We start from the raw sequence: 55,645 nt of genomic DNA on the forward strand, positions 1-55,645 counted from the left end.
GGCCGTCAGGGCCAGCGCGTCGCGCGAGGTCAGGCCGGCCTCGGCCAGCGGGCGGTCGTCGCTCAACTCGGCCGGCGGCAGGCCGTACCAGCCGTGCAGCCGTTCGGTGACCAGTGCGCGGACCGCCGTGCGCGACGCGCTCATCGTGGCCCGAACCCGTCGTCGAGGAAGCGCTTCCGGGTGGCCGCGCGGGACACCTTGCCGCTGCTCGTGCGCGGGACGGAGCCCGGGGGGACGAGCAGCAGTGAGCCCAGGCGCAGCCCGTGCCGGGCCGAGACGGCGGCGCGTACCGCGCGTTCGGCGACACGGAGGTCGTCCGCCGTCGGGTCGGCGTCCCGCCGGTGCTCCGCGACCACGACGAGTTCCTCGCCCACGGCGTCGGGCCGGGTCACTCCGAAGGCCGCGAGATGGTCCCGGCGGACCAGGGGGACGACCGACTGCACGGTCTCCTCGATGTCCTGGGGGTAGTGGTTGCGCCCGTCCACGACGAGTACGTCCTTGAGGCGGCCGGTGACGAGCAACCGCCCCTCGTGCAGGGCGCCGAGGTCGCCCGTCCGCAGCCAGTCCTCCCCCGCGCCGAAGCCGAAGGTCTCGGCCGTCTGTCCGGCGTGCTTCCAGTAGCCGAGGCCGATATTGGGCCCGCGCACCTGGATCTCCCCGACATGTCCGGCCTGCAGTACGCCGCCGTCGGCTCCGACGATCCGCAGTTCCTGTCCGACCGGGGTGCCGCACGAGACGAGCACGGCCGACTCCGTGTGCCCGTCGTCCGCCGTCGACACCTCGATCCGCCCCGCCGCGAGGGCGTCGGCCCGGCAGGCGACGGCCGAGAGCGGTTCGCCCAAGGGGCTCGCGGTCACGAAGACGGTGGCCTCCGCCAGACCGTACGCCGGGCAGTGTGCCGTGGGGGCGAGCCCCGCGGGCGCGAAGGCCTTGCGGAAGCGCTCCACCGTGCCGGCCCGTACCGGCTCGCTGCCGTTGATGAGCACCCGTACGCGGTCCAGGCGGAGTTCCTCGACGTCCTCGGGGGCCGTGCGGGCCACGCAGTAGTCGTACGCGAAGTTCGGGGCCGCGCTGATCGTGCCCTCGTACGAGCCGAGGAGGCGCAGCCAGCGCGCGGGGTCGCGGAGGAAGTCGCCGGGGTCCATGAGGACGGACGGGAAACCGCCCACCACGGGTGCGGCGATGCTGAGGACGAGTCCCATGTCGTGGAAGAGCGGCAGCCAGCCGACCGTCGTGCTCGTGCGCGGGTCGGCGACGAACGCTTCGAGCGCCTGGTGGGCGTTGGCGACGACGTTGGCGTGGCTGATCATCACGCCGGCCGGACTGCGGGTGGAGCCGGAGGTGTACTGGAGGTACGCGATGTCGTCCGGCCCGGGTCCCGGCCGTGGCCCGGACTCCGGGCTCGACCCCGGCCTCGCTCCCGGCCTCGTCACCGACCGGCCACCGTCGCCGTCCGGGCCGAACCCGTCGCGCGCGGCGGGGAGTCGGTCGACGGGAAGCACCGGGACGTCCGGGAGCCGGCGTTCCCGTACGAGGTCGCGGATCGCGGGGGCAGCCGTGGAGTCGGTGAGCAGACAGGCCGGTTCGCAGTCGGCGAGCACGGCCGCCAGTCTGTCTCCGTGGCCCGGGAGTTCGGGTCCGAAGAGGGGTACGGCGATGACGCCGGCGTACAGGCAGCCGAGGAACCCGGCCACGTAGTCCAGGCCCTGGGGCAGGACGAGGGCGGCCCGTTCGCCGGGGGACGCGACGGTGGCGAGGCGGGCCGCCACCGCTCGGGCGCGGGCGTCGAGGGCCCGCCAGCCGAGCGTGCGGTGCAGACCGCCGAAGGAGCGGTCGGGGAAGGCGACATGGCTGAAGGCCCGTTGCTGCGGACGGTGTTCGGCCCAGTGCCTCAGATGGTCCGTGAGGGAGGCTTCGGCGGCGGGCCCGGCGGAGTTCATGGCGGCTCCGGAGGTCATGGCGGCTCCAACTGGGTCGGCGGCGGAGCTGATCGGGACGGCGGGCGGTGCCCGGTGGGGCGGGCACCGGCCTTGAGCGGACACCGGTCCGGCGTAGGCACCGGCGTGGAACGGTGACCCAGGTTCCGCCTGTGGGCCGCCGGTGGGTTAGAGGACGTGCTGACAGTTCGACTCGCGCGTTCTGTCAGTTCCCTGACAAAAGCGCGGGCCCGGTTCCACGCCGTGGCCCAGAGCCCGGACGCCCCCGCCCCCTCGACAATCCGTGCGGACGATCCGTGCGAAGACGGAAGGAGCGGCCTGTGGGACGTGCACGGCTGTTCGCGCTGTTCTCCCTGCTCACCCTGACCGGCTTCATCACGACGCTCGACAACACGGTCATCAACGTCGCCCTGCCGACCGTGCAGCGCGAACTGGGCCTGACCGTCCCGGACCTGGAGTGGGTGGCCGCCGGCTACGTGCTCAGTTTCGGCGCACTGCTGCTCCCCGGCGGCCGGCTGACCGATCTGTGGGGACGCAGGCCGGTGCTGGCCACCGGGATCGTCGTCTTCACGGTGTCCTCGGCGGCGTGCGCCCTCGCGGACAGCGGAGGTGCGCTGATAGCGGCCCGTACCGTGCAGGGGGTCGGGGCCGCGCTGGTCATTCCGGCCTCGCTCGCCGTCATCACGGTGGACCTGCCCGCGCGACTGCGTTCGACGGCCGTGGGCCTGTGGACGGCGGCCCTGGCCGTGGCGCTGGCGCTGGGGCCCGTGGTGGGCGGCTTCGTCACCGAACGGTGGGGCTGGGGCTGGGTGTTCGCTCTGAACGTCCCCTTCGGTGTGCTCTCCCTGCTGCTGATGCCGGCCGTGCCCGCCCGGTCCGCGCCCCGCCGCCGGGGTCTGGACGTGCCCGGCGTACTGCTGTCCGTACTCGCGCTCTATCTGCTCACGTACGGACTCGTGCGCGGCCAGGAACACGGCTTCACCGCCGCGCCCGTGCCGCAGTGCCTGGGTGTCTCGGCCGTCGCCGCCTGCGCGTTCGTCGTCGTGGAGGCCAGGACCGCGCGGCCGCTCGTCGAACCGCGGCTGCTGCGCGACCGGTTCCTCACCGGCGGGATCCTCGCGCAGGTGCTGTGGGGCATCGGCGTCAACGGGGTGTTCTTCTTCACCGCCCTCTATCTCCAGCGGGTGCTCGGCTTCTCCCCCACCGAAGCGGGGCTGACCTTTCTGCCGCTGGCGGGCGCCCTGCTGCTCGGGACGCCGGTGGCCGAGCGGGCGGCCCGCGCACTGGGCGCCCATGTCTCGATCGCGGGAGGACTCGGCCTGGTGGCGGTCGGTCTGCTGTACGTCTCGGGCGCGGGCGCGGGGGCCGGCTTCTGGGATCTGCAGCCGGGGCTGCTGATGATCGGCTGGGGTTCCGCCCTCACCACTCCCCTGACGGTGCGTTCCCTGCTCCGGGTCCCGGAGGACGGGATGGGCATGGCGACGGGCCTGGTGAGCGCGGCGCGCGAGGTCTCCGGGGTGTTCGGGGTGGTCCTGGTGGGTGTGGTCCTCACCCGGCGCGAGCGGGCCGAACTGCGGTCCGGGGCCGACCCGCGCGACGCCTTCCTGGAGGGGTACGACCTGGGACTGCGGATCGCGGCGTGCTGCGTCCTGGCGGGCGCGCTGGTCACGTTGCTGACGCTGCGCCGCCGTGGCCGCCATCGCCGTCCACGGCGGGTCGTGGCGCGCTCCAGGACTCCCCTGGTCATGAAGTGACGAGCGGGAGGTCGTGCGCCGCTGCCGTGTGGTGGCGAACCTGAAGTTGTCGTGAAGTGACAAGTGTCGGATGCGTCTCTGTCAGCCGACGATGAGGCTGGGCAGAATCCGTGCGGGTAACGTCGGTGTGCCCCACTTTCCGTGTGCGGAAGGAGCCTCCGCGTGAACGGATTCCGCATACCGGCGAGCGAGGCCGGGATGACGGCCGTGACCGCCGCCGGCGTCGCCGAAGCGGTCGACGGCCCGTTCAAGTCGTTCCCCTCGGGTCTGCACGACCAGCTCAGACCGTTCTTCACCGACATCACCGAAGAGGTCGTACGGGCGATCAGGACCGAGATCCCGGAGTACGCGCGGCCGACGGACGACACGTACATGCAGGTCGTGCACCAGGGCGTGGAGCACGCCCTGCAGGGGTTCCTGCAGCGGATGGCCGAGCCCGACAACGACGGGCAGCCGGTGCGGGCGACCTACCTGCGCATCGGCCGGGGCGAGGCGGACGAGGGGCGCAGTCTCGACGCGTTCCAGTCGGCCCTGCGTCTCGGCGCGCGGGTGGCCTGGCGACGGATCAACGCGCTGGTAGACGCCGATCTGCTGCCTCGTCATGTGCTGGCCGCGTTCGGGGAGGCGCTGTTCCTGCACCTCGACGAGATGGCGGCCGCGACGACGACCGGGTACACCGAGGCGCGGCTGCACGCGGCCGGGGAACTGGGGCAGCGGCGTACGCGGCTGATCGATCTGCTGATCGTGGATCCGCCCGCGTCGGTCGCGGCCATCACGGAGCTGGCGCACACCGCGCAGTGGCCGGTGCCCCGTTCGCTGGCCGTGGTCGTCATCGACCGGGGTTCGCGGGCCGCGGGGCCGCCGCCCATCGTGCCGCCGGAGTTCCTGGCCCGGTTCGACGTGCAGCCCGCCGTGCTGGTGGTGCCCGACCCCGAGGGCCCCGGTCGGGCCCGGGCCGTCGGGGGGGCGCTGCAGGGGTTACGGGCCGCGATGGGCCCCAACGTCGCGCTCCAGGAAGGGGCCAGGTCGCTGCGGTGGGCCACCGAGGCGCTGGATCTCGCCCGGCGGGGTGTGCTGCCCGACACGCAGATGGTGCGCTGCCGGGACCATCTGGCCACGTTGCTGCTTTTCCGCGACGAGGCCCTGGTGGACGCGATGGCCGACCGGCATCTGCGTCCTCTGGACAGCGTGCGGCTGCCGCAGCGGGAGCGCCTCGCGGAGACGCTTCTGAGCTGGCTCCAGTGCGGCCACAACGCGAGCGAGGTCGCCGCGCGGCTCGCCGTCCACCCGCAGACGGTCCGCTACCGCATGCGCCAGCTGGACGAACTGTTCGGGGACCGGCTCCACGACCCGACGGCCCAGTTCGAGATGCAACTGGCGCTGCGCGCGCTGAACCTGCGACGGGCCGCCCGGTCGCGGTGACGCGCGCCGAGGATTTCCTGGACAGATGTCCATGTATATTGGACAGCTGTCCAGGAAATCGAAGCGCCACCGAAGGAGCCCACCCCCATGCAGACACTCGCGAACGTACTGGTCGGCCTGGTCGCCGCCCTGCACGGGTACATCCTGGTTCTGGAGATGTTCCTGTGGGAGCGCAAGCCGGGGCGCGGGCTGCACGGGTTCGATGCGGAGATGGCGCGGGCCACCGCCCCGCTCGCCGCCAACCAGGGGCTCTACAACGGATTTCTCGCGGCCGGGCTCGTCTGGGGTCTGGTCGCCGACGACCCGACGGGATTCCACGCCCAGGTCTTCTTCCTGGTGTGCGTGGTCGTCGCGGGCGTGTACGGCACGGTGACCGCCAACAAGCGCATCCTGTTCGCGCAGGCCCTGCCCGGCGCACTCGCCCTCGCCGCCGTCCTCGTCGCCCGGTGACCTCCGACCCCCGGGCCGAACGCACACGGGCCAAGCTGCGCCGGGCCCTCCTCGACGAGTGCGCCCGGCGGCCGCTCACGGAGGTGAACGTCGCCTCGCTGGTGCGCGCGGCCGGGGTCGGCCGGGCCACGTTCTATCTGCACTACGCCGACCTGGAGGCGCTGGCCGTCGACGCCTGCGCCGATGTCGTACGCGACGCCGTGGACGCCCTGCACGCGTGGCGGGGCAGGCCCGACCCCAGGTCGGCACCGGAGGCCCTGCTCGGGTTCTTCGCGGACCTCCCCCCGCACGCCCCGCTGTACCGCGCCCTGTTGACCCCGGGCGGCGGCGGTCCGCTGGGCCGCGTCCTCCACCAGGACCTGCGCGCCCGCAGCCTCGCCGAACGCGAACTCGCCGGTGCCCCCGAGGCCGCCCTCGTCGCCTCCGCCGTCGCCGCGACCTTCGCGGGCGTCCTCGGCGACTGGCTGCACGGGCTCGTGGAGGGCGCCCCGGCGGAGATCGCGCACAAGGTGTGGCGCCTGCTGGTGGCGTTGCACGCGGTTCCGTGGGACGGGGCTCGCGGCGGGTGAGATCCGTCTGCGGGCCCCCCGGACCCCCGTCGCGCGGTTCCCCGCGCCCCTTCAGGCGGGGCTGCGCCCCATCAGGGGCGCGGGGAACTGCGCAACGGGGGTCCGGGGGCGAAGCCCCCGAGTCTGCGACGGGAAGCCAGGCCGGTCAGCGCGGGCGTCAAGGCCGGCGGCCCGCCTGGAACGTCCGGCGGTACGCCTGCGGCGACACCCCGATCGCCGCATGCAGATGCTGCCGCAGCGACGCACCCGTGGCGAACCCGACCTCACCGGCGATCTGATCCACCGCCAGATCGCTGGATTCGAGCAACTGCCGCGCCCGTACGACACGTTGCTGGATCAGCCAGCGCCCAGGACTCATCCCGACCTCGTCGTTGAAACGGCGGGCGAACGTGCGCAGACTCATCCGTGCGTGGTCGGCCAGCTCGGTCAGGGTCAGCGGCTCGCCCAGCCGTTCCAGCGCCCAGTGCCGCGTGGCCGCGGTGCTCGTCGCCGTGGCCTCGGGCACGGGCTGCTCAATGTACTGCGCCTGGCCGCCGTCACGCCAGGGCGGCACCACGCAGGAACGCGCGACCCGGTTGGCCAGTTCGCTGCCGTGGTCCTTGCGCACCAGGTGCAGGCAGACGTCCACTCCGGACGCGGCCCCCGCCGAGGTGAGGAGGGAGCCCTCGTCGACGAACAGCACATCGGCGTCGAGGTCCACGTCCGGGAACATCTGCCGGAACAGCCCGGCCAGCTGCCAGTGCGTGGTCGCCCGGCGGCCGACCAGCATGCCGGCCGCCGCCAGCACGAAGGCGCCGGTACAGATGGAGACGATCCGGGTGTCGGGGCCGATGGCCTTGAGCGCGTCGGCCACCGCCTCGGGAAGGTCGGTGCCGAGGTCCGTCAGCGCGAAGGGCGGGATCACCACGGTGTCGGCCGTACGCAGCACTTCGGGCCCGTGCTCGACACTGATCGCGAAGTCCGAGTTGCTGCGGACCGGCCGCCCGTCCACGGTGCAGGTCAGCACCTCGTAGCGGCCCTCGGCGGAGCCGAACACCCGGCTCGGGATACCTAGTTCGAAGGGGTAGACCCCGTCGAGGGCGAGTACGACAACTCGCTCCACCCGCCCCTCGTACCCCTGGCGGCCGGGGCGGCCGGGGTCCCCCGGCCGCTCCGAGAGGGCGGGGCGCGCCCCGCAGTACGCCTGCGCCTGTATCCGCGTCACCGTCCGCTGCATGGCACGATCCTATCGAACAATGGCAATCATGCCATTTCCTCGGTCTCCGAAGCCGGGCAGGCTGGGACGCATGAGCACTGCGAACACGATGCGCGCGATCAGTCAGGACGTCCTCGGCGGTCCCGAGGTCCTCAAGGAGGTGGAACTGGAGATCCCCCGGCCGGGCCCGAGCGAAGTGCTGGTCAGGGTGCACGCGGCGGGCCTGAACCCGACCGACTGGAAGCACCGGGCGAACGGCAACTTCCTCGGTGAGCCACCGTTCGTCCTCGGCTGGGACGTCTCCGGGGTCGTCGAGGCCGTCGGCCTCGGCGTCACCCTCCACAAGCGGGGCGACGAGGTATTCGGCATGCTGCCCTACCCGTACGGCGTAGGGGCGCACGCCGAATACGTCACCGCGCCCGCGCGGGCGTTCGCCCGCAAGCCGGCCGAGGTCGACCACACACAGGCGGGAGCCGTGCCGCTCGCCGCGCTGACCGCCTGGCAGGCGCTGGTCGACACGGCGGACGTCCGGCCGGGGCAGCGGGTGCTGATCCACGCCGCGGCCGGCGGGGTGGGGCATCTCGCCGTCCAGATCGCCAAGGAACGGGGAGCGTATGTGATCGGTACGGCCAGCTCGGGGAAGCACGAGTTCCTGCGCGGGCTGGGCGCCGACGAGCTCGTCGACTACCGGGAGACCGATTTCGCCGAGGCCGTGCGTGACGTCGACGTCGTCCTGGACACGGTCGGGGGCGACTACCGCTCGCGTTCGCTGCGGACGCTGCGACCGGGCGGACTGCTGGTGTCGATCCTGCCGTCCGGGTCCCCGGAGCTCGCCGAGGAGGCGGCGGGGCTCGGAGTACGGGCGGTGGAGATGCTCGTGGAGGCCGACCAGGCCGGGATGAGCGCCATCGCCGGGCTCGTCGCCGCGGGGACGCTGCGCGCCACGGTCGCGGAGGTGTTCCCCTTGGCCGAGGCTGCGAAGGCCCACGCGCTGGGCGATACCGGGCGGACGGTGGGGAAACTCGTCCTGCAGGTGCGGTAGTTCCGGCGGTATTTCTTGTGGAGGGCTCCGCGACATCACCGGTGATGTCGCGGGGCCCTCCTGGTGCCGCGGCGCTTCGGCGGTGGTGCGACCTGCGGGCCGGTGGGGGCCTGCCCCCGCAGTTCTCCGCACCCCAGGGCGCTGTCCGCGCACCCGGGGGCGCAGCGCGGGGCGCATGAGAGGCGCGGCACGTCTCCTAAATGACAGACATATGTCAATCGAACATGCTGAAATTCCTTCTAACGAGGGTAACTTGCAGGGTGAGGGACGGTGGAGCGGTCTCAAGCTGCGCCACGTCGGCTCTATGCTCACGGAACGACGTCGCCCTGGTCCCCGGTGACCCTGTTGGAGGTGATGTCGTCGTGCGCAACAACCCGGGGCCGCACTCCCCGCACCTGCGCGTACACCAAGAGCGTGGACACACCGTGCTGGAATTCCACGGCGAGATCGACATCCTCGCCGCGCTGGACATCATTCCGGTGCTGGACGCGGCGACAGGCCGCCCGGACGCCCAGGTCGTCCTCGACCTGCGGCACATCGAGTTCTTCGACTGCTCTGGCCTGCGCCTGCTGTACCGGGCCCGCCGCCGGGTCCTCGCCCGGGGCGGACAGGTGCACCTGGTCTGCACGCATCCGCTGACCCTGCGCATCCTGCGCGTGACCGAGCTGGCGGAGGTCATGCCGCCCCTGTCGAGCATGGACGAGGCCCTCGGGCGCCCCGAGGCCGCCTCGGAGTACTCATAGGGCCCCGGTCGTCCCAGGATCTCGGTCACCTGGCCGTCCTTACTCGGTACCCCAGCAGCGTCGGCGCCGGCGACAAGCGGCCCCACACGGCGGACGAAGGCGCGGGCGCACGCCAACGTGGCTGTCTGGCACGGGATTTGGGGGGCACAAGGAAGGAGGAAGGAGGACGGTCCACATGACGACGTCTCTTAAGCGCATGCCCGGATGGGCGAAGGTCGTGAGTGCCGTCGTGCTGGTTCTGGTGGTGCTCTTCGCCGGTCTGCGGTGGAGCCTGCTGCCCGGACTGGGCGACGTGTTCAGCGAGGAATCACACGACCGGACAGGGCCCACGCTGCTCAAGTCCATCCAGGACATCAGCCGTTACGACGCCGCCTCGGGCAACTTCCAGGTGGTGGTGGATCTGGAGAAGGACACCAAGTATCTGCCGGACGCGGTCCGGGGCACCCGCACCCTCTACGTGGGCGCGGGCACCGTCGACTCCTATGTCGACCTCGGAAAGATCCGCGACAAGGATGTGAAGGTCAACAAGGCCCGCACATCGGCCACGCTCAGGCTCCCCCATGCCGCCCTGGGCAAGCCGGCACTGGACCCCGACCACTCGTACGCCGTCTCCAAGCAGCGCGGTCTCCTCGACCGGCTCGGCGATGTCTTCTCGGACAACCCGAACGACGAGCGGGCCGTGCAGCGGCTCGCCGCCCGGCACATCGGTGACGCCGCGAAGGACAGCGAGCTGACCGCCCGTGCCGAGGAGAACACCACCGGCATGCTCAAGGGTCTGCTGGGCTCACTCGGGTTCAAGGAGGTGCGTGTGACCTACGGGACCTGAGCCCTCGACCAGGTGCCGCCCGGCCGGTCGGCACTCGGCGCAGGACCGCGCCCGCGAGCAGCCAAGCGCAGCTCGCGGGCGCGTTCGCGTCCGGGCCGGCATGCTCCCAACCGGCCTGTCGGAGCGGCATCTTCGACCGATCAAAGGGTATGCGGGTTCCACCACACCGCAGTCTCAAACTGGAGGGTTGCATGGCCCGCGAAGCGCTACGCCCCCGCACTGCCTTTCGTTTCCGCTCCGCGTCACGCTCGGGCCCCGAGAAGACGGACTCCCGCGCCGCGAAGCCGCGTTTCCGCCTCGGCGCGAAGGCCGGGCGGCCGTCCTCGAAAACGCCCCGCAAACCGTCGTCCAAGCCACCGCGCTCGCCGTCCTCGAAGGCGGTCCGCGAACGGCGCCGCCCTCCCCTGGTCGTACGCTTCCTCGTCGTCCTCATCGCCTTCGCCGCGATGGTGGCCTTCGCAGCCGTGCTGGCCAAGCTCACGCTCCAGCCGTCGCCGGCCTCCGAGGCGCTGACGCACAACAACATCCACCCGGGGCGCTCGCTGCGCGCCTATCTCGACCAGCCCGAGTTGCGGGACGCGGTCAAGCAGATCGGCGGCAACATCGTCCTCGGCATCCCCTTCGGCGTGCTGCTGCCGCTGCTGGTGCCCAAGGCCCGCGGCATCCTGCGGGTGCTCCTGCTGACCGCCCTGGCCATGCTGTTGGTCGAGGTGGTGCAGGGGACGTTCATCACCGGACGCGCCTTCGACATCGACGACGTCATCCTCAACACCTCCGGCGCCCTGATCGGGTATCTGCTCCTCGGCCGGCGGATGAGCCACGCCGTGCATCCACGGCGACGCGACCGCAAGACCGCCGCGGCCTGAGGCTGCCGAGGGGGCGGGGCCGTCCAGGACCGCTGGGGCGGGGAGTCCGCGGGGTGTGAACAGCTGGTCTGTACCAGAGTCTTGACGCACCCCTTACTTCACTTCTTAAATCAAGAGCCGAAGCGCTTAACCCCCCACCTCAGTCGGCTCCTCCCCCACGGGGATCGCCGTACGGAAGGGAGAAGTCGTGGACTCGCCACGCCTGCTCCGCAGATACCTCCTCGCCGCCCTGTCCGCCACGCTCCTCGCGGCCGTCGCGGTCGGACCCGCGCAAGCGGATCCGGCGCGGGCGGCGCACACCCGGGCGGACCCCGCTCCGAGCGCCGCCGCGGCGGTGACGTTCCAGGACACCTTCGACGGCGCCGCCGGTTCGGCCGTCAACTCCTCGAAGTGGCAGATCGAGACCGGCGACAACGTCAGCAACCACGAGCGGCAGTACTACACGGCCGGCAACAGCAACGCGAAGCTCGACGGCCAGGGCCACCTGGTCATCGAGGCCCGCCGCGAGAACCCGAACAACTACCAGTGCTGGTACGGGCGTTGCGAGTACACCTCGGCCCGTCTCAACACCTCGGGCAAGTTCACCACCACCTACGGACGGGTCGAGGCCCGGCTGAAGGTGCCGCGCGGACAGGGCATGTGGCCCGCGTTCTGGATGCTGGGCAACGACATCGGACAGGTCGGCTGGCCCAACTCGGGCGAGATCGACATCATGGAGAACGTCGGCTTCGAGCCCGGCACCGTGCACGGCACGCTGCACGGCCCCGGCTACTCCGGCTCCGGCGGCATAGGCGCCGGCTACTCGCTGCCCGGCGGACAGGCCTTCGCCGACGCCTTCCACACCTTCGCGGTCGACTGGTCGCCCGAGGCCGTCACCTGGTCCGTGGACGGCACGGTCTACCAGCGGCGTACGCCCGCCGACCTGGGCGGCAAGCAGTGGGTGTTCAACAAGCCGTTCTTCCTGATCCTCAACCTCGCGGTGGGCGGCTACTGGCCGGGCGACCCGGACGGTTCGACCACGTTCCCGCAGCAGCTCGTCGTGGACGAGGTGAAGGTGACGACGGGCGAGAGCGCGGGTGGCGGCTCGGCCGTCAGGGGCCTCGCGGGCAAGTGCGTCGACGTGGCCGGGGCGAATCCCGCCAACGGCACACCCGTTCAGCTCTACGACTGCAACGGCACCGCGGCCCAGCAGTGGAGCGTGGGCTCGGACGGCACCATCCGGGCGCTGGGCAAGTGCCTGGACGCCGCCGGCGGCGGCACGGCCGACGGCACACCCGTCCAGCTCTGGGACTGCGCGGGCGTGCCCGCCCAGAAGTGGGTCGTCAGCGGGGCGAACGACATCGTGAACCCCCAGGCGAACAAGTGCCTGGACGTGACGGGCAACAACTCGGCCAACAGCACCCGGCTGCAGCTGTGGACCTGCACGGGAGCGGCCAACCAGAAGTGGACGGTCGGCTGAGACGCGAAAGTCCGACTGCGGCAGAGCCAGGCCCGGGGATCGCCCGGCCTGGCTCTGCTCGTACGTACGAAGCCCGCGCGTGTCCCGTGTGTCGCGCGGCACGTCCGCCCCTGCCGGGCGTGCCACTCCCCTCCTCGGGTCACGCGCACTGCACGGTCAAAGTGCCCTGGTCGGTACGGCCCCATGCACGGCCGTGCCCGCTTCCCCGGTCCGCCGAAGCGCGGGGTCACACCGCCCGCGACGGCTCACCACGGCGCGAAAGGCACAGCACGACGCGCCCCCATCGGACCCCCCGGGATTCACCCGGAGGCGCCGTCGGCCGCCGCAGGGCTATCGCGGATGCCAGGTGAGCTTGTCCCCGCCGACCCAGCGGACCACCGCGGGGTCGTCGGCGTCGTGCACCGGGATGCCGTACGCCGCGGCGTACACCAGGACATCCGTGAAGCTCCTGGCCTCACCGATGACGGCGCCGTCGATCTCCACGACGCGGAAGGGCGGATCGCCGGGCTGAACGCCCAGGACCGTGATCCGCGGGTACGAGAGGTGAGGGCTGGCGATTTCAGTCATGATCCACCGGTTCCACACGCGTGCCGCCGATAAGCCTGCCCGGGCGGCGGTGTCGGTCGTCATGGCGCTCGGCTGCCGTGCGGACCCGGCCCGGCTGGGCCACGCTGGAGCCATGGACCCGGCCGAGGCACTGGACCGTATCGCCTTCCTGCTGGAGCGGTCCCAGGCCCCCACCTATCGCGTACGGGCGTTCCGCACGGCGGCGGACGTCGTCACGGAGCTGTCCGCCGACGAGGTGGCCCGCAGGACGGCCGAGGGGTCGCTGGAGTCGCTGAAGGGCATCGGGCCGAAGACCGCGCAGGTGGTGCGCGAGGTGCTGGCCGGACAGCTGCCCGGCTATCTGGAGAAACTGGAGCAGGAGGCCGCGGAACCCCTCGTCCTGGGCGGCGAGAAACTGACGGCCCTGCTGCGCGGCGACTGCCATCTGCACTCGGACTGGTCGGACGGCGGCAGCCCCATCGAAGAGATGGGCCGCGCCGCGGCGCGGCTCGGGCACGAGTGGGCGGTCCTCACGGATCACTCGCCGCGCCTGACGGTGGCCCGAGGCCTGTCCCCCGAACGGCTGCGGGAGCAGTTGGACGTGGTGGCGGAACTGAACGAGGGCTGGGCCCCCTTCCGGCTGCTCACCGGAATCGAGTGCGACATCTTCGACGACGGATCGCTGGACCAGGAGCCGGAGCTGCTCGAACGGCTCGACGTCGTCGTGGTGTCGGTGCACTCCAAACTGCGGATGAACGCGACGGCCATGACCCGCCGGATGATCGCCGCCGTACGGAATCCGCACTCGGACGTGCTGGGGCACTGCACGGGGCGGCTGGTCACCGGGCGGGGGCGGCCGGAGTCGGAGTTCGACGCGGACGCCGTATTCGCCGCCTGCGCCGAGACGGGCACGGCCGTCGAGATCAACAGCCGCCCCGAACGGCTCGATCCACCGCGGCGGCTGCTGCGCCGGGCGGTCGCGGCCGGCGTGCTGTTCTCCGTGGACACCGACGCGCACGCTCCCGGGCAGCTCGGGTGGCAGGGGTACGGATGCGCGCGGGCCGAGGAGTGCGGGGTGCCCCCGGAGCGCGTGGTCACCACCTGGTCGGCGGAGGAACTGCTGGCCTGGACGCGGGATCGCGTGACTCCCGAGGGCGTACGGGCCCTTTGACGCGGTACTGGGATACCTGGACAACGCGACACCGCGGCGAAGGGACGATGTATGGAACGGGCGGCCGTATTCGATGTGGACGGCACTCTTGTCGACACCAACCATCTGCATGTGACGGCCTGGTGGGAGGCGTTCCGGCAGGCCGGGCACGATGTGTCGATGCACGACGTCCACCGGGCGGTGGGCCTCGGTTCCGACGACCTGATCGCGCATCTGCTGGGCGACGGGCGCGACACCGGGCAGGACGACGCCATCAGCGCCGCCCACAAGGCCGTCTACGGCACGTACTTCGAGCGGCTGCGCCCGTTCCCCGGCGCCGGTGACCTGCTGCGGCGGCTCGACAGCGAGGGCTGGGCGGTCGTGCTCGCCACCTCCGCCGGCGGGGCGGAGCTGGCGGCGCTCCGGCGGGCCATCGACGCCGACGACGTCATCAGGGCGACGGCCAGCTCCGACGACGTGGACTCCGGGAAGCCCGCGCCCGACCCGGTGGAGCACGCCCTGGAACTCGTCGGAGCCTCGGCGGAGCACTCGTTCTTCGTCGGTGACACGGTCTGGGACATGCGGGCGGGCACCAGAGCGGGTGTCCTGTGCGTGGGAGTGCTGTGCGGCGGCATCCCACGCGCCGACCTGGAGAAGGCCGGGGCGAGCTCCGTCTACCGGGACCCGGCCCATCTCCTGGCGTCGCTGTCCAGGAGCCCGCTGACGGCGGGAGGCTGACCGGGCCGTGACGCAGATCACGACCGCGACCGCTCCGACCTGGGAACACCCGTCGGTAGTTTCCCGTTAAATCAGCTGTGGGTGCGGATGGGACAGTGTCCCCGGGCCTCACCTTCCGCCCACAGGGAAGATCGTTCGGCTGAAGCCCTGTGGAGCACACCGCCGAGAGGCGACCGCCATCCGTGGCCACCCACAGACGGCCCCGACCGCGATTCCCCCGTCCGGTCGGGGCCTTTCCCGTTTTCCGCGCCTTTTCCGTTCCCCAGGGGCGTCGCTTGACTTCGAGAGCGCTCCAATCCGTAGCGTCGCCCATATGACCACTGCACAGCACAAGATCGGGTCGGGCTTCGACCGGCACAGCACCGCGGACGACGTCCTCGCCGGCATCGACCTCACGGGCAGGCTGGCGATCGTCACCGGCGGCTACTCGGGGCTCGGCCTGGAGACGACGCGCGCGCTCACCGGGGCGGGCGCCCGGGTCGTCGTTCCCGCGCGGCGGCGGGCGGTCGCCGAGGAGGCGGTCGCAGGTCTCGACGGCGTGGAGGTGGACGAGCTGGACCTCGGCGACCTGGAGAGCGTGCGCGCGTTCGCCGACCGGTTCCTCGCCTCAGGCCGCACCGTCGACCTCGTCATCGACAACGCCGGGATCATGGCCTGCCCCGAGACCCGGGTCGGCCCCGGCTGGGAAGCGCAGTTCGCGACGAACCACCTGGGCCACTTCGCCCTGGTCAACCGGCTCTGGCCGGCGATCGCCCCGGGCGGTGCGCGGATCGTCTCCGTCTCCTCGACGGGCCACCACACCTCGGACATCCGCTGGGACGACCCGCACTGGCACCGCGGCGACTACGACAAGTGGGAGGCGTACGGGCAGGCGAAGACGGCCAACGTCCTGTTCGCCGTACAGCTCGACGCACTGGGCAAGGATTCCGGTGTAAGGGCCTTCGCGCTGCACCCGGGCGGCATCCTCACGCCCCTCCAGCGCCACCTGCCCCGGCAGGAGATGGTCGAGCGCGGCTGGATCGACGAGAACGGTGTCCCGCTGAACCCGGAGGGCTTCAAGACCCCCGAGCAGGGCGCGGCCACCCAGGTGTGGGCGGCGACCTCTCCGCAGCTGTCCGGCATGGGCGGCGTCTACTGCGAGGACTGCGACATCGCCGAGCCGGCCCCGGCCGACGGTACGCGGGTCGGCGTACGCGACTACGCGATCGACCCGGCGTCCGCGGCCCGCCTGTGGGCCCTCTCCGCGGAACTCACCGGCGTCGACGCCTTCGCCTGAGACGCGCGGTCACAAGCCGCCGCGGCGCCTCAAGCACTCAGGCACAGGCACAGGCACAGGGCCCTCACGTACTCGGCGCTCAGGTGCTCAGGTGCTCACGCGCTCACGCAGGAGACTCCTCCGGCTCCGGGTCCTCGGGGTGGACCGTGCTCGTGCCCGGGTCGCCCTGCCGGCCGGTGCCCGCCTCGTCGGTGTCGGGGACGGCGGTGTCCGGCTTCGCCCGTACGCCGCCGTCCTCCTCGGAGTCCTCGCTCGGCCCTGACTCGGGCGGCGTGACGACGTCCCAGGGGTCCTCGCCCTCCTGCACCTGCTGGTCCGGCAGATCCCGGGGCACGGGTCCCTCGTTCTCCTCGGGCGTCCTGGTCCCGTATTCGCTCACGGCGCGCTCCCCTCCTCGTCGGGCCTCGTGGGGCGGAAATCCCTTGTCGGCCAGGGTGCGGGTACCTGCCGGGACGACCGCGCAAACCCGGGAGCCCCCGGGCGTCAGTGCGGAGCGCGCTCCTCCAGGGCCGCGCGCCAGGCCGGCGGCGGGGTGTCCCCCGATCCCGGTCCCGTGCCCGCGCGCCGTCCGCCGCGCGCGAAGAAGTCGGCCAGCGGAAGGATCGCCGCGCCGACCGTGACCGCGTCGGGCCCGAGGGCGCCGAGTTCGATCGTGACCCGTTCGGCCGGGTGGCGCAGCGCGTACGAGACGGCGTGGGCGCGGACGGCGGGCAGGAAGCGGGAGCCCAGCTGGAGTCCGGCCCAGCCGCCGATGAGGATGCGTTCGGGCTGGAAGAGGTTGATCAGGTCGGAGAGGCCCGCGCCCAGGTACTCGGCCGTCTCCTCCAACACGGCGAGCGCCACAGGGTCGGCCACCACACCGGCAACACCGGGATCACCGGTCACCTCATTCCCGGTTGCCGCGCTGCCGGTCGCCGCATTCCCGGTCGCCGCGCTGCCTGCCGCCGCACCGCGGACCGCCGCATCGGTAGCTGCCAGGCCGACCGCGGACGTGCTCCCGGCAGCCCCGCCGTCGACCGTCGAGGCGCCCATGGACGCGGGCGCGCCCGGGCTCGCGGGCGCCCCCGCGCGCGCCCCGCCGCCCCCCGAACCGCCCTCGACCGGGTAGGCCGCCGCCAGCATGGCCGTGAGGGCGGTCTCCTCGTCGACCCCCTTGGGCGGCCGTCCCCCGGCCTCCTCCCAGCGTTCCAGCAGGGCCTCGGCCCCGGCGTAGGCCTCCAGACAGCCGAGCGCACCGCAGCGGCAGCGGCGCCCCCTGACCCGTACCGTCAGATGTCCCCATTCCACCGCCCGGCCCAGTTCCACGTCGTCCGAGACCAGGCTGGCGCCGACACCGGAACCGAAGAGGACCACGACCGCGTTGCGCGCGCCGCGTCCGGCGCCGAACCACATCTCGGCCTGGCCGAGGGTCTTGGCGCCGTTGTCGGTGAAGTACGGGACGGAGTCCGGGAGCCCGCAGGCGGCACGGAGCAGGGACTCCAGCGGGACGGCGGGCCAGCCGATGGTCTGGCCGTGCACGACGGCACCCTCGGCCGCGGTGCGTTCCACGATGCCGGGTACGCCGATGCCGACGCCCAGCAGTCGCTCGGGGGCGATGCCGGCGGTGGCCAGGACCTCGGCGACGCCGTCGCTGATGTGGCCGACGATGACGTCGACGTCGTAACCCTGGTGCTCCAACGGCCGTTCGGTGCGGGCGAGTTCGGTCAGTGACAGGTCGAAGAGTTCGACGCGGACGCGGGTCTCGCCGACGTCCACGCCGATCATGTGGCCGCTGGCGGGGGCGACCCGGAGCAGGGTGCGGGGCCGGCCGCCGTCCGAGTCGACACTGCCCGCCTCCTCCACCAGGCCGTCGGCGACGAGCTCGGCGACGACGTTGCTGATGGAGCCGGAACTGAGCCCGGTGGCGGGCCCGAGTTCGAACCGGCTCATCGGTCCGTCGAAGTAGAGCCTCCTCAGTACGGCCGTGCGATTGCCTCGTCGCAGGTCACGTACCGTTCGCCCGTTCCGCCCCGCCATGTGGTCCCTTCCCGCCGTACCCCCGACCTGCAAGATACCGCTGCGCGATCCCTTGACGCGACTTTCTTCCGGGTCTTAACTCACGTCCTAAATTAAGCCGTGAGGATCGTTCGGGAAGTGAACGCAGGACGATCCTCCGTTTTCCCTCCGGAAGGGACGCCTGACGCCATGCGCAGAACCCGAGCCGCGGCCGCGAGCGCGGTCACTGTCTCCTTGCTGGCCGCCGTGACCGCGTGCGGCGGTGGCTCGTCGACGGACGGCGGGTCCAACGACTCGCCGAAGACGCTCACCTACTGGGCCTCCAACCAGGGCCCGAGCATCGAGGTCGACAAAAAGACCCTCGCTCCCGAACTGAAGAAGTTCGAGAAGCAGACCGGCATCAAGGTGAAACTGGAGGTCATCCCCTGGTCGGATCTCCTCAACCGCATCCTCGCCGCGACCACTTCGGGCCAGGGCCCGGACGTCCTCAACATCGGCAACACCTGGTCCGCCTCCCTCCAGGCGACCGGGGCCCTGCTGCCCTGGGACGCCAAGAACTTCGGGAAGATCGGCGGCAAGGACCGGTTCGTCGAGTCGGCGCTCGGCTCGGCGGGTGAGACCGGCTCCGACCCGGCGGCGGTCCCGCTGTACTCGATGGCGTACGCCCTCTACTACAACAAGAAGATGTTCGAGGACGCGGGGATATCCGGACCGCCCGCCACCTGGGACGACCTGGTCGCCGACGGGAAGAAGATCTCCAAGGACGACAAGTGGGCGCTGGGCGCCGAGGGCGCGAACCTGTCGGAGAACATCCACCACGTCTTCGTCCTCGCCAAGCAGCACGGTGCCGACTTCTTCGACGCCGACGGCAAGCCCGACTTCACCTCCGACGGGGCCGTGGCGGCGGTCAAGCAGTACGTCGACCTGATGGGCAAGGACAAGGTCGTCGCGCCCGGCAACGCCGAGTACGCGCAGAACCAGTCCCTCCAGGACTTCGCCAAGGACAAGACGGCGATGGTGCTGTGGCAGACGGCGGCGGCCACGCTCAAGGCCCACGGCATGAGCGACGACGAGTGGGGCGTCGCGCCGGTGCCGGTCCAGTCCGGCACCCCGGGTGCCGACACGGCCGTCAACTCGATGGTGGCGGGCATCAACATGGCCGTCTTCAAGAACACCGACAACATCGACGGCTCCCTGAAGTTCGTGAACTTCATGACGAGCGTGGACGAGCAGACCATCCTCAACAAGACCTACGGGTCCATCCCGCCGGTCAAGGCGGCCCAGCAGGACCCCGCGTTCAACACGCCCGCCCTGAAGGTCATCCGGGACACGCTCGCCAAGAGCGCGGCCCCGCTGCCGCAGGTGGCCAACGAGTCGCAGTTCGAGACCGCGGTCGGCACGGCCGTCAAGGAGCTCTTCGCGGACGCGGCGGCCGGCCGGCCGGTGACCACGGCCTCGGTCAAGGAGAAGCTCGACGAGGCCCAGCAGCAGATGCCGAAGAAGTGAGCGTTCGATGACCGTGACCGCCGAACCCGCGGTCGGGAAGGAAGCACCGCCCGGTGCGACGGCGCCTGCCCCGCGCCGCCGCACCGGGCGGGTACGCCGGATAGCCCTGCCGTATCTGCTCCTGCTGCCCGCCCTGCTGCTCGAACTCCTCGTCCATCTGGTGCCGATGGTGATCGGCATCGTCATGAGCTTCAAGGAGCTCACGCAGTTCTACATCCGCGACTGGGGCGCCGCCCCCTGGGCGGGCTTCGACAACTACAGCCTGTCGGTGGACTTCGACGCGCCCATCGGCAAGGCGCTGCTCCACTCGTTCTTCGTGACCTGCGCGTTCACCGTCCTCTCCGTCGGCCTGTGCTGGCTGCTCGGTACGACGGCGGCGGTGTACATGCAGGAGAACTTCCGCGGCCGGGGTTTCCTGCGGGCCGTGTTCCTCGTCCCGTACGCGCTTCCGGTGTACGCGGCCGTCATCACCTGGGCCTTCATGTTCCAGCGGGACAACGGCCTGGTGAACCACGTACTGCACGACCAGCTGGGCCTCACCGACAGCCCGTCCTTCTGGCTGATCGGCGACAACAGCTTCGTCGCGCTGCTCGTCGTGTCGGTGTGGAAGGGCTGGCCGTTCGCCTTCCTGATCGTGATGGCGGGCCTGCAGAACATTCCCAAGGAGCTGTACGAGGCGGCGGCGATCGACGGGGCCGGGATGCTTCAGCAACTGCGCCGCATCACGCTGCCGTCGCTGCGGCCGGTCAACCAGGTGCTGGTCCTCGTGCTCTTCCTGTGGACGTTCAACGACTTCAACACGCCGTACGTGCTGTTCGGCAAGGCGGCGCCGGAAGCGGCGGACCTGATCTCGATCCACATCTACCAGTCGTCGTTCGTGACGTGGAACTTCGGGACGGGATCCGCGATGTCCGTGCTGCTTCTGCTGTTCCTGCTGGTCGTGACGGGTGTCTACCTCGTCCTGACCTCACGCGGACGGAGGGCGGCCGATGTCTAGGACCACCACGGCGGCGCGGCCGGGGAAGCCGGTGGGTGCGCGGCGGTCGCCGATGGCTGCGCCCCGGTCCTTCGTGTGGTCGCGGCGCATCTTTCTCACCCTGCTCACCGGTTTCGTGCTGCTGCCGGTGTACGTGATGCTGTCCAGCTCGCTGAAGCCGCTGGAGGACGTGTCGGGCGAGTTCCGCTGGCTGCCCAGCGGGCTGACGATCCGCCCGTACATCGACATCTGGTCGACGGTCCCGCTGGCGAAGTACTTCGTCAACTCGCTGATCGTGGCGGGCGCGGCGACGGTCCTCTCGGTGGTGATCGCGATCTTCGCCGCGTACGGGGTGAGCCGTTACCGCTTCCGCGGGAAGCGCCTGTTCACCGTGACCGTGCTGTCCACCCAGATGTTCCCCGGGATCCTGTTCCTGCTTCCGCTGTTCCTGATCTACGTGAACATCGGCAACGCCACCGGTATCGCGCTCTTCGGTTCGCGGATCGGTCTGATCCTGACCTATCTGACGTTCTCGCTGCCGTTCTCGATCTGGATGCTGATCGGCTACTTCGAGTCGGTGCCGCGCGACCTGGACGAGGCGGCGATGGTGGACGGCAACGGGCCGCTCGGCGCGCTCTTCAGGGTCGTCGTGCCCGCCGCGGTGCCGGGGATCGTCGCCGTCGCGGTGTACGCGTTCATGACGGCGTGGGGCGAGGTGCTGTTCGCGTCGGTGATGACCAACGACACCACCCGCACGCTCGCCGTGGGCCTCCAGGGCTACGCCACGCAGAACGACGTGTACTGGAACCAGGTCATGGCCGCCTCACTCGTGGTGAGCGTGCCCGTGGTCGCCGGGTTCCTGCTGCTCCAGCGCTATCTGGTCGCCGGACTCACCGCCGGGGCCGTCAAGTGACCACCACCCGCCCGCCCCGCAACTCCCCCGTTTCCGAGAGGACTTCTGTGACCATCGATCTCGCCGCACTCCCCCAGGACTTCGTGTGGGGCACGGCCACCTCGGCGTACCAGATCGAAGGTGCCGTGGCCGAGGACGGCCGTTCGCCCTCCATCTGGGACACCTTCTCGCACACACCGGGGAAGGTGGACGGCGACGACCACGGGGATGTCGCCTGCGACCACTACCACCGGTGGCGCGAGGACATCGCCCTGATGAAGGAACTGGGCACCAACGCGTACCGGCTGTCGATCGCCTGGCCACGGGTGGTGCCGGGCGGCGACGGGCCGGCGAACGCCAAGGGCCTGGACTTCTACGACTCCTTGATCGACGGTCTGCTGGAGGCCGGCATCACGCCGTCGGTCACCCTGTACCACTGGGATCTTCCGCAGGTGCTCCAGGACCGGGGCGGCTGGACCGAGCGCGACACCGCACACCACCTGGCGGCGTACGCGACGGTCGTGGCCGAGCGCCTCGGCGACCGTGTCCAGCACTGGACGACCCTCAACGAGCCGCTGTGCTCCGCCTGGATCGGTCACCTGGAGGGCCGGATGGCCCCGGGCCTGACCGACCTCACCGCGGCGGTCCGCGCGTCCTACCACCTGCTCCTCGGCCACGGTCTCGCCACCCAGGCGATCCGTGCCGCGGCCCCGGGCGCCCAGGTCGGCATCGTCAACAACCTGTCCTACATCGAGGCCGCCACCGAGCGCCCCGAGGACATCGCGGCGGCCCGGCGCATGGACGGGCACACCAACCGCTGGTGGCTCGACCCGGTCCACGGCCGCGGCTTCCCGGCGGACATGCGCGAGGTGTACGGGGTCGAACTCCCGGAACAGGCGGGCGACTTGGCGGTCATGGCCCAGCCGCTGGACTGGCTGGGGCTCAACTACTACTTCCCGTCGGCCATCGCGGACGACCCGACGGGCCCGGCCCCGTACGCCGCCGCCGTCCGCCGTCACGGTGTGCCGCGCACGGCCATGGACTGGGAGATCGACGCGGCCGGCATCGAGAACCTGCTGCTGCGCCTCACGGACGAGTACGGCGCGCGGAAGCTGTACGTCACCGAGAACGGCTCCGCCTATCCGGACGTCGTACGCCCGGACGGCACGGTCGACGATCCCGAGCGCACCCGGTACCTCGAACAGCATCTGGCGGCCTGCGCCTCCGCGGCCCGCAAGGGGGCTCCGCTGGCGGGCTATTTCGCGTGGTCGCTGCTGGACAACTTCGAGTGGGCGTACGGCTACGACAAGCGCTTCGGTCTCGTCCACGTCGACTACCGGACGCAGCGGCGCACGGTGAAGGGCAGCGGGCGCCGGTACGCCGAGATCGTCCGGGAGCACGGCGGGAGGCAGCGCGAGGCCGCCTGACGCCTGACGCCTGACGCCTACCGGGTCGACTCGTCAGGTGTCGTGCTCGTCCCCCATGCCCCGGGGGACCGTCTCGGTGAGCATGATCAGGTAGAGATAGGAGCGATGGAGGGCGAGCCCGCGGCCGCGCCCCGGGGTGCCATGGCTGCGCGGCCGTCCTTCGCGCGCCTCAAAGATTGCGCCGTTCCCCGCGCCCCTAAAGGGCGCGGGGCTCTGTCCGTATGCGGCTCCGCCGCGGGGCGCGGCCGGCCGCAACGGACCCGCACCAAGCCCGTAACGCCCGCCCCCACCCCCGTACAACCGCACCGCATAAGCTCCCCGCATGGAACAGAGCGAGATCATCCTCCGAGCGATCGGCGTCCTGACCGAGACCCAGGAAATGGTGCGCAGGCTCAACGACGACACCGAGGTCGACATCGACGCCGGCGAGGCCCAGCTCGGCAGGCTCGTGACGGAGGTCTTCCCCTCGGTGGAGGTCCCCGGCGACGCGACCCCCGCCGAGGCCGGCCAAGCGGTCGTCGACGCCCTGATGCCCGCGGCCATCTCCCTGGTCGGCGCCTTCGCCTTCCTGTTCTCGGAACTCGCCGACATCCACGACACGGAACGCACCGAGATCAAGAGCACCGATCTCCTGCGCACCCTCGCACTCCGCCTGTCCGACACGGACTCGACCGCCGGCCCCGACCCGGACCCCGGCGGCGACGCGTAGCGCTCCCCTGACCACCCCACAAAAACACATTGGCTCTCTGCGGATCGGCTACGTAGCCTAGGCCATAACCTAGTGACCCTAGGTTTAGCTCTAGCGCCGCCCACGACCCGCCAGGAGAACCCCGCCATGAAGCCGCTCACCGAGCAGGACATCCGCAGTTCGTTCGTCAACTGCTCCAAGGGCGAGGCCAAGCGCCTGTTCGTGCCGCACGATCTGACGGACCGGCCGTGGGACGATCTGGACTTCCTGGGCTGGCGCGACCCCGGGGCGCCCGACCGCAGTTACCTGGTGACCGAGCGGTCGGGCGACCCCGTCGGCGTGACCCTGCGCTTCCCCTCGCAGCAGCGCGGCTTCACGCACCGCAGCATGTGCTCCCTGTGCCTGACCACCCACCCGGGGAACGGCGTCTCCCTCATGACGGCCCGCAAGGTCGGCCCGGCCGGCCGCGAGGGCAACTCGGTCGGCGTCTACATCTGCGCCGACCTCGCCTGCTCCCTCTACGTACGCGGCAAGAAGCTGCCCGGACCCGGGGCGCGCTTCGAGGAGAGCCTCACCGTGGAGGAGCAGGTCGCCCGTATGAACGGCCACGTGTCGGCCTTCCTGGACCGCCTCCACTCCTGACCGACCGGACGGTAGGCGGCATCGGCGGAGCCGACCCCTCCGTTCGCGTTCGACGGGGCCGTCGAACGGGAAGTGGCCAAGGATGCGAGATGTACGTGAAGTGTGGGCCGCCGGTGCCGCCCAGGTGACCGAGTGGCGCCAGCAGCCCGTGATCGTCCAGACGGTCCGGGCGGCGGCGGCCGCGACCGTGGCCTACGTGGTCGCTCTGCGCTTCAGCCCCGAGGCCGCGCCGCTCACCGCCCCCCTGACCGCGCTCCTCGTCGTCCAGGTCACCCTCTACGCCACCCTCACCACCGGCATCCGGCGGGTGAACGCCGTGGTGGCCGGCGTCCTCGTCGCCATCGGTTTCAGCGCCCTGGTGGGACTGACCTGGTGGAGCCTGGGACTGCTCATCCTGGCCGCGCTGGCCGTAGGGCACCTGGTGCGGGTCAGCGAGTTCGTGCCCGAGGTGGCGATCAGCGCCATGCTGGTCCTGGGGGTCACCCGGATCGGCGACACGGCCTGGGCCCGGATCCTGGAGACGGTGATCGGTGCGGTGGTCGGCCTCGGCTGCAATCTGCTGTTCGCTCCCCCGGTGTGGGTCGGCGCCGCCGGTGAGTCCATCGAGGACCTGGCACGCCGGATGCGGCGGTTGATGCTGCGCGTCGGCGACGAGGCGGCCGGCCGCACACAGGTGGCCGTCGCGGCCGAGAGCCTGCACGAGGCACGGCGGCTCGACCACGACATCGTCGACGTGGACGCGGCCCTCAAACAGGCCGAGGACAGCCTGCGGCTCAATCCGCGCGTACGGGAGGGGCTGCTGCACCGGGTCGTCCTGCGCACAGGGCTCGACACACTGGAGATCTGCACGGTGGTCCTGCGGGTACTCACCCGCACCCTCACCGACCTCGCCAAGGAACGCGCCCCAGAGCCGCTGTTCGAGTCGCGGATCGGGGAGGTGTTCGAACAGCTCCTGTCCGAGGTCGGTGACGCCGTGGTCAGTTTCGCCGTGCTGGTCACCACCGACGTCAGCCGCAGCGCCGAGTCGGCGGAGGCCCGGCTCGCCCACGAACTCACCGCCGCGACGGCCACCCGCGACAAGCTGGCCCAGCTCCTTCTGGAGGAGGTGCAGCGGGACGCTCACCAGTGGCAGCTGTACGGCGCCGTGGTCACCGAGGTCACCCGGATCCTCGACGAACTCGACATGGAACACCGCTCCCGCCGCCTGCTGGAGGAACTGGACCGCTGTACGCGCGAACAGCGCGAGCGCATGCCCCGGCTGGACCGCCTCCGCCGACGCCTGCGCCGCGCACGGCGGAACCGCAAGGCCCCCTCGACTCGTACTACGTGATGTACCGACACCGCCGCGACTGGGCGACCCGCCCACGGGGCGGCACATGACGACAGAGGGAGTGCGGATGGCCGACGGCACCGTCCGGATCGACGGGAACTCACTGCTTGTGGCGGGCGGCGTGCGGGTCCGGTTCATCCGTACCCTGCGCCTGCCCGAGACGGGCACGCACGCGCTGCCTCCGGGGCTCGGCGAGTTCCCGCTGCGCCGCGTGGAGGACTACCCGGAGACGGTGCCCGCCGAGTGGCTGGCCCGCGGCGGAGTGATGCTGCCGGTGTATCTGCGCGAGGCGATGTGGCTGAGCTTCGGCGGCACGATCGAACCGGCGGCCCTGCAGGTGGGCGCGGGCAAGGTGTGCGCGGTGTCCGGCAAGCCGTGGAGCCCCCGGCCGGCCCGGGATCCGCAGAACTACGTGGTGCTGCCCCGCCAACCGTGGCTCGACGGCATCAACTCCGGCAAGGGCACGGTCCGTCAGTTCGTGGCGGTGCCGCTCGGGCTGGGCGCGACGGTCGAGGGCCAGGTGACCGGCGAGGAGGTGTGGGGCGGCGTACAACTGCAGTCGTTCCCGCTGACCGACGCCGCGCTGCACGCGTGGCACGAGGAGCAGCGCCGGCTGGCGGAGGAAACGGCACGCAGACAGGCCCTGATGGCGTCGGGCGGCTACGGCGCCCCGGCTCCGATGGCCGCGCCCGGTGCCATGGCCGCACCCGGTGGCATGCCGCAACCGGGCGGTGCCATGCCCGCGGCCCCGGCGGCGGCTCCGCCCCGCGCCTCGGGGGCGATGGGTCTGGGCGTCGGCGGTTCGATGCGTCAGGAGGTCTACCAGGACGACCGCCCGCTGTCGGACTGGTCGACCACCGCGTCCGGGCGGGTCTTCGTCCACCTCGTGACGCCGCCGGAGTGGCGGCGCATCACGGGCGAGGCTCCCCCGCCGTCCCCCGTCGACCGCGCGGCCTACACCCGCGCCAGGCTGCCCTGGTTCGACTACTACGACCAGGACGGCACGGATCTCGATCCCACGGACGAACTCGGCGCGGTCAAGCCGGTCGGTGACTGGCTCGGCGACGACCACACTCCGTGGCAGCCGCCGTCGCCGGGCCAGGTGAAGCCACTGGGTGACGCGCCGGGGAAGCCGGTGGGCGACGGGGACTGGTGAGCCGGACCCCGGTCCGCCGGGGGCGCGTTCTCCTCACCCGTCGCCCTCAGCTCGCTCCTCGGTTCGCTCCTCGGTTCGCTCCTCGGTTCATCCCTCGCTTTCCGTGCGCTGTCGCTGCAGCGTGCGCGGGCAGCTCGCGCCGCTCGCCTGTGTGAGCAGGATGTGCATGCGCTCGGTGAGCTGTCCGACGTCGTCCGCGGGCCGGTGGAAGGGCAGTCGTACGTCGCCGTGGCCGCGGACGCGCTCGATGCGCAGCGTCAGCCCGTGCCGGTCCACGGCGAGCGGCTGCACCCGGACGGCGCCGTGCAGGCAGTCCGGTTCGACGAGCCGGGTCAGTCGCTCGACGGCGTCCGGGTGCGAATCGGCGAGGTGGGTGAGCAGTTGCGCCTCCGCGAGGGCCAACGGGTCGGGCTCGGCGGCGGCGTACTCGTCGAGGTCGACGACGACCGACCCGCCGGCCTCGCGCAGCACGGCGCGGGTGGGGTGGAACGTCAGGTGATCGTCCTCGGGCGCGAACCAGCCCGCCATCCACAGGCGCGAGCGGATACGGTTGCGTACCGGGACGGGCGCCACGTCGGCGAACTCCAGTACGGCGGACGGCTCTCCGCGTGGCGCGCAGATCGCGGCCGTGGTGAGCACGCTGTCGTCGGGCAGGTGCAGCAGCACCCGGCCGTCCTCCGCGACGGTGTGGACGCCGATGAACTCCTCCCGACCGCCTTCCGCGGTCACCGCGCAGGACCACGCCGCGGCGAGCACCGAGCGGGCACGTTGCGCCGTGGCCGGTGCGGCCGTCCAGCTGTGACGGTCACCCATCCCAAAACCTCCATTTAGGTAAGCCTTGCCTAACCTACAGAAGATCGGGGTGTAAGCCAACCACAAGGCACCGCTCAGGGCACCTTTGTGACAGCGAGTTCACGGACGGACGGCTCCGAGCAGGGCTCGCGCGCACACGTCGCGCACCTGTTCCCGGGAGAGGTCCGGCTCCTTGAGCCACTCCAGACAGGCGGCCGCCATGAAGGCCAGCCACCCCCGCACGGCGATCCGCAGGACCGGCAGGTCCTCCTCGGTCCAGGCCGTCTCCGGGTCGGCCGCCAGCGCCTCCAGGATCTGCCGCTGCTGTGCGGCGAGCGTCTCCCGGTACACCTTCCGGACTGCCTGGTCCCCCGCCGCCTCCGCGCGGTGGAAGGCGCGGAAGCCGTGCGCGTGCTTCTGGACGTACTCCAGGAAGGTGTCGAGCCCGGCGTCGATCTGCGTACGCACGGGCACTCCGGGCACGGCGGCGGTGACCCGCAGCATGCGCCTGCTCTCGCGCTCGACCACGGCCGCGAAGAAGTCCCGCTTGGTCGGGAAGTAGTGGTAGAGCAACCCCCGTGACACACCGGCGAGTTCGGCGACCTGCTCGATCCAGACGTCGTCGTACGGACTCTCCGAGAACAGGCGTGCCCCGACCGTGAGCAGTTCCTCCCGGCGCTCCTCGGAACTGAGCCGACGACGCGTGCGCTCCCCCTCCTTGGCGGCCATGCCCGCACTTTACTCGGCCCACCGACCCGGCCGACGTCTTGCACGACGCCTTGCACGACGTCTTGCAGGCGCTGCGCACCACGTCTTACTTGACGTCGGTTCAACAGCGGGACCAGACTGGCGGCCACTGTTGAATCCGCGTACAACAAGCTCGACCGGCGGCCGGTGCAGGGGAGATGACGTGATGGCGGGCACCAGAGAGACCCAGTCGTCGAAGGGCGCGTCGAAAGGCGCGTCGAAAGGCGCGCTGCCGAAGGGGTTCCGCAGCGCGGAGCTGGGCTGGCCCGAGCTGCACCGCATCCCGCACCCGCCCTACCGCGTGCCGCTGATCGGCGACGCCGTCGGGACCAACCTCCGTACGCCGTTGCAGGATTCGCTGCGCGTCGGACGAGCGCTCGGGCCGATCTTCCGGCGCAAGGGGTTCGGCAAGGAGATCGTCTTCGTCTGGGGCGCGGGGCTCACGGGCGAGCTGGCGGACGAGTCACGGTTCGCCAAGCACGTGGGGCTGGGGGTCGCCAACCTCCGTCCCGTCGCCGGGGACGGCCTCTTCACGGCGTACAACCACGAGCCGAACTGGCAGCTGGCGCACGACGTGCTGGCGCCCGGCTTCAGCCGTGAGGCCATGGAGGGCTATCACGCGATGATGCTGGGGGTGGCCTCCCGGCTCACCGACCGCTGGGACGGCGCGCAGGCCGCGGGACGGGCCGTCGACGTGCCCGGCGACATGACGAAGCTGACCCTGGAGACGATCGCCCGCACCGGCTTCGGCCATGACTTCGACTCCTTCGAGCGGGCCCGGCCGCACCCCTTCGTCACGGCCATGGTGGGCGCCCTGTCGTACGCGCAGCGCCTCAATGTCGTCCCCGCACCGGTGGCGCCCGTGCTGATGCGCGCGGCCACCCGCCGCAACCGGGCCGACGTGGCGTACCTGAACCGCACGGTCGACGCCGTCGTCGAGGCGCGGCTGCACGGGCCGGCCGGGGACGGCGACCTCCTCGACCGGATGCTGGGGACCGCCCATCCGGAGACCGGGGAGCGTCTCACCCCCGAGAACGTCCGCCGCCAGGTCATCACCTTCCTGATCGCCGGCCACGAGACGACGTCGGGCGCGCTCTCCTTCGCCCTGCACTATCTGGCGCGGCACCCCGAGATCGCCGCCCGCGCCCGTGCCGAGGTGGACCGCGTCTGGGGAGACGCGCCGGAACCGGCCTACGAGCAGGTCGCCAGGCTCCGGTACGTGCGGCGCGTACTCGACGAGTCGCTGCGGTTGTGGCCGACGGCGCCCGCGTTCGCGCGCGAGGCCCGTGAGGACACGGTCCTGGGCGGTGCCCATCCGATGCGCCGGGGCGCGTGGGCGCTGGTCCTGATGCCGCTCCTGCACCGCGATCCCGACGCGTGGGGCCCGGACGCGGAGCGGTTCGACCCGGACCGCTTCGAACCGGCGGCCGTACGGGCCCGGCCCGCCCACACCTTCAAGCCGTTCGGCACCGGTGCGCGGGCCTGCATCGGGCGGCAGTTCGCACTGCACGAGGCGACGCTCGTGCTGGGGCTGCTCCTGCGCCGGTACGAGCTGCTGCCGGACCCCGCCTACCGGCTGCGGGTGGCGGAGCGGCTCACGCTGATGCCGGAGGGGCTGACCCTGCGGCTCGGCCGCCGCTCCCCCGCACCGGCCGTCGGGCCGGAGGTGTCCGGGGTCCGGGAGTCGGCGTCGGCGTCGGCGTCGACGTCACGGTGTCCAGTGACCGGGGCGGGTGAATGACGCCGGAAGCCTGGTGCCGGCGCTGCCCTTGGCGGCGTTGAGCTGCGGCTGGGTGAGGAAGAGGGCGCCGGTCAGGTCGGCGTCCGTGAGGTCGGCGTCACGCAGGTCGGCGCCGATCAGATCCGCGGAGCGCAGATCGGCGCCCGTCAGGTCCGCGGCGATGAGGTAGGCGCCGCGGAGGTTGGCGCCCCGCAGATCGGCGCCCTTGAGCCGGGCACCCATCAGGTCGGCGCCCCGGCGTTCCTTCTTCTTGTCCTTCTTGTTGTTCCTGTCCCGGCCGAGACCGGCGCGGGCCAGCTCGCTGGCGCGCAGCAGCAGGACGTTGACGTCCTGGCGGACCGCCGTCACGTCCAGTCCGGCCAGTTCCTCCCGCTCCCGGCGGGTGAGCGCCTCGGTGCGGTCGAGCGCGCGGCGCAGTTCGGGGTGGACCGGGCGGGCCGCGGGCAGCTCCAGCGCCTGGGTGAGATACCAGAGCAGTTCCTGCAGTTGCCGTACGGCATGGAACACGTCGAACATCAGCCGGGAGTGCTCCCGGTCCCCCGAGCGCCAGTCCTCGCCGCCGAAGGTGAGCTGCGAGACCTTCTGGCCCGCGCCGAAGCAGTCGTAGACCGTGCAGCCGTTGAAGCCCCGCTGCCGCAGTTCCGTGTGGATGCCGCAGCCGAAGTCCGTCCGCAGGTTGCGGCAGGGGCTCCCGGCGGCCTTGTCGATCGCGAAGTCCGCCGAGGCGGCGAAGGGCAGCGCGACACAGCACAGCCCGAAGCACTGGGCACAGTCGGCTGTCAGTTCGGTGCGGGCCGGGGCCAGGCTGCCGGGTTCGTCTTGCATGCCTCCCAGCGTACGCAGGGCGCGTCCGTGACGATCACCGCCCGATCGGTGGCCGGGCCTCGGACCCTGCCTGTGAGCTCCCGGGCCGTCTCGGACTTCGCCGTGCCGGGCGGGCCGAGGAGCAGCGAGTGATGTCCGGCCGGCGGCGTCACCACGAGCGTGCGCACGGCGTCGGCCCGCTCGTGGAAACGGTCCGACAGCTCGTCCCTGATCGCCCGCAGCCGCTCGGCGGTGTCCTACGTGTCCCGCGTCTCCTGCGCGCCCATGGTTCAGCTCCTCCTCCGTGCTGCCTGTCGGGTCGCTCGGCCTCAGGACATGTCGCGGATCATCGCCAGGTTGCCCACCAGCAGGCCGCCGTCGACCGGCAGCGTCACTCCGGTGATCCAGGCCGCGTCCGCCGAGGCCAGGAAGGCGACGGCGGACGCGATGTCGGCGGGCTCGCCGACCCGTCCCAACGGGTAGTGGGCGGCGGCGCGTTCGAGGGCCTCTCCGCGGCCGTCCCAGGCGTTGGTACGGATGGTGCCGGGCTCGACGAGGTTCACCCGGACACCCCGCGGGGCCGATTCGACGGCGACGGTACGGGTGAGCGAGGCCAGTGCCGCCTTCGCCGCGCTGTACGCGTGGGAGCCGAAGTGCTGCTCGGCGTTGACCGAACCGATGTTGACGATCGCCCCTCGCCCGCCCGCGGCCACCAGATGCGGCAGGGCGGCGCGGATGCAGCGGTAGGCGCCGTGCAGCGTGATCTCGAAGTCCTCGTACCAGGGGCCGTCCTCGTGCTTCTCGAAGGAGGCGGGGTCGGGGTGGCACGCGTAGGCGTTGTTGACCAGCACGTCCAGGCGGCCGAAGGAGTCCAGCGCCGTGGTGACCGCCCCTTCGACGGCGGCGGGGTCGGCCACGTCGCACGCGTACGACGCGGCCGTGCCGCCGCTGTCCCGGATCGCGGCGGCGACCCGTTCGGCGCGTGCCTTGTCCTGGTCCGTGACCAGTACGGACGCGCCCTCCTCGGCGAAGCGGTGTGCTGTCGCCTCGCCGATGCCCTGGCCTGCGGCTGTGATCAGGACTGCGTGATCGTCGAATCGCGTCATGGGATCAGACTAGGGAGCGGATTTCGGCTGCGGGTCCGTTGTGGCTGGGCGCGCAGTCCCCGCGCCCCCGAAGGGCGCCCTTGGCGGGCGCCCTCTCGCGGTGCCTTCAGGCCTCGTCCCTCGCCAGGGCCAGCAGGCGGTCCAGGACGCGGGGGCCGCCCGCTCTCACTCCGTCGTGCTCGAACTCGTCCGTGACGTACGTGCGCAGGCCGCGGATCGTGCGGGCCGTGCGCAGGGCGTGGTCCGTGTCGACGTACATGTCGTCGTGGTAGACGGCCGCGGCGACGGGGACCTCGTTGGCGGCGAGGCGGGCGGGGTCGTACAGGACGGGCCAGTCGGTGCGCTCGGCCAGCAGGTCCGCGGTCTCGCGCAGCGGGCGCAGGGCGGGGTCGCAGTCGAAGGTCCAGGGGTGGACGGACTCACCGGTGAAGAGGACGGGGCCGTCGCCCGCGAGGCTCTTGGCGGCGTCGAACTGGGGGAAGTCGGCGCGGACCCGCTCGGCGGACCAGGCGGTGGGGCGCTCGCCCTGGGCGTAGCAGGCCTCGTGGACCAGGGCGTACAGGGGATGTCCGGCGTAGGAGAGGAGGGACTGGGCCTCCTCCTGGAAGGCGTCGGAGAGGGCCGCGCCCTGGGCGGTGCGGACGAAGGCGTTCTCCAGGAGGTAGTGCAGCCGGTGGCTGCCCTCGCCGCCGCCGAGAAGGATGCCGAGCGACTGGAAGGCCTCGACGGTGAGCCGGTAACCGCCGTTCAGGACGGGCTCGTTGAGCAGGACGTACTCGGCGATCCGCCGGGCCCGCTCGATGTCCTGGGGGTAACGCGCGTAGTGCGCGGCGACCTTGCGCTCGATACGCGGGTACGCGGCCCGGTAGACGTCGTCGGCGTGACCGTCGAGGGTCGGGAGCCCGCCGGTGAGGAGGGCCGTGCTGAGGCCCTCCGGCGCGGTGGAGAGATAGTGGGTCGTGCAGAAGCCGCCGAAGCTCTGGCCGAGGACGGTCCAGGGGGCGCCGCCGGTGACGGCCGGGCGGATCGCCTCGCAGTCGCGAACGATGGAGTCGGCGCGGAACAGGGCGAGGTGGTCGGCCTGTTCGCGGGGTCCGCCGCGCAGCGGGAGCGTCTGCCGGTTGGCCGGCGTGGAGCTGCCGGTGCCGCGCTGGTCGAGCAGCAGGACGCGGTACTCCTCCAGGGCGCGGCCCAGCCAGGCCTGTCTGCCGACGAAGCGGTTGGCGCCGAAACCGGGCCCTCCCTGGAGATACACCAGCCAGGGCAGGTCCTGGTCCGCCTGGTCACTGGCGACCACTTCACGGGCGTACAGCTCGATCGTCTCCCCGGTGGGGGCGTCGTGATCGAGGGGCACGGTGAACCGGCGGTCGCTGAGGACGACACCGGGCTGACGGTAACTGGCGCTCAAAAGGGGCTCCCGAGACGGACGGATTCCTGACCGCGAACCAGTTCAGCACAAGTTCTTTTGTGAGCCGAGGGCGGGGATCAAGAAATCCGTACTGACCGTCCGATCAGGCCGAGGAGCGGCTGGGGAGCAGGAACGTACTGAACAACCGCTCAGCACCGCCGCTCGGCCCGGAACGCCTTCAGCGCGGGGGAAGGCTGGAGCGCCGCACCACCAGTTCCGGTTGGAGGACCACGCGCCGGTGCTGGTGCGCGCCGGGAGCCGCGTCGGCCTCGGTCTCCTCCAGGAGGAGTTCCGCGGCGAGCGCGCCCATGGTCACGGCGGGCTGGCGCACCGAGGTCAGCGGGACGGCCGCCGCCGCGGCGAACTCGATGTCGTCGTAGCCGACGATCGCGAGGTCGTCCGGGACGCTCACCCCGGCCGCGAACATCGCCTGCAGCACACCGAGGGCGAGCAGGTCGTTGGCGCAGAAGACGGCGGTGGGACGGTCGGCGAGGCCGAGGAGCCTGGCTCCGGCGTCGCGGCCCGCGGCCACGTCGAGGCGTTCGGTGGGCAGCTCGCGCAGGCACTCCGGGCCGAGTCCTGCCTCGGCGAGGGCGTTCATGGCGCCCGTGCGGCGGTCGGTGACCTGGGTGAGTCCGGGCGGGCCGCTCACGTACGCGATGGAGCGGTGGCCCGCGTCGATCAGGTGCCGTACGGCGAGTGCGCCGCCCGCGACGTCGTCGACGGACACCGAGCACTCGGTGGTGCCCTCGGCCACGCGGTCGACGAGGACGAAGGGGATGCCGTGCCGGCGGAACGTCTCTATGTTGCGTCCGGTCGCGTCGGCGGGGGTCAACAGGACGCCCCGGACGCGCTGTTCGGCGAAGAGCGACAGGTAGTCGGCCTCTTCGCCGGCGCTCTGCGCGCTGTTGCAGACCATCACGCCGAGCCCGGCCTCGCGGGCCGCCCGCTCGGCACCGCGCGCGACGTCCACGAAGAAGGGGTTGCCCATGTCCAGGACGAGCAGGCCCATGATCCGGCTGCGTCCGGCGCGCAGCTGCCGCGCCGACTCGCTGCGGACGTAGCCGAGCCGGTCGATCGCGGAGAGCACGCGCGCGCGGGTCTCGGAGGCGACCGTGTCAGGGCGGTTGATGACGTTCGAGACCGTGCCGACGGAGACTCCGGCGACTCGGGCGACGTCTTTGATACCCACCGACTGGGCCATCAGGCGGTTACCTCCGGAAGAACGGGGAGTGGTGGGCACGCAGTCACATTACCCGCGTGCCCACCCGGAACGGACGTCGTCACGCGGGCAGTCCGAAGTCGGCGACACGCAGCGCCGACGGCGTCGTACCAGTGGACTTGACCTGGTAGAGGACGGACAGTACGCCGTCCTGGGCGATCCGCGTCTCGTCGACGAGGACCTCGCCGAAGGCGTCGAGTCCGCTGCCGTCGAACAGGGTCGTCCAGTCGGCGTGTCCGGAGGCGGCGGACGCGGCTGCGATGCGTCCGAAGGGCAGGATCGCGTACGCGTTGTCGTACTTGTCGAGGACCAGTCTGGTGCGCTGGCTGGAGTTCAGGGCGAGGGGTATCTCGGTCTTGCGCCAGGTGCCGGTGGCGGTCCTGCGGACGTGGAAGGTCCGGCCGTTCGCCGTCCGGTCGCCGACGTAGTCGGTGGTGCACTGGCCGAAGCGGCCGGGGACGTAACTGATGATCGCGTGCGGGCGGCCCGCGGAGTCGGTGGCCTGGCTCTCCTGGTTCATCAGGGAGTGGTCCGGGTTGAGCGCGTCGATCACCAGACCGCCGTCGGTGACGGCGACCGTGTTCGAGGTGCCGGTGGTGCCGACCACCGTTCCCGCGTCGTTGCGCCAGGTACGGCCGCGGTCGTCCGAGTAGACGTAACCCGTGTCGTGGTTGGTCAGGCCGCCGCTGTTGCACATCACCGCGCCGTTCTGCTCGCGCCAGGTGAAGAAGGAGTGCAGCCGGCCGTTCCGGTCGTAGTCGATGCCGTGCAGGTACATGTTGCGGACGGTGCTGGTGCCGTGCTCGCTCGTGTACGTGCCGGTGGAGCCGCTCCACTCGCCGAGGGCGGTCCAGGACGTGCCGTTGTACTCGGCGAGGGCGTTGCGGCCGTTGCCGGACACCCCGACGCGGTAGCTGAGCTGGAGTTTCCCTTCCGGGGTGGAGACGAATTGCGGGTACGTGAACTGCGAGGTGAGCGCGAGCCCGTCGAGGGTGGACTGGGGCGCGCCGAAGCGGCTGGTGGTCCAGGTCAGGCCCGCGGGGTTGTCCATGAGCCCGGCCACCGACTTCACGTAGGTGAAGCCGTCGCTGTGGGAGTCCATGTGGAGGTGGAGGCGGCCGTCGGTCTTCGAGACGCCCATGGAGATGACGTTGTGGGAGTCGTCGTACCGCAGGGTGTGTCCGGCCTTCACCGTCGACCAGGTGCTCGCGCCGAGCACGCGGCGGCCGATGACGGCGTTGCGGTCGGCCGTGTACCAGGCGGCGTACTGATAGCCCTTGTGGGTGAGCAGGGCGTTCTTCTGGAACGAGTTGTTGTTGACCAGGCCGTCGTAGGAGACGAAGAAGATGGCCTGGCTGTCGAGTGTGGTGGTCCCGGTCCGGGTGACCGAGGGGCCGGGGGCTGCCGCCCTGGCCGTCCCGGCGAGGGCGGGTGCCGCCGCGGTGCCGAGCAGGGCGGTCGCCAGCAGGGTGCGTCTCTTCATGTCCGGAGCTCCTTGGCGTGTGGGGACGAGGAGGAGGAGAACGAGCGAGGGAAGAGCACGGTGGTCGGGTCGGCGGATCGTCAGGTCATCAGGCGAGGTGGAACACCTCGGTGAGCGGTTTCATGGCTTCGTCCGGTCTGGCGCCGTCCAGTGCTTCGAAGAACGGCGCCATCTCGGCCTGCCAGCGGGCGTTGACCCCGGTGGCCTCCATGCCCGCCTGCGCTGCCGCGAAGTCCTCGGTCTCCAAGTAGCCGACCAGCAGGCCGTCTTCGCGCAGGAAGAGCGAGTAGTTGTGCCAGCCGGTGGCCGAGAGCGCCTCCTGCATCTCGGGCCACACGGTGGTGTGTCTCTCGCGGTACTCGTCGAGCCGGTCCTCGCGGACCTTGAGCAGGAAACAGACGCGCTGCATGAAGTACCACTCCGGGGTCGTGGGGGGGTGCCGTCGGCCGGGCCGCCCGCGACACGGAGGGCGGCCCTGCTGTCGGCGCCAGTCTCAGAAGTCGAACTGGTCGATGTTCTTGCCGTTGAACACGGTCGGCTTGCCGAGGTTGATCACGCCGTCCTTGCCGATGGTGTACTCGCCCATGTCGCCGGCCTTGAAGGTCTCGCCCTCCTTGCCGGTGATCTGGCCGGAGACCAGCGCGACGGAGGTACGGGCGGCCAGCTCGCCGAGCTTCGCCGGGTCCCACAGCTCGAACGCGTCGACGGTGCCGTTCTTGACGTACTTGCGCATGTCGTTCGGGGTGCCGAGGCCGGTCAGCTTGACCTTGCCCTTGTACTTGGAGCCCGACAGGTACTGGGCGGCGGCCTTGATGCCGACCGTGGTCGGGGAGATGATCCCCTTCAGCTTCGGGTACTCCTGGAGCAGGCCCTGGGTCTGCTGGAAGGACTGCTGGGCGTCGTCGTTGCCGTAGGCGGTCTTGACGAGCTTGATGTCCTTGTACTTCGGGTCCTTCAGCTCGTCCTTCATGAAGTCGATCCACGTGTTCTGGTTCGTCGCGGTCTGCGCGGCGGACAGGATCGCGATCTCGCCCTTGTAGCCGATCTGCTCGGCGAGCAGCTGCACCTCGGTGCGGCCCAGGTCCTCGGCGCTGGCCTGCGAGACGAAGGCGTTGCGGCAGTCGGTCTTGGTGTCCGAGTCGTAGGTGACGACCTTGATGTCGTTCTTCATGGCCTGCTTGAGCGAGGTGCACAGCGCGCCCGGGTCCTGCGCGGAGACGGCGATGGCGTCGACCTGCTGCTGGGTGAGCGTGTTGACGTAGGAGACCTGGCCGGCGGTGTCGGTACCGCTGTTGGTGCCGACCTCCTTGTACTTCGAGCCCAGCTCGGTGAGGGCCTTCTCGCCGCCCTTGTCGGAGGAGGTGAAGTACGGGTTGTTGACCTGCTTGGGCAGGAAGCCGACGGTCAGGCCCTTCTTGGTGGCCGCGTTCGGGTCGGCCTTGCCGGCCGCCGCGTTCGAGCCGCCCTCGTCCTTGACGTCGTCCTTGGAGGTCCCGCCACCGCACGCGGTGAGGGCCAGGGCCAGAGAGGTGGTGGCGGCGAGAACCGCACAGGCTCGGCGGAGGGATGACTTGCGCATGGTGGGTCCTTTACAAGGGTGAGTACGGCGCGCCCGTTTCGAGGGGCGCGAGGAACTGCGCGACCAGCCACAACGGACCCGCAGCGAACGAACTGCCAAGCCGGCGGAGCCCGGCCTGTCTAACCTGTGGAACTCTGCGCCGCCCGGCGCCCGGCCCGCGCGATGGAAACCTGCCGCGCGACCCGCGGCCCGAGCACGGACAGCACGAGCAGAACGCCGGTGACGACGATCTGCGACTGAGCGGAGACATCCTGAAGGCTCATCACGTTCTGCAGGGCGCCCAGCAGGAAGACACCGGCGATCGCCCCGCCGAGCGTGCCCTTGCCGCCGTCGAAGTCGATCCCGCCCAGCAGCACGGCCGCCACGACCGACAGTTCGAGCCCCGTGGCGTTGTCGTACCGCGCGCTGGCGTAGTGCAGCGCCCAGAAGATGCCGGTCAGCGAGGCCATCAGCCCGGTCACGGTGAACAGGATCAGCTTCTGCCGCTTGACGCGGATGCCGGCGAACCGCGCCGCCTCCTCGTTGGCGCCGACCGCGAACAGGGATCGCCCGAACGGGGTGGCGTGCAGCGCGACCACGGCGATCGCGAGCAGCACCAGGAAGGGGAGGAACGCGTACGGGATGAAGGTGTCCCCGAGGCGGCCGGCCGCGAAGTCCAGGTACTGGGTGGGGAAGTCGGTCACCGCGTCGGAGCCGAGCACGATCTGCGCGATGCCCCGGTAGGCGGCGAGCGTGCCGATGGTGACGGCGAGGGACGGCAGTCCCAGGCGGGTCACCAGCAGCCCGTTGATCAGCCCGCACACCACTCCGAGGAGCAGACAGATCGGGATAATCGTCTCGATGGTCATGCCCTGGTTCCACAGGGCGCCCATCACGGCGCCGGACAGACCGGCCGTGGAGGCCACCGAGAGGTCGATCTCGCCGGCCACGACGAGCATGGTCATCGGCAGGGCGATCAGCGCGATGGGCAGCGTGTTGCCGATGAGGAACGACAGGTTGAGCGCGTTGCCGAAGCCGTCCACGGTGGTGAAGGAGAGCAGCAGGACGACGATCAGGAGGGCGCCCACCACTGTGTCCCAGCGGACGGCGCGCGTGAGAGCGGAGTCAGCCATGGCGGGCGTTCCTCTTCTTCAGTGCGGTCGCCACGCGCAGGGCGACGATCCGGTCGACCGCGATGGCGAGGATGAGCAGGATGCCGTTGATGGCGAGCACCCAGACGGAGCTGACACCGAGGGCGGGCAGCACGCTGTTGATGGAGGTGAGGAGCAGGGCGCCGAGGGCCGCTCCGTAGACGCTGCCGGAGCCGCCGGTGAAGACGACGCCACCGACCACGACCGCGCTGACGACGGTGAGTTCGTAGCCGTTGCCGGTGCCGGAGTCGACGTTGCCGAACCGGGCGAGGTACAGGGCGCCGGCGAGGCCCGCGAGGGCTCCGCAGAAGGTGTACGCGGCGAGGATCCGCTTGCGTACGGGGATACCGGCGAGGCGGGCGGCCTCCGGGTTGGAGCCGAGCGCGTACAGCTCGCGGCCGCTGCCGAAGTGCTTGAGGTAGTACGCCGTGGCGATCAGCACCGCCAGCGCGATCAGCGCCAGGTAGGGCACGGCGGAGATGCCGCCGGAGCCGAAGTCGATGAAGCCGTCGGGCAGGCCGGCCGCGGTGATCTGCCGGGAGCCGACCCAGATGGAGTCGATGCCCCGGATGATGTAGAGCGTGCCGAGGGTGACGACGAGCGCGGGCACCTGGCCGAGGCTGACGAGCAGTCCGTTGACCAGGCCGCAGCCGACGCCGAGCAGGACCGCGAGGAGGATCGCGACGACGGAGTTGCCGCCGCCTTCCAGGTAGGTGCCGGCGGCGAAGGCGCTGATGCCGAGCGTCGAGCCGACGGACAGGTCGACGTTGCGGGTGATGACGACCAGCGACTGGCCGGTGGCGACCAGCACGAGGATGGTCGCGTTCAGCAGGAGGTCCTTGATGCCCTGCTCGGACAGGAAGTCGCTGTTGCCGATCTGGGTGATGACGATCATCACCAGGAAGACCAGCAGGATGGCGAGTTCGCGCATCTTGAAGACGCGGTCCACCAGCCGGGTGCCGCTGGACTTGGGCACCTCGGCGGCGGGGGCGGGGTTGGGAGCGGTGACCGTCACGCGGCTGCCCTCCCGGTGGCTGCGGCCATCACGGTTTCCTCGGTGGCGTCGGTACGTGCGATCTCGGCGGTGAGCCGGCCCTCGTGCATGACGAGGACCCGGTCGGCCATGCCGAGGATCTCGGGCAGGTCGGAGGAGATCATCAGGACGGCGACCCCGTCGGCGGCCAGCTGGCTGAGCAGCCGGTGCACCTCGGCCTTCGTACCGACGTCGATGCCACGGGTCGGCTCGTCGACGATCAGCACCTTCGGGCCGGTGGCGAGCCACTTGGCGAGGACGACCTTCTGCTGGTTGCCACCGGACAGGGTGTTGACGGTGTCGGCGATCCGGGCGTACTTGACCTGGAGCTTGACGGCCCAGTCGAGGGAGCGGCTGCGCTCGGCGCCGCGGTCCATCAGTCCCGCCCTGACGGTCTTGCGCAGTCCGGTGAGGCCGATGTTGCGCTCGATGGACATGTCCATCACCAGGCCCTGGGCGCGGCGGTCCTCGGGGACGAGGGCGAGACCGGCGGCCATGGCCGTGGAGGGCGCGCCGTTCGTCAGCTTCTTCCCGTCGAGCTCGACCTCTCCGGCGTCCCAGCGGTCGACGCCGAAGACGGCCCGGGCGACCTCCGTGCGCCCGGCGCCGACGAGTCCGGCGAGGCCGACGATCTCGCCGCGGCGGACGTCGAAGGAGACGTCGGTGAAGACGCCCTCGCGGGTCAGCCGGCGGACGCTCAGCGCGACCTCGCCCGCCCGGACGTCCTGCTTGGGGTAGAGCTCGTCGAGGTCGCGGCCGACCATCCGGCGGACGAGGTCCTCCTCGGTCATGCCGTCGATCGGTTCGCTGGAGATCAGGGCACCGTCGCGCAGGGTCGTGACCCGCTTGCAGATCTGGAAGATCTCTTCCAGTCGGTGCGAGATGAACAGCACGGCCGAGCCCTGCTCCCGCAGTGCGCGGACCACGCCGAAGAGGCGGGCCACCTCGCTGCCGGTGAGTGCGGCGGTCGGCTCGTCCATGATCAGGACGCGGGCGTCGAAGGAGAGCGCCTTGGCGATCTCCACGATCTGCTGGTCCGCGATGGACAGGCCGCGCGCCGGGCGGTCGGGGTCGAGCTCGACGCCGAGCCGCTGCATGAGGGCCAGGGTCGCGGCGTGCGTGGCCTTGTGGTCGATCCGGCCGAGGGCCCGCCGGGGCTGGCGCCCCATGAAGATGTTCTCGGCGATCGACAGATCGGGAAAGAGGGTCGGCTCCTGGTAGATCACCGCGATACCCGCGTCGCGGGCGTCGGCGGGACCGTGGAAGAGGGTGGGCTCGCCGTCCAGGAGCACCTGACCGGCGTCCGGTCGGTGCACGCCGGCGAGCGTCTTGATGAGGGTCGACTTGCCCGCGCCGTTCTCTCCGGCGAGTGCGTGCACTTCGCCGGGGAAGAGTTCCAGGGACACGTCCCGCAGGGCGCGTACGGCGCCGAAGGACTTCGAGATGTCCTTGAGTGCCAGCACGGGGGCCGGATCCGCGTCGGACCGGTGGGTCATGAGGGGCTCCTCAACGACGCGGGCGATGCGGCCTCACGACGTCGTGAAAGGTTTCAACTAGGTTGCCGGGACGTTAGACATGTAGCCCAGGTCACGTCAATGGGTACAGGCCGAAATTTTCGATAGCCAAAGGTCACAACCGAGTCACGGCAAGGCGTCCACGCCGGAGGGGTTGACAGCCTTTCGGGGGACTCATAACTTCTGCCTTCTGAATCGTTTCAGAGCCATGGTGTTCAGAAGCCGTTCGGAACCGATGCCACAACGGAAGTCACAGGAGCCCCGAAGTGACCGAGCTCGCCGCGGTGAAGGCCGCCCTCAAGACCCAGGCAGTAGAGACGCCGTCGTGGGCGTACGGGAACTCGGGAACCCGCTTCAAGGTGTTCGCCCAGCCAGGGGTCCCCCGCAATCCTTTCGAAAAGGTCGACGACGCGGCGAAGGTGCACGAGTTCACGGGGGCCGCGCCCACCGTGGCGATGCACATCCCCTGGGACCGGGTCGAGGACTACGCGGCGCTGGCGAAGCACGCCGAGGAACGCGGCGTGACCCTCGGCGCGATCAACTCCAACACCTTCCAGGACGACGACTACAAGCTGGGCAGCGTCTGCCACCCGGACGCCGCGGTGCGCAGGAAGGCCGTGGGCCATCTGCTCGAATGCATCGACATCATGGATGCCACGGGTTCGAAGGACCTGAAGCTGTGGTTCGCGGACGGTACGAACTATCCCGGCCAGGACGACCTCCGGGAGCGCCAGGACCGGCTCTCCGAAGCTCTCGCGCAGGTGTACGAGCGTCTCGGTGACGACCAGCGGATGCTGCTGGAGTACAAGTTCTTCGAGCCGGCCTTCTACGCCACCGACGTGCCGGACTGGGGCACGGCGTACGCCCACTGCCTGAAGCTCGGCCCCAAGGCGCAGGTCGTCGTCGACACGGGCCACCACGCGCCGGGCACCAACATCGAGTTCATCGTCGCCACGCTGCTGCGGGAGGGGAAGCTCGGTGCGTTCGACTTCAACTCGCGGTTCTACGCGGACGACGACCTGATGGTGGGTGCCGCCGACCCCTTCCAGCTGTTCCGGATCATGTACGAGGTCATCCGGGGCGGCGGGTTCACCGCGGACGTGGCGTTCATGCTCGACCAGTGCCACAACATCGAGGCGAAGATCCCGGCGATCATTCGTTCCGTGATGAACGTGCAGGAGGCGACTGCGAAGGCGCTGCTCGTTGACGGCGCGGCGCTGAGTGCCGCGCAGCGGGCCGGCGACGTGCTTGCCGCCAACGCGGTGATCATGGACGCGTACAACACGGACGTGCGGCCGTTGGTCGCGGAGGTCCGTGCGGAGCTCGGGTTGGACGCGGACCCGATCGCCGCGTATCACCGGTCCGGGTGGGCGGAGAAGATCGCTTCTGAGCGGGTGGGAGGGGAGCAGGCCGGTTGGGGGGCCTGACCCCGGCTGCCCTCGGCCTTGGCGGTCCGCTCGCCGTGGGGCCGGTGGCCGACCGCGGGTCCGTTTCGGCTGGCCGCGCAGTTCCCCGCGCCCCTCAAGAAGGGGGCTGCGCCCCCTATCTCCTCTCTGCTCTCTCTTCTTTTAAGGAACCGGAACATGGCAACCCATTCCCGTCCCCATCCTGAAGCCGCTGCTCTGCTCGGGCGGTCCAATCGGCTTGGTGCTGATCCTCGTAATACCAACTACGCGGGGGGCAACACGTCCGCGAAGGGCACCGAGACCGACCCCGTGACCGGCGGGGACGTCGAGTTGATGTGGGTCAAGGGGTCCGGTGGCGACCTGGGCACCCTGACCGAGGGCGGGCTCGCCGTGCTGCGGCTCGACCGGTTGCTGGCGCTGAAGGACGTGTACCCGGGCGTCGAGCGCGAGGACGAGATGGTCGCCGCCTTCGACTACTGCCTGCACGGGAAGGGCGGGGCGGCGCCGTCGATCGACACGGCCATGCACGGGCTCGTCGACGCGGCGCACGTCGACCACCTGCACCCCGACTCCGGGATCGCGCTCGCCTGCGCGGCCGACGGCGAGAAGCTGACCGCCGAGTGCTTCGGGGACAGCGTCGTGTGGGTGCCGTGGCGGCGGCCCGGTTTCCAGCTGGGGCTGGACATCGCCGCGGTCAAGGAGGCCAACCCGCAGGCCGTCGGCTGTGTCCTCGGCGGACACGGCATCACCGCCTGGGGCGACACCGCCGAGGAGTGCGAGCGCAACTCGCTGCACATCATCCGCACCGCCGAGGAGTTCCTCGTCGAGCGCGGAAAGGCCGAGCCCTTCGGTCCCGTCCTGGAGGGGTACGCGGCCCTCGGCAGCGTAGAGCGCCGGGCCAGGGCTGCCGCGCTCGCACCCGTCATCCGGTCGCTGGCGTCCCAGGACCGCCCCCAGGTCGGACACTTCACCGACTCCGAGGTCGTCCTCGACTTCCTGGCGAGCGCCGAGCACCCGCGCCTGGCCGCCCTGGGCACCTCCTGCCCGGACCACTTCCTCCGTACGAAGGTCAGGCCGCTCGTTCTCGATCTGCCGCCGACCGCCAACCTCGACGAGGCGGTCGCACGGCTGAAGGAGCTGCACACCGAGTACCGCGAGGAGTACGCCGCCTACTACCGGCGGCACGCCGACGCCGACTCCCCCGCCATGCGCGGCGCGGACCCGGCGATCGTGCTGATCCCCGGGGTCGGCATGTTCTCCTTCGGCAAGGACAAGCAGACCGCCCGGGTGGCCGGCGAGTTCTACGTCAACGCCATCAACGTGATGCGCGGCGCCGAGGCCGTCTCGACCTACGCGCCGATCGAGGAGTCCGAGAAGTTCCGCATCGAGTACTGGGCCCTGGAAGAGGCCAAGCTCCAGCGGATGCCGAAGGCCAAGCCGCTCGCCACCCGGGTCGCGCTCGTGACCGGCGCCGGCAGCGGTATCGGCAAGGCGATCGCCGAGCGGCTCGTCGCCGAGGGCGCCTGTGTCGTGATCGCGGACCTCGACGCGGCGAACGCGGCCGAGGTCGCCACCGCGCTCGGCGGTCCCGACAAGGCCGTCGCCGTCACCGTGGACGTGACCTCCGAGGAGCAGATCGCCGAGGCCTTCAAGGCGGCGGTCCTCGCCTTCGGTGGTGTCGACCTCGTCGTGAACAACGCCGGCATCTCCATCTCCAAGCCGCTTCTTGAGACCACGGCGAAGGACTGGGACCTCCAGCACGACATCATGGCCCGCGGTTCCTTCCTCGTCTCGCGGGAGGCGGCCCGGGTGATGATCGCGCAGGAGCTGGGCGGCGACGTCATCTACATCGCCTCCAAGAACGCGGTCTTCGCGGGCCCGAACAACATCGCCTACTCGGCGACCAAGGCCGACCAGGCCCACCAGGTCCGCCTCCTCGCCGCCGAACTGGGCGAGCACGGCATCCGGGTCAACGGCGTCAACCCCGACGGCGTCGTCCGCGGTTCGGGGATCTTCGCCGGCGGGTGGGGCGCCCAGCGCGCGGCCACCTACGGCATCGAGGAGGAGAAGCTCGGCGAGTTCTACGCCCAGCGGACCATCCTCAAGCGCGAGGTCCTTCCCGAGCACGTCGCGAACGCCGTCTTCGCCCTCACGGGAGGCGACCTCACGCACACCACCGGTCTGCACGTCCCGGTCGACGCCGGCGTCGCCGCCGCGTTCCTCCGATGACGGACCTCACCCGGGAACCGGCTGTGAAGTCGTACGCCGCGGTCGACCTCGGCGCGTCCAGCGGACGCGTCATGGTCGGCCGCGTCGGCCCCGACTCGCTGGAGCTGACGGAGGCCCACCGCTTCCCGAACCGGCCGGTACGTACGCCCGAGGGCCTGCGCTGGGACATCCTCTCCCTGTACGCGGGGGTGCTCGACGGGCTGCGCGCGGCCGGGCACGTCGACTCGGTCGGCATCGACAGCTGGGCCGTGGACTACGGCCTGCTCGACGCCGACGGGGCGCTGCTCGGCAACCCGGTGCACTACCGCGACACCCGCACACAAGGTGTCGCGGAGAAGGTGTGGGCCACCGTGCCCGCCGCCGACCTCTACGCGGCCACCGGTCTCCAGTACGCCCCCTTCAACACGCTGTACCAGCTGGTGGCGGCCGGCTCCTCCGCCCAACTGGCGCACGCCAAGCGCCTGTTGCTCATCCCGGATCTGCTGACGTACTGGCTGACGGGCGAGGCCGGCACCGAGCTGACCAACGCCTCCACCACCCAGCTGATCGACCCGCGCACGGGTGACTGGTCGTACGACCTCGCGGCGCGTCTCGGCATCGACCTGGAGCTGTTCGCGCCGCTGCGGCGGCCCGGGGACCCGGCCGGTCTGCTGCGGCCGGGCGTGCTGGAGGAGACCGGGCTGACGGGGCCCGTCCCGGTGACCACCGTCGGTTCCCACGACACCGCCTCCGCGGTGGCCGCCGTGCCGGCCGTGGACGAGCGGTTCGCGTACATCTGCACCGGTACCTGGTCGCTGGTGGGCCTGGAGCTGACGGCGCCCGTCCTCACCGAGGCGAGCCGCGCGGCGAACTTCACCAACGAGCTGGGGCTGGACGGCACGGTCCGCTACCTGCGGAACATCATGGGCCTGTGGCTGCTCCAGGAGTGCCTGCGGGAGTGGGGGAACGCCGACCTGGGCGAACTGCTGTCCGCCGCGGCCGAGGTGCCCGCGCTGCGGTCCGTCGTGGACGCGGGAGACGCGGCGTTCCTGGCCCCCGGCCGGATGCCGTCACGGATCGCCGACGCCTGCCGTGAGTCGGGGCAGCCCGTTCCCGGGTCGCGCGCCGAGATCACCCGGTGCATCCTCGACTCGCTCGCCGTCGCCCACCGCCGGGCGGTCCTCCAGGCGCGGGAACTGGCCGACCACCCGGTGGACGTCGTCCACATCGTCGGTGGCGGCGCCCGCAACGCCCTGCTGTGCCGCCTCACGGCCGACGCCTGCGGCCTTCCGGTCGTGGCGGGCCCGCCCGAGGCGGCGGCCCTGGGCAACGTCCTGGTACAGGCCCGGTCGAACGGCCAGGTGGGCGACCGCACCAAGATGCGCCAACTGCTCACCCGTACACAACCGTTGACCCGCTACGAGCCGCAGGGCACCACAGCGGTATGGCAGGCGGCCGAAGCCCGGCTGAGCGGCCGATGACATCAAACTCGCGTCGGCCTGGGCGTGCCCCAAGGGGCGCGGGGAACTGCGCGGCCAGCCACGACGGACCGGCACTCGACAACGCACCTCGTTCCGGCACAGCTGAACGCCGCGTACGGTGCATCCATCCGACGTACAACCCCAAGGAGCCGCGATGCGTGTCGCCCTGTTCCTGACCTGTGTCAACGACACGCTCTATCCGGACACCGGCCGAGCCGTCGTGAAACTGCTGACCAGGCTGGGCGTCGACGTCGACTTCCCGATGGCTCAGACCTGCTGCGGGCAGGCGCACTACAACACCGGATACCGCCACGAGGCCGAACCTCTGGCCCGGCACTTCTCCGATGTGTTCGGCGAGTACGACGCGATCGTGACCCCGTCCGGGTCGTGCGGCGCGATGGTGCGCGAGCTGTACCCCCGGATGGGCGAACGGGCCCGCGCGGAGGGCCGCGGTGACGGCCTCGCCACCACCCTCGCACCGGTCGTGCCGAAGACGTACGAGCTGACCGAGTTCCTGGTGGACGTGCTCAAGGTGACCGACGTGGGCGCGTACTACCCGCACACCGTCACGTACCACCCCACCTGCCACGGTCTGCGCAGTCTCGGTCTGGGCGACCGGCCGCGCCGACTGCTCCAGTCCGTCAGGGGACTTGAGCTGAAGGAGCTGCCGGGCTCCGACGAGTGCTGCGGCTTCGGCGGCACCTTCGCCCTCAAGAACTCCGACGTCTCGGCGGCCATGGGGGCCGACAAGGTCCGCAACGCCGAGTCGACGGGCGCCGACGTGCTGTGCGCCGCCGACAACTCCTGTCTCATGCACATCGGCGGCACCATGACCCGGCTCAGGACGGGCATGCGGCCGGTACACATCGCGGAGATCCTGGCGAGCACGGAGGAGGAGCGGGTATGAGCGGTGGCACTTTCGTCGGTATGCCGACCTTTCCGAAGGCCGCGCACGAGGCCGTCCACAACCAGACCCTGCGCGGCAACCTGCGGCACGCGACGCACACCATCCGAGCCAAGCGCGCGAACGCGGTCGCGGAGGTCTCCGACTGGGCCGAGCTGCGCGAGGCCGGCAAGCAGATCAAGGACCACACACTCCGTCATCTCGACCGCTATCTCGTGCAGTTGGAGGAGTCGGTCACGGCGGCGGGCGGCACCGTGCACTGGGCCGCCGACGCGGACGAGGCCAACCGGATCGTCACGTACCTCGTGCGGGCGACCGGTGAGAGCGAGGTCGTCAAGGTCAAGTCGATGGCCACGCAGGAGATCGGGCTGAACGAGGCGCTCGAAGCCGAGGGCATCAACGCCTACGAGACCGATCTCGCCGAGCTGATCGTGCAGTTGGGCAAGGACCGGCCCTCGCACATCCTCGTCCCGGCCATCCACCGCAACCGCGGGGAGATCCGCGACATCTTCGCGCGCGAGATGAGCGAGTGGGGCCGCCCCGCGCCCGAGGGCCTGACCGACACGCCCGCCGAACTGGCCGACGCGGCCCGTCTGCACCTGCGCGAGAAGTTCCTGCGCGCCAAGGTCGGCGTCTCCGGCGCCAACTTCATGGTCGCCGAGACCGGCACCCTGGTCGTGGTGGAGTCCGAGGGCAACGGCCGGATGTGCCTGACCCTGCCGAAGACACTGATCTCGGTGGTCGGCATCGAGAAGATCGTGCCGACCTGGCAGGACCTGGAGGTCTTCCTCCAGACCCTCCCCCGCTCCTCGACGGCCGAGCGCATGAACCCGTACACCTCGACCTGGACGGGCACCACGGACGAGGACGGGCCGCAGACCTTCCATCTGGTCCTCATCGACAACGGGCGCACCGACACGCTGGCCGACGAGGTGGGCCGGCAGGCCCTGCGCTGCATCCGCTGCTCGGCGTGTCTCAATGTGTGCCCGGTGTACGAGCGGGCGGGCGGCCACGCGTACGGCTCGGTCTACCCTGGCCCGATCGGCGCCATCCTCAGCCCCCAACTGCGGGGCACCGAGAGCGAGATCGACGCCTCACTCCCGTACGCGTCCTCGCTGTGCGGCGCCTGCTACGACGTGTGCCCGGTGGCGATCGACATCCCGGAGGTGCTGGTGCATCTGCGGGAACGGGTCGTGCAGGGCGGTGCCGTGACCCGCGAGGGCGCCAAGGTCATACTCAAGCCCGCGAAGGGGCATGCCGCCGAGCGTGCGGCGATGCGGGCCGCGCGGTGGGCGTTCAGCCATCCGGGCGCGCTGCGCACGGGCCAGCGGCTGGCGTCCCGCACGCGCCGCTTCCACCCGCGGACACTGCCCGGACCCGGCAAGGCGTGGAGCGAGACGCGGTCGCTGCCGGCGGTTCCGGCGGAGCCGTTCCGCGACTGGTGGCAGCGGACCCAGGGCGGAAAGCGGCCCCAGGGCGGAAAGGACACCTCGAAGTGAGCAGCAGGGATCTGATCCTGGCCCGGGTGCGGCGCGCGCTGGCCGATGTGCCACAGGACGACACGCCGTACGACCAGGCCTTCGCGCGCCCGTATCTGCGCGAGCACGGGCACCGGAGTGTCGCCGAGACGGTGGACCTGCTGGCCGAGAACCTGGCGGACTACCGGGCGCTCGTGCACCGCTGCACGGCCGGTGAGCTGGCGGGGACGATCGCCCGGCTGCTGTCCGAGCGGGGTTCGGCGGCGGTCTCCGTACCGGCGGGCCTCGACCCCGGGTGGCTCGCGGCCACGGAGGTCACCCAGGTGCCCGACAGCGCCGCGAACACCCCGGACGAACTGGACCGGGTCGACAGCGTCGTCACGGCGTGTGCCGTCGCCATCGCCGAGACCGGCACCCTCGTGCTGGACGGGAGCCCGGACCAAGGGCGCCGCCGGATCACCCTGGTCCCGGACCACCACATCTGCGTCGTCCGCGTGCCCGACCAGGTGGTGTCCTCCGTGCCCCAGGGCCTGGAGCGCCTCGACCCGGCCCGCCCGCTGACCTGGATCTCGGGTCCGTCCGCCACCAGCGACATCGAACTCGACCGCGTCGAGGGGGTGCACGGTCCCCGCACCCTGGAGGTGGTGCTGGTGAGCGGAGAGTGAGCGGGGAGTGACCGACACGGTTAGCGTGAAGGCATGATCCGGTTCGAACAGGTCACCAAGCGCTATCCGGACGGCACGACCGCTGTGGACGGGCTCTCCTTCGAGGTGTCGAAGGGCGAACTCGTCACGCTCGTGGGCCCGTCCGGCTGCGGCAAGACGACGACCATGATGATGGTCAACCGGCTCATCGAACCGACCTCGGGCCGGATCCTCGTCGACGGCGAGGACATCGCGAAGGTCGACCCGGTGCGGCTGCGCCGGCGGATCGGTTACGTCATCCAGCAGGTGGGCCTCTTTCCGCACCGGACGGTCCTCGACAACACGGCGACCGTGCCCGCCCTCGTCGGCTGGAAGAAGGCCAAGGCCCGGGCGCGGGCCGCCGAACTGCTCGACCTGGTCGGGCTGGACCCGAAGACGTTCGGCCCCCGCTACCCGGACCAGCTCTCCGGCGGTCAGCGCCAGCGTGTCGGCGTGGCGCGGGCCCTGGCCGTCGACCCGCCCGTGCTGCTGATGGACGAGCCCTTCGGGGCGGTCGACCCGGTGGTGCGCGAACAGTTGCAGGACGAGTTCCTGCGCATGCAGGCGGCCGTGCGCAAGACGGTGCTGCTGGTCACGCACGACATCGAGGAGGCCGTCCGGCTCGGCGACCGCATCGCCGTGTACGGGCAGGGCCGCATCGAGCAGTACGACACGCCCGGGGCGGTGCTGGGCACCCCGGCGACCCCGTACGTGGCCGGGTTCGTGGGCGCCGACCGGGGCCTGAAGCGGCTGTCGGTCACCGAGATCGAGCCCGACGACCTGGAGCAGCCGCCCGTCGTGCGCCTCGACGAGAGCGCCGACCGGGCCGCCGACCGGCTGCGCGCGCAGGGCGCGCGCTGGGCGGTCGTCCTGGACGCGGACGGCGATCTGCACGGCTGGGTGGGTGTCGAGGAACTGGCCGAGGGCGGCACGGTGGCCGCCCTCGTCCATCGCATGAAGTCCTGGGTCGCGGTGGGCGCCCCGCTCAAGCAGGCCTTCGGCGTGATGCTCCAGCACGACGCCGGGTGGGTGGCCGTGCTCGACGGGGCGCGCTTCCTCGGCGTACTGACCCCGGCGAAACTGCACGAGGCGCTGCGCCGCTCGGTGGACGCGGACGCGCTCGGTGTGCCGCGCGGTCAGGTGGACTTCGACTCGGTGGCGGACGCCTGAGACCCGGCCCTCCTGCCGCTGTCGGTACTGGCCGCCGCGTCGTCCCTGCCGTGCCTGCTGTCCCCGCTGTGCCTGCTGTCCCCGCTGTCGCTGCCGTCCGCGCTGTTCGTGCCGTACGAACGGGACGAGCGGTTCAGCAGTCCGAAGGTCCAGCGTTCGTTGAAGCCCGACAGGAAGCCGATGGCGCACCAGAACACCCAGAACGAGGTGCTCGCCGCCTCCTGGCCACCGCAGATGTCGCCGGTGGCGACCGGTACGTCGATCACCTGGGCGAACTCGGCGCTCAGCAACAGGAACACGGCGATCCCGAGGACCCAGCCGACGACCACGCGGTAGACGCCCTCGTGCCGCATGCTCCGCGACATCTGGCCCGGCACGACGGCCGCGCTGTGTCCGTTGGCCCTGCGACGGGTCAGTTCGTCCCCGCTGTTGCGCAGCCGCGCCAGCACGCTGAAGACCGCGCCGAACGCCCCGGCGCCACCGCTCAGGAAGACACCCAGGAGCGTCCAGCGGTCACTGCAGTTCAGGGTGATTCCCACGTCCCCTGGCCACCCCCACGCGCCCGCCATCAGCGGCAGGCTGAGCAGCACGAGACTGAGCAGCAGCCCGCTGGAGAGCCCGACGTTGAGCCCTCGGCTGATGGCCACCGCCCTGTCCTGGCGGACCCTGGCCCTGATGCCGGCGATCTCCTTGTCCAGGTAGTCCTCCAGGCTGGAGCTGCGCTGCTTCTCGTCGAGTTGCGGAGAGGCGAGCGCACTGCGCAGCGCGTACTCCACCGTGGCCATCAGCGAGATCCTGGTCTCCCTCTCGAAGGCCCGCTGGGAAACCCCGTACAGCCGCTGCAGTTCCAGCTGCTGTTTCGGGAACGACCTGCCCAGCTTCTGGTAGCCGTCGCAGGCCACGGAATCCACTTCGCTCAGCAGCCTGGGCGTTTCGAGCGTGACCGCCCCCACCACCATTTCGCATAACTTTTCCCGCCTCGTCGGGCGGTGTCCCCCGTTGTCCATGTAAGACGTGTACCGACACGAGGGCCGCGCCGGAAGCCGTTCCGCCGCACCAGTACGGCCACAGTCGTCACGGCCTTGCTACGGGAGCAGTCCGTTCTCCCGCAGATACGTCCGGGCCACGTCCTCGGGCAGTCGGCGCCAGCTGTCCACCTGCTGGTTCATGGCCGCCAGGTCCCGTGTCGTCAGCACCCCGTTGAGCTTGCCGAGAGCCGTCGCGACGCCCTTGCCGCCCGCCCGCGAGCGGTTGACCACCGGCACGATGTAGTCCGCGTTCTGCAGGTGCTTGTCGTCCGTGAGCAGGACCAGGCCGAAGTCGTCGAGGGTCGCGTCCGTCGTGGTGGTCAGCACCAGCTGGTCCTGGCCGTTCTGCACGGCCCGTTTCGCCTGCGTCGTGCCGACGCCCTTGGGGTCCACACCGGTGATGTCGATGCCGTACGTCTTCTTCAACCCCGGTTCGCAGTACGGCCGTTGTACGCACTCGTCACCCGCCGCGAGTCGCACTTCCACGCCGGACTCCCCCAAGTCGCTGAGTGTCCTCAGACCGTGCTCGCGGGCGAAGGCCCGGGTCACGGCGAAGGCGTTCTGGTCGACGGCCCTGCCGGGGTCGAGGACGGTGAGCCCGCGGGGCGCGGCCAGCTTCCGCAGCGCGGCCATCGTGGCGTCCAGGTCGGGCGAGCCGACGGCCGGGGCGTTCGCACCGTGTGTCTTGGCGTTCAGCCAGTCCGCGAAGGTCGCCGCGTACTCGGCGACGACGTCGATCTGCCCCGACTCCAGGGCGGGTTCGTACAGTTCGCGGTTGGCGACGGTGAGCGTCGACGTCTTGTAGCCGGCCTGGTTCAGCAGCAGCCCGTACATGGTGGCCAGCAGGTCGCTCTCGGTGAAGCCGGCCGATCCGATGGTGAGGTTCCTGCTGTCGCCGGGCGGTGCGGTGACCTCGCCCTGGTTCTCCAGGGAGGGGCCGGAGGCGCAGCCGGTCGGCAGGAGCAGCAGAACCGAGAGGAACAGGGCGGCGAGGGCCCCGCGCCTTCTCCCCGTGTGCCCTCTCCTCACCGTGTGCCCTCTCCTCCTCGCGGTCCCCATCCTCCTCGCGGGCCCCGTGCTCATCGTGTGCCCCGTCGGGGCAACAGCCGCTCGGCCGCCTCGAAGACCGCTTCGACGAGCAGGGCGAAGACGGCCACGAGAACGGCCCCGGCGACGACCTGCGGCGTACTCGCCAGGTTGAACCCGGCGGTGATGATCCGGCCGAGTCCGCCACCGCCCGCCAGCGCGGCGATCGTGGCGGTGGCCACGAGCTGTACGGCCGCGATGCGGACCCCGCCCATGATCATCGGCAGCGCGAGCGGTGCCTCGACCCGCCACAGCATCTGCCGGCCGGTCATCCCCATGCCGCGGGCCGCCCGCACGACGTCACGGTCGACCTCGCGCATCCCGACGTACGCGTTGGTGAGCAGGGGCGGTACGGCGAACAGGACGAGCGCGACGACGGTGGGGCCTTCGCCCCAGTCGCCGATGGGGGTGAGCAGCAGCAGGACCAGCACCGCGAAGGTGGGGACGGCCCGGCCGACGTTCGAGATGTTGACGGCCAGCGCGCCGCCCCTGCCGAGGTGGCCGAGGACGAGGGCGACGGGCAGTGCGATCAGACAGCTGATGACGAGGCAGACGACGGTCAGGACGAGATGTTGGCCGAGCCGGTGCCAGACGCCGTCGTCACCCGCCCAGTGCGCGGAGTCCGTGAGCCAGTTCCAGGCGTCGGTGAGGGTGTTCATCCGCGCCTCGCTCTCGTCCAGGGGGTGATCAGCCACTGGATCCCGAGCAGCAGCAGGTCGGCGGCGACCGCGATGACCACGCACAGCACGGACGCGGTGAGGACCTGGGCCTTGAAGTAGGTGTTCATCCCCGAGTAGATGAGGTTGCCGAGCCCTCCGAAGCCGACGATCGCGCCGACCGTGGCGAGCGAGACCGCCGAGACGGTGGCGATCCTGAGCCCCGCCATGGCCGCGGGCAGGGCGAGCGGCAGTTCCACGGTGAGGAGCAGGCGCACCGGCCCGTATCCCATGCCGCGGGCCGCCTGCCGGGTGTCCTCGGGTACGGCCCTGAGCCCGGCCAGGATGTTCCGTACGAGCAGGGTCAGGGAGTAGAGGACGAGGCCGGCGACGACCAGGGCCGCCGAGAGCCCGTAGACCGGCAGGAGCAGCGAGAACATCGCCAGCGACGGGATCGTGTAGAGGACGGTCGTGACGGCGAGCACCGGACCCGCGGCCCAGCCCCAGCGGCGGGCCAGTACGGCCAGGGGCAGGGCGATCGCCAGGCCGATGAGGACGGAGAGCACTGTCAGCTGGAGGTGCTGGCCGACCGCGTCGAGGAGGATGTGGCGGCGGGTGCTCAGGTAGTCGCCGCAGATCCACTCGTTGCGGGCGAGGCAGTCGTCCGGGGGCGCGGTCACGGGTCCAGTCCTGTCACGTTTCCTGTCATGAGTCCTGCCACGAGGCCGGGCACGAACCAGGTCACGAACCCGGTCACGGGTCCATTCCAGCGGGGCGGGCGGCGGACGGCGCGCGGTGCTGACCCGTACGGGGGTTGCCGGGACGTGAGTGACCGGGCGGGTGGTGCCTGGTGGTGCTCGTAGGAGGGGGTGCCCGTCAGGAAGGGGTGCCCGTGGCTGGAGGTGCCCGCAGGGCGGGAGTTGAACGCCCCTCGCGCCTCTCCCGTACTTCAGGGACAGCGGGCTTCCCCGGTCCGCCGTCCCAGGAGGAATCCCGCCCATGACGACCGCACCCCGCACCGCCGCCCTCGTCGTCCTCGTCGGGACGGCCCCGCTCCTGCTCGCGGTGGGGGCCGCCGGGCCCGCCGCCGCGCACGGAGCGCCGACGTATCCGGTCAGCCGGGTGGTCGCCTGCTCCGCCGAGGGCGGGCAGCAGGCCCGGTCGGCGGCCTGCCGGGCCGCCACCGCCTCCGGTGTCGCCGTCTTCGACAACCTGCGGCTGGCGGGGGTCGGCGGCCGGGACCGGCAGGTCGTCCCCGACGGCAAGCTGTGCAGCGGGGGCCTCGCCGCCTACCGGGGCCTGGACCTGGCCCGCGCCGACTGGCCCTCGACCCGGCTCACCGCCGGGGCGAGCATGACGCTCACCTACAAGTCGACGATCCCGCACACAGGAACGTTCAAGCTGTTCCTGACGAAGGACGGCTACGACCCGACGAAGCCGCTCAAGTGGTCCGACCTGCCGAGCCGGCCGTTCGCGACGGCCACCGATCCGGCGCTGGTGAACGGCGCCTACCGGATCAAGGCCGAGCTGCCGTCCGACCGCACCGGACGCCATCTGCTGTACACGATCTGGCAGAACACGAGTACGCCGGACACGTACTACTCGTGCTCGGACGTGGTCTTCCCCGCCGCGAAGCGCGCTGACAAGTCGGCCGGTTCCGCCGGTTCCGCGACGCGCGAGCCGGTCGCGTCGCCGACGAAGTCCGCGGCGGCGGAGACCAGCGCCGCCCCCTCCCCCTCGAAGTCCCCGGCCGATGTGGCCGGCGCTCCCCCGCAGCCGTCGGAGACGGTGACCAGCGATCCCGGCGAGGCGGTCTCCTCCGCCACGTCCGACGAGGACGACCGGGCCCCGGCCCTGCCCCTCGTCGCGGGCGGCGCGGCGGGGCTCCTGATCACGGCGGGCGCCGCGTACACGCTGCGCAGGCGCCGCTGACGCACGGACCTGCCGTCCGGACGCCCGGCTTGGGTATGCCGTCGGGACGCCCGGCTTGGGTCTGCCGTCCGGACCTGCCGTCGGCCGAAGATCACGTGACTGGTAGCGTGCGTCGCTTCGGTGGTTGACGACCGGCAGTCTCAGGAGAGCGGAACGTGCGGACCTGGCGGAAGAGTCTGGAAGCGGCCGGGGTGAGCCAAGGTGCGCTGCGCGACGACTACCTGAAGGCGGCGCGGTTCATGCGGCGGCGGGAGCCGGCCGGCTACCTGGCGGTGCGCCTGATGGTGCCCGCGGACCATCAGCCCCATGTCCTCGCCGGTTACGCGTTCGCCTCCTACACCGACGACGTCTGCGACCGGGGCACGGTCGAGGAACGCACCCGGCGTTACGACGCGTGGGACGAGCAGGTGCGTACGGCGCTGGGCTCGGGAAGCGCCGAGCACCCGCTGCTGCGCGCGTTCCTGCACAC

General features: G+C 71.1%; 52 protein-coding genes and 1 pseudogene (2 of these 53 running past the window's edge). 30 read left to right on the forward strand and 23 right to left on the reverse strand.

What is annotated here, in order from left to right:
• A protein-coding gene (locus ACH4DZ_RS04280) for a beta-ketoacyl synthase N-terminal-like domain-containing protein (protein ID WP_398285365.1) crosses the window boundary here: on the reverse strand, window positions 1-144 show its 5' end (the start). It extends 3,909 nt beyond the left edge of the window; 144 of the gene's 4,053 nt are visible here — the first part of the coding sequence; the start codon lies at window positions 142-144; the stop codon falls past the left edge of the window.
• Window positions 141-1,958, reverse strand: coding sequence for a fatty acyl-AMP ligase (locus ACH4DZ_RS04285; protein ID WP_398285366.1), 1,818 nt, complete (start codon window positions 1,956-1,958; stop codon window positions 141-143). The genes ACH4DZ_RS04280 and ACH4DZ_RS04285 overlap by 4 nt, the downstream gene beginning before the upstream one ends.
• A gap of 299 nt (window positions 1,959-2,257) precedes the next feature.
• On the opposite strand from ACH4DZ_RS04285, the gene ACH4DZ_RS04290 reads away from it, so the two are divergent.
• The 4 genes from ACH4DZ_RS04290 (at window position 2,258) to ACH4DZ_RS04305 (ending at window position 6,132) form a co-directional block, all read left to right on the forward strand.
• Window positions 2,258-3,691 carry an MFS transporter gene (locus ACH4DZ_RS04290; protein WP_398285367.1) on the forward strand — a complete coding sequence of 478 codons (1,434 nt, stop codon included), beginning with the start codon at window positions 2,258-2,260 and terminating at the stop codon, window positions 3,689-3,691.
• Between the two features lie 162 nt (window positions 3,692-3,853).
• The gene (locus tag ACH4DZ_RS04295) at window positions 3,854-5,113 is read left to right on the forward strand and encodes a PucR family transcriptional regulator (protein WP_398285368.1); all 1,260 of its coding nucleotides are present in this window, start codon (window positions 3,854-3,856) and stop codon (window positions 5,111-5,113) included.
• Window positions 5,114-5,200: 87 nt separating this feature from the next.
• A complete protein-coding gene (locus ACH4DZ_RS04300) occupies window positions 5,201-5,563 on the forward strand; it encodes a DUF1304 domain-containing protein (RefSeq protein ID WP_398285369.1) in 363 nt (120 codons plus the stop codon).
• The gene (locus tag ACH4DZ_RS04305) at window positions 5,560-6,132 is read left to right on the forward strand and encodes a TetR/AcrR family transcriptional regulator (protein WP_398285370.1); all 573 of its coding nucleotides are present in this window, start codon (window positions 5,560-5,562) and stop codon (window positions 6,130-6,132) included. The genes ACH4DZ_RS04300 and ACH4DZ_RS04305 overlap by 4 nt, the downstream gene beginning before the upstream one ends.
• A gap of 157 nt (window positions 6,133-6,289) precedes the next feature.
• On the opposite strand, the gene ACH4DZ_RS04310 is transcribed toward ACH4DZ_RS04305, so the two are convergent.
• Window positions 6,290-7,348, reverse strand: coding sequence for a GlxA family transcriptional regulator (locus ACH4DZ_RS04310; RefSeq protein WP_398285371.1), 1,059 nt, complete (start codon window positions 7,346-7,348; stop codon window positions 6,290-6,292).
• Between the two features lie 70 nt (window positions 7,349-7,418).
• Between ACH4DZ_RS04310 and ACH4DZ_RS04315 the strand changes: the two genes are divergently transcribed.
• The 5 genes from ACH4DZ_RS04315 to ACH4DZ_RS04335 all read left to right on the forward strand — a co-directional run bounded on the left by ACH4DZ_RS04315 (window position 7,419) and on the right by ACH4DZ_RS04335 (window position 12,263).
• Window positions 7,419-8,369 (forward strand): NADP-dependent oxidoreductase, encoded by a 951-nt coding sequence (locus tag ACH4DZ_RS04315; protein ID WP_398285372.1) that lies wholly within the window; start codon window positions 7,419-7,421, stop codon window positions 8,367-8,369.
• Window positions 8,370-8,731: 362 nt separating this feature from the next.
• The gene (locus tag ACH4DZ_RS04320; protein ID WP_398285373.1) at window positions 8,732-9,112 is read left to right on the forward strand and encodes an anti-sigma factor antagonist; all 381 of its coding nucleotides are present in this window, start codon (window positions 8,732-8,734) and stop codon (window positions 9,110-9,112) included.
• A gap of 175 nt (window positions 9,113-9,287) precedes the next feature.
• Window positions 9,288-9,938, forward strand: a complete 651-nt coding sequence (locus tag ACH4DZ_RS04325) for a DUF4230 domain-containing protein (protein WP_398285374.1) — start codon at window positions 9,288-9,290, stop codon at window positions 9,936-9,938.
• Between the two features lie 191 nt (window positions 9,939-10,129).
• Entirely contained in the window at window positions 10,130-10,804 is a 675-nt protein-coding gene (locus tag ACH4DZ_RS04330; protein ID WP_398285375.1) for a VanZ family protein, read from the forward strand.
• A gap of 187 nt (window positions 10,805-10,991) precedes the next feature.
• Window positions 10,992-12,263 carry a ricin-type beta-trefoil lectin domain protein gene (locus ACH4DZ_RS04335; RefSeq protein WP_398285376.1) on the forward strand — a complete coding sequence of 424 codons (1,272 nt, stop codon included), beginning with the start codon at window positions 10,992-10,994 and terminating at the stop codon, window positions 12,261-12,263.
• A gap of 330 nt (window positions 12,264-12,593) precedes the next feature.
• Here ACH4DZ_RS04335 and ACH4DZ_RS04340 read toward each other — a convergent pair whose 3' ends face one another.
• Window positions 12,594-12,830 (reverse strand): hypothetical protein, encoded by a 237-nt coding sequence (locus tag ACH4DZ_RS04340; RefSeq protein ID WP_398285377.1) that lies wholly within the window; start codon window positions 12,828-12,830, stop codon window positions 12,594-12,596.
• Between the two features lie 112 nt (window positions 12,831-12,942).
• On the opposite strand from ACH4DZ_RS04340, the gene ACH4DZ_RS04345 reads away from it, so the two are divergent.
• From ACH4DZ_RS04345 to ACH4DZ_RS04355, 3 genes are all read left to right on the forward strand, one after another.
• On the forward strand, window positions 12,943-13,980 hold the full coding sequence (locus ACH4DZ_RS04345) for a PHP domain-containing protein (protein WP_398285475.1): 1,038 nt from the start codon (window positions 12,943-12,945) through the stop codon (window positions 13,978-13,980).
• A gap of 51 nt (window positions 13,981-14,031) precedes the next feature.
• The gene (locus ACH4DZ_RS04350) at window positions 14,032-14,697 is read left to right on the forward strand and encodes an HAD family hydrolase (protein ID WP_398285378.1); all 666 of its coding nucleotides are present in this window, start codon (window positions 14,032-14,034) and stop codon (window positions 14,695-14,697) included.
• Window positions 14,698-15,010: 313 nt separating this feature from the next.
• Window positions 15,011-15,973, forward strand: a complete 963-nt coding sequence (locus ACH4DZ_RS04355; protein ID WP_398285379.1) for an SDR family NAD(P)-dependent oxidoreductase — start codon at window positions 15,011-15,013, stop codon at window positions 15,971-15,973.
• A 103-nt stretch (window positions 15,974-16,076) separates the two neighbouring features.
• Here the strand turns inward: ACH4DZ_RS04355 and ACH4DZ_RS04360 are convergent, their stop codons facing one another.
• Window positions 16,077-16,352, reverse strand: a complete 276-nt coding sequence (locus ACH4DZ_RS04360) for a hypothetical protein (protein ID WP_398285380.1) — start codon at window positions 16,350-16,352, stop codon at window positions 16,077-16,079.
• 104 nt (window positions 16,353-16,456) lie between these two features.
• On the reverse strand, window positions 16,457-17,989 hold the full coding sequence (locus ACH4DZ_RS04365) for an ROK family protein (protein ID WP_398285381.1): 1,533 nt from the start codon (window positions 17,987-17,989) through the stop codon (window positions 16,457-16,459).
• Between the two features lie 168 nt (window positions 17,990-18,157).
• On the opposite strand from ACH4DZ_RS04365, the gene ACH4DZ_RS04370 reads away from it, so the two are divergent.
• The 8 genes from ACH4DZ_RS04370 (at window position 18,158) to ACH4DZ_RS04405 (ending at window position 26,585) form a co-directional block, all read left to right on the forward strand.
• Complete coding sequence (locus ACH4DZ_RS04370) at window positions 18,158-19,474, forward strand: ABC transporter substrate-binding protein (protein ID WP_398285382.1); 1,317 nt, start codon at window positions 18,158-18,160, stop codon at window positions 19,472-19,474.
• Between the two features lie 7 nt (window positions 19,475-19,481).
• A complete protein-coding gene (locus ACH4DZ_RS04375) occupies window positions 19,482-20,471 on the forward strand; it encodes a carbohydrate ABC transporter permease (protein ID WP_398285383.1) in 990 nt (329 codons plus the stop codon).
• Window positions 20,464-21,363: a carbohydrate ABC transporter permease gene (locus tag ACH4DZ_RS04380; protein ID WP_384802075.1), complete on the forward strand. Its 900-nt coding sequence runs from the start codon at window positions 20,464-20,466 to the stop codon at window positions 21,361-21,363. Before ACH4DZ_RS04375 ends, ACH4DZ_RS04380 begins: the two co-directional genes overlap by 8 nt.
• A gap of 47 nt (window positions 21,364-21,410) precedes the next feature.
• Window positions 21,411-22,769: a GH1 family beta-glucosidase gene (locus ACH4DZ_RS04385; RefSeq protein WP_398285384.1), complete on the forward strand. Its 1,359-nt coding sequence runs from the start codon at window positions 21,411-21,413 to the stop codon at window positions 22,767-22,769.
• Window positions 22,770-23,091: 322 nt separating this feature from the next.
• A complete protein-coding gene (locus tag ACH4DZ_RS04390) occupies window positions 23,092-23,478 on the forward strand; it encodes a hypothetical protein (RefSeq protein ID WP_398285385.1) in 387 nt (128 codons plus the stop codon).
• Window positions 23,479-23,604: 126 nt separating this feature from the next.
• The gene (locus tag ACH4DZ_RS04395) at window positions 23,605-24,099 is read left to right on the forward strand and encodes an FBP domain-containing protein (protein ID WP_398285386.1); all 495 of its coding nucleotides are present in this window, start codon (window positions 23,605-23,607) and stop codon (window positions 24,097-24,099) included.
• Window positions 24,100-24,181: 82 nt separating this feature from the next.
• Complete coding sequence (locus ACH4DZ_RS04400; RefSeq protein WP_398285387.1) at window positions 24,182-25,429, forward strand: aromatic acid exporter family protein; 1,248 nt, start codon at window positions 24,182-24,184, stop codon at window positions 25,427-25,429.
• A gap of 67 nt (window positions 25,430-25,496) precedes the next feature.
• The gene (locus tag ACH4DZ_RS04405; RefSeq protein WP_398285476.1) at window positions 25,497-26,585 is read left to right on the forward strand and encodes a hypothetical protein; all 1,089 of its coding nucleotides are present in this window, start codon (window positions 25,497-25,499) and stop codon (window positions 26,583-26,585) included.
• A gap of 87 nt (window positions 26,586-26,672) precedes the next feature.
• Here the strand turns inward: ACH4DZ_RS04405 and ACH4DZ_RS04410 are convergent, their stop codons facing one another.
• Together ACH4DZ_RS04410 and ACH4DZ_RS04415 are read right to left on the reverse strand one after the other, a co-directional pair.
• Window positions 26,673-27,398 carry a DUF2470 domain-containing protein gene (locus ACH4DZ_RS04410; RefSeq protein WP_398285388.1) on the reverse strand — a complete coding sequence of 242 codons (726 nt, stop codon included), beginning with the start codon at window positions 27,396-27,398 and terminating at the stop codon, window positions 26,673-26,675.
• 99 nt (window positions 27,399-27,497) lie between these two features.
• Window positions 27,498-28,106 (reverse strand): TetR/AcrR family transcriptional regulator, encoded by a 609-nt coding sequence (locus ACH4DZ_RS04415; protein WP_398285389.1) that lies wholly within the window; start codon window positions 28,104-28,106, stop codon window positions 27,498-27,500.
• A gap of 184 nt (window positions 28,107-28,290) precedes the next feature.
• Between ACH4DZ_RS04415 and ACH4DZ_RS04420 the strand changes: the two genes are divergently transcribed.
• Entirely contained in the window at window positions 28,291-29,865 is a 1,575-nt protein-coding gene (locus tag ACH4DZ_RS04420; protein WP_398285390.1) for a cytochrome P450, read from the forward strand.
• Here the strand turns inward: ACH4DZ_RS04420 and ACH4DZ_RS04425 are convergent.
• The 11 genes and pseudogenes from ACH4DZ_RS04425 to ACH4DZ_RS04475 all read right to left on the reverse strand — a co-directional run bounded on the left by ACH4DZ_RS04425 (window position 29,833) and on the right by ACH4DZ_RS04475 (window position 41,126).
• Window positions 29,833-30,690: a pentapeptide repeat-containing protein gene (locus tag ACH4DZ_RS04425; RefSeq protein ID WP_398285391.1), complete on the reverse strand. Its 858-nt coding sequence runs from the start codon at window positions 30,688-30,690 to the stop codon at window positions 29,833-29,835. The two genes, ACH4DZ_RS04420 and ACH4DZ_RS04425, sit on opposite strands and share 33 nt — an antisense overlap.
• Window positions 30,691-30,740: 50 nt before the next feature.
• Window positions 30,741-30,911 (reverse strand): annotated as a pseudogene (locus ACH4DZ_RS04430) (ATPase); the annotation flags it as partial.
• Between the two features lie 87 nt (window positions 30,912-30,998).
• Window positions 30,999-31,775 carry an SDR family NAD(P)-dependent oxidoreductase gene (locus ACH4DZ_RS04435; protein WP_398285392.1) on the reverse strand — a complete coding sequence of 259 codons (777 nt, stop codon included), beginning with the start codon at window positions 31,773-31,775 and terminating at the stop codon, window positions 30,999-31,001.
• 106 nt (window positions 31,776-31,881) lie between these two features.
• Window positions 31,882-33,183, reverse strand: a complete 1,302-nt coding sequence (locus ACH4DZ_RS04440) for an alpha/beta fold hydrolase (protein WP_398285393.1) — start codon at window positions 33,181-33,183, stop codon at window positions 31,882-31,884.
• 178 nt (window positions 33,184-33,361) lie between these two features.
• Window positions 33,362-34,387 (reverse strand): LacI family DNA-binding transcriptional regulator, encoded by a 1,026-nt coding sequence (locus ACH4DZ_RS04445; RefSeq protein WP_398285394.1) that lies wholly within the window; start codon window positions 34,385-34,387, stop codon window positions 33,362-33,364.
• A gap of 79 nt (window positions 34,388-34,466) precedes the next feature.
• A complete protein-coding gene (locus ACH4DZ_RS04450) occupies window positions 34,467-35,888 on the reverse strand; it encodes a BNR repeat-containing protein (protein WP_398285395.1) in 1,422 nt (473 codons plus the stop codon).
• Between the two features lie 88 nt (window positions 35,889-35,976).
• Complete coding sequence (locus ACH4DZ_RS04455; protein ID WP_248776046.1) at window positions 35,977-36,297, reverse strand: L-rhamnose mutarotase; 321 nt, start codon at window positions 36,295-36,297, stop codon at window positions 35,977-35,979.
• A gap of 84 nt (window positions 36,298-36,381) precedes the next feature.
• On the reverse strand, window positions 36,382-37,467 hold the full coding sequence (rhaS, locus tag ACH4DZ_RS04460) for a rhamnose ABC transporter substrate-binding protein (RefSeq protein ID WP_398285396.1): 1,086 nt from the start codon (window positions 37,465-37,467) through the stop codon (window positions 36,382-36,384).
• Between the two features lie 119 nt (window positions 37,468-37,586).
• Entirely contained in the window at window positions 37,587-38,579 is a 993-nt protein-coding gene (locus ACH4DZ_RS04465) for an ABC transporter permease (protein WP_398285397.1), read from the reverse strand.
• Window positions 38,572-39,612 carry an ABC transporter permease gene (locus ACH4DZ_RS04470; protein ID WP_398285398.1) on the reverse strand — a complete coding sequence of 347 codons (1,041 nt, stop codon included), beginning with the start codon at window positions 39,610-39,612 and terminating at the stop codon, window positions 38,572-38,574. The genes ACH4DZ_RS04465 and ACH4DZ_RS04470 overlap by 8 nt, the downstream gene beginning before the upstream one ends.
• Window positions 39,609-41,126 (reverse strand): sugar ABC transporter ATP-binding protein, encoded by a 1,518-nt coding sequence (locus ACH4DZ_RS04475; protein WP_398285399.1) that lies wholly within the window; start codon window positions 41,124-41,126, stop codon window positions 39,609-39,611. Before ACH4DZ_RS04475 ends, ACH4DZ_RS04470 begins: the two co-directional genes overlap by 4 nt.
• 284 nt (window positions 41,127-41,410) lie before the next feature.
• Here ACH4DZ_RS04475 and rhaI point away from each other — a divergent pair, with 284 nt between their 5' ends.
• The 7 genes from rhaI (at window position 41,411) to ACH4DZ_RS04510 (ending at window position 50,474) form a co-directional block, all read left to right on the forward strand.
• The gene (rhaI, locus tag ACH4DZ_RS04480) at window positions 41,411-42,571 is read left to right on the forward strand and encodes an L-rhamnose isomerase (RefSeq protein WP_398285400.1); all 1,161 of its coding nucleotides are present in this window, start codon (window positions 41,411-41,413) and stop codon (window positions 42,569-42,571) included.
• 156 nt (window positions 42,572-42,727) lie between these two features.
• Window positions 42,728-44,779: a bifunctional aldolase/short-chain dehydrogenase gene (locus tag ACH4DZ_RS04485; protein ID WP_398285401.1), complete on the forward strand. Its 2,052-nt coding sequence runs from the start codon at window positions 42,728-42,730 to the stop codon at window positions 44,777-44,779.
• Window positions 44,780-44,802: 23 nt separating this feature from the next.
• Window positions 44,803-46,239, forward strand: coding sequence for a rhamnulokinase family protein (locus ACH4DZ_RS04490; RefSeq protein WP_398285477.1), 1,437 nt, complete (start codon window positions 44,803-44,805; stop codon window positions 46,237-46,239).
• Window positions 46,240-46,393: 154 nt separating this feature from the next.
• Window positions 46,394-47,146 (forward strand): (Fe-S)-binding protein, encoded by a 753-nt coding sequence (locus ACH4DZ_RS04495; RefSeq protein ID WP_398285402.1) that lies wholly within the window; start codon window positions 46,394-46,396, stop codon window positions 47,144-47,146.
• Complete coding sequence (locus ACH4DZ_RS04500) at window positions 47,143-48,642, forward strand: LutB/LldF family L-lactate oxidation iron-sulfur protein (RefSeq protein WP_398285403.1); 1,500 nt, start codon at window positions 47,143-47,145, stop codon at window positions 48,640-48,642. Before ACH4DZ_RS04495 ends, ACH4DZ_RS04500 begins: the two co-directional genes overlap by 4 nt.
• On the forward strand, window positions 48,639-49,286 hold the full coding sequence (locus tag ACH4DZ_RS04505) for a lactate utilization protein C (RefSeq protein WP_398285404.1): 648 nt from the start codon (window positions 48,639-48,641) through the stop codon (window positions 49,284-49,286). The genes ACH4DZ_RS04500 and ACH4DZ_RS04505 overlap by 4 nt, the downstream gene beginning before the upstream one ends.
• Window positions 49,287-49,319: 33 nt before the next feature.
• Entirely contained in the window at window positions 49,320-50,474 is a 1,155-nt protein-coding gene (locus ACH4DZ_RS04510) for an ABC transporter ATP-binding protein (protein ID WP_398285405.1), read from the forward strand.
• On the opposite strand, the gene ACH4DZ_RS04515 is transcribed toward ACH4DZ_RS04510, so the two are convergent.
• From ACH4DZ_RS04515 to ACH4DZ_RS04530, 4 genes are all read right to left on the reverse strand, one after another.
• Window positions 50,441-51,433, reverse strand: coding sequence for a hypothetical protein (locus tag ACH4DZ_RS04515; RefSeq protein WP_398285406.1), 993 nt, complete (start codon window positions 51,431-51,433; stop codon window positions 50,441-50,443). The two genes, ACH4DZ_RS04510 and ACH4DZ_RS04515, sit on opposite strands and share 34 nt — an antisense overlap.
• A gap of 126 nt (window positions 51,434-51,559) precedes the next feature.
• On the reverse strand, window positions 51,560-52,561 hold the full coding sequence (locus ACH4DZ_RS04520; protein ID WP_398285407.1) for an ABC transporter substrate-binding protein: 1,002 nt from the start codon (window positions 52,559-52,561) through the stop codon (window positions 51,560-51,562).
• A gap of 20 nt (window positions 52,562-52,581) precedes the next feature.
• The gene (locus tag ACH4DZ_RS04525; protein ID WP_398285478.1) at window positions 52,582-53,247 is read right to left on the reverse strand and encodes an ABC transporter permease; all 666 of its coding nucleotides are present in this window, start codon (window positions 53,245-53,247) and stop codon (window positions 52,582-52,584) included.
• The gene (locus tag ACH4DZ_RS04530) at window positions 53,244-53,924 is read right to left on the reverse strand and encodes an ABC transporter permease (protein ID WP_398285408.1); all 681 of its coding nucleotides are present in this window, start codon (window positions 53,922-53,924) and stop codon (window positions 53,244-53,246) included. The genes ACH4DZ_RS04525 and ACH4DZ_RS04530 overlap by 4 nt, the downstream gene beginning before the upstream one ends.
• A 319-nt stretch (window positions 53,925-54,243) precedes the next feature.
• Here ACH4DZ_RS04530 and ACH4DZ_RS04535 point away from each other — a divergent pair, with 319 nt between their 5' ends.
• Window positions 54,244-55,176: a lytic polysaccharide monooxygenase gene (locus ACH4DZ_RS04535; protein ID WP_398285409.1), complete on the forward strand. Its 933-nt coding sequence runs from the start codon at window positions 54,244-54,246 to the stop codon at window positions 55,174-55,176.
• A 155-nt stretch (window positions 55,177-55,331) separates the two neighbouring features.
• A protein-coding gene (locus ACH4DZ_RS04540; protein WP_398285410.1) for a squalene/phytoene synthase family protein crosses the window boundary here: on the forward strand, window positions 55,332-55,645 show its start. The gene runs 592 nt beyond the window's last position; the window shows 314 of its 906 coding nt (coding positions 1-314); its start codon is at window positions 55,332-55,334; the stop codon falls past the right edge of the window.

This window comes from Streptomyces sp. NPDC017991 (genome assembly GCF_044328075.1).
Taxonomy (GTDB): Bacteria; Actinomycetota; Actinomycetes; order Streptomycetales; family Streptomycetaceae; genus Streptomyces.

Excerpts from the sequence above, each read along its gene's own strand:
- ACH4DZ_RS04285 (WP_398285366.1), bottom strand. The coding sequence starts at position 1,958 with ATGACCTCCGGAGCCGCCATGAACTCCGCCGGGCCCGCCGCCGAAGCC.
- ACH4DZ_RS04300 (WP_398285369.1), top strand. The coding sequence starts at position 5,201 with ATGCAGACACTCGCGAACGTACTGGTCGGCCTGGTCGCCGCCCTGCAC.
- ACH4DZ_RS04310 (WP_398285371.1), bottom strand. The coding sequence starts at position 7,348 with ATGCAGCGGACGGTGACGCGGATACAGGCGCAGGCGTACTGCGGGGCG.
- ACH4DZ_RS04315 (WP_398285372.1), top strand. The coding sequence starts at position 7,419 with ATGAGCACTGCGAACACGATGCGCGCGATCAGTCAGGACGTCCTCGGC.
- ACH4DZ_RS04325 (WP_398285374.1), top strand. The coding sequence starts at position 9,288 with ATGACGACGTCTCTTAAGCGCATGCCCGGATGGGCGAAGGTCGTGAGT.
- ACH4DZ_RS04330 (WP_398285375.1), top strand. The coding sequence starts at position 10,130 with ATGGCCCGCGAAGCGCTACGCCCCCGCACTGCCTTTCGTTTCCGCTCC.
- ACH4DZ_RS04340 (WP_398285377.1), bottom strand. The coding sequence starts at position 12,830 with ATGACTGAAATCGCCAGCCCTCACCTCTCGTACCCGCGGATCACGGTC.
- ACH4DZ_RS04345 (WP_398285475.1), top strand. The coding sequence starts at position 12,943 with ATGGACCCGGCCGAGGCACTGGACCGTATCGCCTTCCTGCTGGAGCGG.
- ACH4DZ_RS04350 (WP_398285378.1), top strand. The coding sequence starts at position 14,032 with ATGGAACGGGCGGCCGTATTCGATGTGGACGGCACTCTTGTCGACACC.
- ACH4DZ_RS04355 (WP_398285379.1), top strand. The coding sequence starts at position 15,011 with ATGACCACTGCACAGCACAAGATCGGGTCGGGCTTCGACCGGCACAGC.
- ACH4DZ_RS04365 (WP_398285381.1), bottom strand. The coding sequence starts at position 17,989 with ATGGCGGGGCGGAACGGGCGAACGGTACGTGACCTGCGACGAGGCAAT.
- ACH4DZ_RS04370 (WP_398285382.1), top strand. The coding sequence starts at position 18,158 with ATGCGCAGAACCCGAGCCGCGGCCGCGAGCGCGGTCACTGTCTCCTTG.
- ACH4DZ_RS04375 (WP_398285383.1), top strand. The coding sequence starts at position 19,482 with ATGACCGTGACCGCCGAACCCGCGGTCGGGAAGGAAGCACCGCCCGGT.
- ACH4DZ_RS04380 (WP_384802075.1), top strand. The coding sequence starts at position 20,464 with ATGTCTAGGACCACCACGGCGGCGCGGCCGGGGAAGCCGGTGGGTGCG.
- ACH4DZ_RS04390 (WP_398285385.1), top strand. The coding sequence starts at position 23,092 with ATGGAACAGAGCGAGATCATCCTCCGAGCGATCGGCGTCCTGACCGAG.
- ACH4DZ_RS04395 (WP_398285386.1), top strand. The coding sequence starts at position 23,605 with ATGAAGCCGCTCACCGAGCAGGACATCCGCAGTTCGTTCGTCAACTGC.
- ACH4DZ_RS04400 (WP_398285387.1), top strand. The coding sequence starts at position 24,182 with ATGCGAGATGTACGTGAAGTGTGGGCCGCCGGTGCCGCCCAGGTGACC.
- ACH4DZ_RS04405 (WP_398285476.1), top strand. The coding sequence starts at position 25,497 with ATGGCCGACGGCACCGTCCGGATCGACGGGAACTCACTGCTTGTGGCG.
- ACH4DZ_RS04410 (WP_398285388.1), bottom strand. The coding sequence starts at position 27,398 with ATGGGTGACCGTCACAGCTGGACGGCCGCACCGGCCACGGCGCAACGT.
- ACH4DZ_RS04415 (WP_398285389.1), bottom strand. The coding sequence starts at position 28,106 with ATGGCCGCCAAGGAGGGGGAGCGCACGCGTCGTCGGCTCAGTTCCGAG.
- ACH4DZ_RS04420 (WP_398285390.1), top strand. The coding sequence starts at position 28,291 with ATGGCGGGCACCAGAGAGACCCAGTCGTCGAAGGGCGCGTCGAAAGGC.
- ACH4DZ_RS04425 (WP_398285391.1), bottom strand. The coding sequence starts at position 30,690 with ATGCAAGACGAACCCGGCAGCCTGGCCCCGGCCCGCACCGAACTGACA.
- ACH4DZ_RS04435 (WP_398285392.1), bottom strand. The coding sequence starts at position 31,775 with ATGACGCGATTCGACGATCACGCAGTCCTGATCACAGCCGCAGGCCAG.
- ACH4DZ_RS04445 (WP_398285394.1), bottom strand. The coding sequence starts at position 34,387 with ATGGCCCAGTCGGTGGGTATCAAAGACGTCGCCCGAGTCGCCGGAGTC.
- ACH4DZ_RS04450 (WP_398285395.1), bottom strand. The coding sequence starts at position 35,888 with ATGAAGAGACGCACCCTGCTGGCGACCGCCCTGCTCGGCACCGCGGCG.
- ACH4DZ_RS04455 (WP_248776046.1), bottom strand. The coding sequence starts at position 36,297 with ATGCAGCGCGTCTGTTTCCTGCTCAAGGTCCGCGAGGACCGGCTCGAC.
- rhaS (WP_398285396.1), bottom strand. The coding sequence starts at position 37,467 with ATGCGCAAGTCATCCCTCCGCCGAGCCTGTGCGGTTCTCGCCGCCACC.
- ACH4DZ_RS04465 (WP_398285397.1), bottom strand. The coding sequence starts at position 38,579 with ATGGCTGACTCCGCTCTCACGCGCGCCGTCCGCTGGGACACAGTGGTG.
- ACH4DZ_RS04475 (WP_398285399.1), bottom strand. The coding sequence starts at position 41,126 with ATGACCCACCGGTCCGACGCGGATCCGGCCCCCGTGCTGGCACTCAAG.
- ACH4DZ_RS04485 (WP_398285401.1), top strand. The coding sequence starts at position 42,728 with ATGGCAACCCATTCCCGTCCCCATCCTGAAGCCGCTGCTCTGCTCGGG.
- ACH4DZ_RS04495 (WP_398285402.1), top strand. The coding sequence starts at position 46,394 with ATGCGTGTCGCCCTGTTCCTGACCTGTGTCAACGACACGCTCTATCCG.
- ACH4DZ_RS04500 (WP_398285403.1), top strand. The coding sequence starts at position 47,143 with ATGAGCGGTGGCACTTTCGTCGGTATGCCGACCTTTCCGAAGGCCGCG.
- ACH4DZ_RS04510 (WP_398285405.1), top strand. The coding sequence starts at position 49,320 with ATGATCCGGTTCGAACAGGTCACCAAGCGCTATCCGGACGGCACGACC.
- ACH4DZ_RS04515 (WP_398285406.1), bottom strand. The coding sequence starts at position 51,433 with ATGGTGGTGGGGGCGGTCACGCTCGAAACGCCCAGGCTGCTGAGCGAA.
- ACH4DZ_RS04520 (WP_398285407.1), bottom strand. The coding sequence starts at position 52,561 with ATGGGGACCGCGAGGAGGAGAGGGCACACGGTGAGGAGAGGGCACACG.
- ACH4DZ_RS04525 (WP_398285478.1), bottom strand. The coding sequence starts at position 53,247 with ATGAACACCCTCACCGACGCCTGGAACTGGCTCACGGACTCCGCGCAC.
- ACH4DZ_RS04535 (WP_398285409.1), top strand. The coding sequence starts at position 54,244 with ATGACGACCGCACCCCGCACCGCCGCCCTCGTCGTCCTCGTCGGGACG.